We start from the raw sequence: 57,671 nt of genomic DNA, 5'->3' as shown, positions 1-57,671 counted from the left end.
TCATATAATGCACCGTCGTTCAATAACAATCCCAAAGTGCTATTCGGATTTTTCAGCTTGGCCGACACTTCCTGTAAGTTCGTCACAGTAGAATCTACCGATGCCAAAGTTTTCTCCAACTCCAGCCGGTTAAGTTTCCCTGTAAATGTATCTACATGGTTCGTCACCTCCGTCACATTCCTTACAATAACCGGCATATCTTGTCCCAATAAGCGGTTCAGATGCTCGGTAGAAGTTTCAAGATTAGCAGTAATATGGTCGATACGCTGTAATGAAGACCGGAGAGCCGGGTCGCTTACCAATGCCTGTACACCGGTCAGTATGCTATCGAGTTTTGGCAACATAGACGTTATTTGAGGCAACATTTCACTCTGTATATTACCCAGCATATCCGGAGCATTCTCCCCGATAATTACATCTCCTGCCGTATGGTGAGTGCTCACATATTTGTTCAACTGCAAATCGATTGTAGCTGTCCCCAGAAAGTCCACCTTCAATAGAGCCTTGCTTCCGGTAGGGACCTTTAGTTTATTATCCAGACTTATCTCTACTGTCACACTCCCCGGCTTATCATAATTATACTCTATCGACCGCACCAGTCCTACTTTAAATCCATCGATAAGAACCGGAGTAGAAACCGTAAGACCATTGACATTCTTATATTCTACATAATAATAATTAGCCGGCTTCATCAGATTTATACCCTTCAGGAAATTGATTACCATCACTAATATTACCACACTCACTATTACAGAGAGGCCTATCACTACTTCTTTAGAAAATATCTTCTTCATATTTTGTTCTCTTTCTATTTTAATTTCATTTCAATAAACGCGGTGGCTCGGCATAGTCTTCAAATAAGTCTGAGCCTCTGCTCTCGCCTTGCTGTTTATTTTACTTTCTTTCCATTCCTAAACGTCACAATAAAAGCATCCTTAAACAGTTTTCTTACACCGGGCAACTTCTTCTGAATCTCAGCTTTCGACGTGCTTTCTCCATACGTATATTTATATAAACCTCCCTCTTTATAACATGAAACAGGATGCAAGCCCTTATAATAAGAAGAATTCGCTCCATATTTTGAAGGAGATGTCATAAATTGTATCTTATAAACCAATTGCCCCTCATCACTAGAAACAACATTTTCTATTTTCTGTTCAGGAGCTGCCGATTCCACTTGCACATCCTGTATACTCGGCTTATCAGCCTTAGCTATAACCTTGGATGTTCCCTTTCCTCCCGGTAAGATATTCCGCGTTACGACAGCACGCCCCATTTTACGATCAAAGTCTGACTTATAATTGCAAAACGCATTGAATATAGACTTTGCCATTTTCCGCTGGCCGTCTTCCGAACCCAGAAATCTCTCCTCCGCAGCATTCGAAATATACCCGACCTCAATCAGGACACTCGGCATTCCCGTATTACGCAACACCAGAAAACCGGCCTGTCTTACTCCTCTGTCGATACGCCCGGCCGAACGCTTAAACTGAGTTTGTATCAACGAAGCAAAATTTATACTCTGCTCCATATGCTTATCCTGCAAAAATTCAAACATGATATACGATTCTGTAGAACGGGGGTCAAAACCTTCATAACGAGTAGAAAAATCATCTTCAAGCAAAATCACTGAATTCTCCCTTTTGGCAACCCGGAGATTCTCCTCCGTACGCGCCAGACCTAAAGTGTAAGTCTCAGTCCCATAAGCCGATTTGCTCCCGGCAGAATTCGTGTGGATTGAAATAAACAAATCAGCCTTTACCCGATTGGCTATAGCCGCCCTCTCCTGTAACTCCACAAAGACATCCTTCTTACGAGTATATACAACTTTGACATCCGGATGATTGGCCTGTATCAAAGCCCCCAATTTCAAGGCGATACCCAGATTTATATTCTTCTCCTTGATACGAGCCCCGATAGCCCCCGGGTCTTTACCTCCATGACCGGCATCGATAACAAGCACAAACTTATTATCTTTAGCCTGAAGGCCAAACGAAAATAAAGAAACTATTATCAGAATAATAACAAATGCATATTTATTAGCTATATCTCTCATTATCTTCAAAATAGAATATAATATATCGCTTTCTATCCTATGCGGAGCATTCCACTTAAATATAGTCTAAAGCTATACAACCATTATGTTTAAAGCTACAAAGGTAACCAAATATAGCAAAAAACTTATCCCCAAAGTGTTTAAAATTGTGGAAAAATGGTGTGATACATAAAATCATAAACAATACATAACTGTATCAAAACCCATTCTACATCTTACCCCAAACAAAATATACATGATTTTCAAGAAACCTCAAACTGTTAAAAAGTAAAAAAACAAAACCTTTTCGACACCTCTACCGGAAAATAAAAAATGACCGACATTATTAAATGATACATATAATACCATTATTACGAAAATATTCTTATTTTTGTAATTCTGGATTTTACTTACAAAAATCCCATCACCAAAAAGGGGAAAGCTATGAACATTAAAAGCTGCTCAACATACCTCCTTTTATTTCTGATTTTATTCTGTATCGGCTGTCGGCACAACGGCTCCGGCTCAATAAAACCGGTAGACATCATACGCTTCGACAAAGAACTGACAGATGCTTTCGAAACCCAATCAGACACAGCCTTACAAGAAGCTTTCCTAAAAAAATATTCCGGATTCTTAGACATATATTGCCAAGGAGTCCTGAATCTGTCCCCGGCAGACTCATCCTATCCCGTATCCGGACTGAAAAGATTCCTGTCAAACCAAAACATACGGCAGATATATGCCGATACCGAAACAAAATTTGCCGATACAAAACCCATAGAAAAAGAACTAGGCACACTGTCAAAACAGATTGTACAAGCATTTCCCGACAAATCTCTGCCCCACATCTACACTCATGTCTCAGGGTTCAATCAATCTTATATCGTCACCGACAGCATCATATCTATCGCATTAGACAACTTTTTGGGAAAAGATTATCCGCCATACACAAATACATTCTACGAATACCAGCTCGCAACCAAATCTCCCGAATACATCATCCCGGGGTTGGCGCAAGTATGGCTATACAGCGAGTTTCCCCATCACCATGCCCCGGTAGAAACACTGCTCGACAATATGATATATGAAGGCAAGATACTATATGCCGCTCAGCAACTCCTTCCCGATACTCCGGTAGAACAAATATTAGGATACACTCCGCAACAAGCCGAATGGCTAACCCAGAACGAACCCGTTATTTGGGACCGGATACTCACGCAACAAGACCTCTATTCGACAAACACCATCACCAAAAGCAAATACATCAACCCTGCCCCATTTACCTCAACCCTCATACAGGAAGCTCCGGGAAGAGCCGGCAGGTGGGTAGGCTGGCGCATCGTCTCTGCCTACATGGACGAAAACAGACATATTTCCCTATCCCAATTGCTCAATGATAACGACACCGATAGCCAAACGATACTGAAACTATCGAAATACAAAGGGAAATAAACAAAATACAAGAAAGAATATAATACGAAACAACATGGAAGTAGAACAGATTTACGGATTGATTGGATATCCACTCATACATTCTTTTTCAAAAACCTTTTTCAATGAAAAATTCGAATCCGAAAAGATTAGTGCCGAATATATCAACTTCGAAATCTCCGATATATCCTTACTCAAAGAAATTATCGCTGAAGAAACGCGCCTGAGAGGGCTCAATGTCACCATTCCCTACAAAGAAGCCGTCATACCCTATCTCAATGAGATGGACGAGACAGCCAGACTCATTGGAGCCGTCAACGTAATCAAGTTTATCCAAAACAAAGGAAAACTGATACTCAAAGGATACAATTCCGACATCATCGGTTTTACCGATTCCATAAAACCCCTTTTGACCCGGCAACACAAATATGCACTCATATTAGGTACGGGCGGGGCATCCAAAGCCGTATGGCACGGACTCGAATCCTTGGACATTACCCCGACTCTGGTATCACGTACTCCCAAAGAAGGAGTCCTCACATACAAAGACCTCACACCCGAAATAATAGATAAATACAAAGTCATAGTAAATACCACTCCGGTAGGTATGTATCCTCATGTAGACGAATGTCCCGATATCCCCTACACATACCTTACCGAAGACCATTTAATCTACGATTTATTATACAACCCGGACGAAACCCTTTTCATGAAAAAAGCCAAAGAAAGAGGAGCTACCGTAAAAAACGGGCTCGAAATGCTCCTGCTACAAGCCTTTGCCGCCTGGGATATATGGCAAAAATAACACCCCCCTCTCCCGACATCGGGAGAGCTTGGCATTGCGGGCAGAACCCTTGTATCTCTGCCCAACATATCAATTATATAGCAACTGTTCTTTCCTCAGTAACCATGCTCGAACATAAAAATACTCCCTATTCTTTCCCGGAAGAAAAACCCACACTATAAATACTCATTTCCAGATAAAAAAACGAGCAAACAAGCCTCTCCTATCAAGAGCAGAACCGGTATGCGACGGTGAAATACACAACTTAAGACAAGACATCTTGATACTATGGAGAAAGGCAACATCCCACTCTCCGGCTCAAAGTACTTTATACGTGCCCTTCGGCCAATGTTCCCTGATATAATCCACCTTGCTATCCTCCGTAACGATATAGTCTATTTCCGCAAGTGAAGCCACATGATAACTGCGTGCAGTACCCAGTTTTTCGCTCCCGGCAAGTACCGCACACCTACCGCCCTGCTTTATCATGCTGCGTTTGATTATCGCCTCCTCCCGGTCAGAAGTCGTCAGTCCCTTTTGAGGATGAAGGTCACTTATTCCGACAACCACCCAGTCGGGATAGACCGATTGCAACATGCGGAAAACAGAAATACCGACCGTCACCTGAGAAGGAGCAAATACCTCTCCACCCAACATTACCAATTCAATATTAGGACGCACAGACAATTCACTCGCTATAGGCAAACAATTAGTATAGACGGTGAAATGCTTGTCTGCAGGCAACCGCCGTGCTACTTCAAGATTAGAAGTCCCGCCATCTATCAAAATCACATCCCCCTCTTCAAACAACAATACCAGTTTTGCCGCCATCTGTTGCTTGATAAGCGTAGCCGTATTCAGTCTTTCTGTAAACTGTAAAGATATATTCGATTTAAGCACAGCACCTCCATGCACTTTGGTCAGCAGGCCCAGCCTTTCCAGTTCCACAAGATCTCTGCGCAACGTATCGTCCGACACATTCAGTTCCTCACTCAATCCGGTCACATAGACGCGATTGTCCCGGCCTATCCGTTCGATAATATATCGATGCCTTTCTTCTTTCAGCATAACCCCGCATTTAAAGGTATATATTTCCGCAAATATATGTATATTTGATAAAAATAGCCTAATAAACATGCGGTTTTTAGGCAATTAATGCGGTTTTATTCGGATTTAAGGAACACAATATACTCAAAAGAAAAAAACTTAGAGAAAACCGCATCAACAGCAAAAGAGCATTCTATGCAATAAGAAGCCAACAAAGTGTTAATTTAAACTAAAAATACAATTATGCTCACAAGGAATCAAGCCCTCAAACAATTCCGCATAGCGGTAAGCCTGTTCTTTTTCGTACAAGGCATCGTTTTTGCTACATGGGCCAATCGCATACCGGACATTAAAAAAGCCCTGCACCTGAACGATGCAGAGCTGGGAAACGTCCTGTTCGCCATTCCCGTGGGACAAGTAGCTGCTATGGTACTTTCGGCATGGCTCGTCAGCCGCTACGGAAGCCGGAAAATGCTTATACTGGCCTCCGTACTTTATCCCTTTTTCCTAATCCCCTTGGGTATTGCCGACAATCCGTACCTGCTGATGGGAGGACTCTTTTTTTTCGGTATGAGTACCAACCTGTACAACACCGCCTCCAACACACAAGGAGTAAATGCAGAAAACCTGTACGGAAAGACCATTATGGCCTCCTTTCATGGACTGTGGAGTTTGGGAGGATTCTTGGGCGGACTCATCAGCATGGGATTTGTCGGCATGGACATTCCACCCCTTCCTCATTTTATCTTTATTTTTATTAGTTCCATCCTGCTGATGAATTTCATACGTTGTCAGCTGGTGAGAAATGACCGAAAAGCTCCACACCATGCAACAGCAGAGAGTAACAGGGTACAGAATCCTTTTTACAAAAAATTCGACCCTTATGTCATTGGGCTCGGAATAATGGCTTGGGCTGCTATGGTGTGCGAAGGCTGTATGTACGATTGGAGCGGAGTCTACTTCATGCAAGTCGTTTCTGCTCCGGAAAAGCTGGTACAATTAGGATACGTTGTCTGTATGTGCACCATGACCACAGGACGCTTTCTGGCCGACTGGTTCGTGACACGCTTCGGTGCAAAGAGAGTCATCTGTGCCAGCGGATTGCTCATCTTTTTCGGTATGATGCTGGCAGTTGTACTTCCCGACCTGATATTTGCCACCATCGGTTTCTTTTTTGTAGGCTTTGGCATATCCTCCACAGTACCGATATGTTACAGCATGGCAGGGCACTCCGATAAGATGGACTCCGGCCTGGCAGTAGCAACCGTATCTTCTGTCGGATATCTGGGTTTCCTCATCGGTCCCCCCGTTATAGGACATGTCTCACACGCCATCTCACTACATTACACATTTGGAGCAGTAGCCTGTGTCGGACTACTCGTAGCGATAGGAGCATCCAGGTTGCCAATACATCAAAAATAAGAATACTTTATAAATAAAAAATATCCGATAATGAATACAAAAGCAATATTTTTCGATATCGACGGGACATTAGTAAGCTTCGATACCCACCATGTACCGCAATCGGCCATCGAAGCAGTATGGCAAGTCCACGAGTCTGGCATCAAAGTCATTATAGCGACAGGAAGAGCATCTACCGACCTGCATGAAATTCAGGACATACCTTACGATGCCGTGATAGCCCTCAACGGCTCCGATTGTGTATTAAGAGACGGCACATCCATATATCGGGAACAAATCTCCAAAGAAGATTTCTATAAAGTGCAGGCTCTTGCACGGCGTTATGGATTCCCTCTGGCAGTCGAGACCGACAGAGGTATCTTTGTGAATGAAATCAACCCTACCGTCATCGAATTGGCCAGAATGGTCAACCATCCCGTTCCACCTGTAGCCGACATCGAAAAAGAATTCATCGAAAACAATTGCTGCCAGTTATGCATCTATTGCGACGAAGAGACAGAGAAAGAAGTCATGGCACAGCTTCCCGGACTCTCTGTTTCCAGATGGAATCCGTACTTTACAGACGTCAACGTAGCAGGAGTCAATAAAGCTGTCGGTATCAATAAATTTGCCGCCTATTACGGATTCGAGATGGCACAAACCATCGCCTTCGGGGACGGAGGGAACGACATCCCCATGCTCCGTGCTGTCGGTACGGGAATAGCAATGGGCGGAGCCTCAGAAACAGTGAAAGCCGCAGCCGATTATATAACGGGAACAGTAGATGAAAACGGCATACAAAACGCCTTAATCCATTTCGGCATTATCCAGAAATAAAAAATTATTCCGGAATTATTCAACCCATCATTTACAACATCCAAACCTCCTCACAAAAAGTGAAAAATAAATTCAATATCCGGTAAATTCTGTCAATCTTCCTTTCGTAAGGAAAAACAAATCTTCCGTTCTGAAATTAAAAAAGCCGGCTAACTACACATTAGCCGGCTTATGTTACAATCCCTGCAAAAAAGCAAACCTATCGGGACATGGAATATGGGAAATCAGTCCCCTGCGTCCCCCTCGCCTTATTCGGGCTACTACCCATATCGAAACGCAATTTCCGGCCTTTTACCAAATCCGAATGCAGGAAATAATTATGCTCATAATTCTTTCCGTTCACGATAAGACGTTGTATATAATAATTATCAGCCGCATTATTCGACGTTTCTATATCGATTTTCTTCCCGTTTTCCAAAGTTATCGTAGCTCTTTGTACCAGCGGTGCACCTACGACATATTGTCCCGAACCCGGACACACCGGATAGAATCCCAATGCCGAAAATACGTACCAAGCCGAAGTTTGCCCATTATCTTCATCACCACAATACCCGTCAGGAATAGGCTTATACATACGGTTCATCGTCTCACGCACCCAGTATTGAGTTTTCCAAGGCTCCCCGGCATAATCATACAAATATATCATATGCTGTATAGGTTGGTTGCCATGAGCGTAATTGCCCATATTCATAATCTGCATCTCACGTATCTCATGAATGACAAAACCATAATAACTGTCATCAAAAACCGGAGGCAATGAAAAGACTGAATCCAACATGCCGGTAAACACTTTCGGCCCGTTCATCAAACCTATCAGGCCCTCCACATCATGGAATACCGACCACGAGTAATGCCAACTGTTCCCCTCGGTAAAAGCATCTCCCCACTTAAACGGATTGAATGGACTCTGAAAACTCCCGTCAGCATTCTTTCCCCGCATCAGTTTATGCGTAGCATCAAACAGGTTCTTGTAATTTTCGCTGCGGCTACGGTACAAATCCTGCTCTTCCTGAGGACGATTCAGTAACTTGGCCACCTGCCATATACACCAGTCATCATAAGCATATTCCAAAGTACGGGCGGCATTCTCCTTTATGCCCACATTATATGGCACATAACCGAGTTTATTGTAATACTCATACCCCAGTCGCCCCGTAGCCGGACACTCAGGATGCACACTGTTTGCCGTCTTCACCATTGCCTCATACAAGTCTGCCCACAATGCTTTCGGAGTGACCCCCTTCAATATAGCATCCGAGATAACCGAAGCCGAGTTATTGCCGACCATACAGTCCCGATGGCCCGGAGACGCCCATTCGGGCATAAACCCGCTCTCCTTATACACATTCAGCAATCCCTCCTGTATCCGGGCATTTACCGACGGATACACCAAATTCAACAACGGGAACAAGCAACGGAAGGTATCCCAAAAACCCGTATCAGTATAGAGATAACCGGGAAGTACCTGCCCGTTATACGGACTGTAATGTACCGGTCTGCCCTTAGCATCTATTTCATAAAACATCCGAGGAAACAAAACTGACCGATACAGACAAGAATAAAACGTACGCATCTGCTCTTCCGAAGCTTCTATGTCGATACGCCCCAAAATATCGTTCCACTGCTTCCGTCCGTCCGATTTCAACTGTTCCAGCGAACGGCCATTCAATTCTTTCAAGTTTCGCTCGGCCTGTTCAAAGCTGATAAACGATGATGCGACAACGGCATTCACCGTTTCTCCCCTCTTCGTCAAAAAACCCACTACCGCCCCTGCATGGTCAGCAGCCATCTCCATACCGGCAGCCAGCTTGCCGTTTTTCCAGACAGAAGAAAAATGAGGTTTCTTGTCAAACTGAATGACAAAATAATTCTTAAAATTACCCGGTACCCCACCGCTGTTCTTCGTCGTATAACCGATTACTTTATTCTCCTCCGGGACGATACGTATATACGAACCTTTGTCAAAAGCATCGATAACGATACGGGCCGAGTCCGATTCAGGAAAAGTAAACCGGAAACAAGCTGCCCGCTCCGTAGGGACAAGCTCCGTTGTTATATCATAATCAGCCAAATATACACTGTAATAATAAGGAGTCACGGTCTCGGCCTTATGAGAAAACCAACTGGCCCGCTCATCCTCATTGATTCTATTCCCGATTACCGGCATCAGGGAAAATTGCCCGTAATCATTTATCCACGGACTCGGTTGATGCGTCTGCTTAAACCCTCGTATCCGGTACTGGTCATAACGATAAGCCCATCCGTCGCCCATCTTTCCGGTCTGAGGAACCCAAAAATTCATGCCCCAAGGCATTGCAATTGCAGGATATGTATTACCGGTAGACAACTCGAATGTAGACAGAGAACCCATCAAAGGGTTCACATAATCGACAGGAGAAGGCCCCGATGCCGACAAGACAGCCACATTACTGCAAACCAGAAGCCCTCCAAAAAATCTTTTCAACTTATTTATCATATTCATATTTACACATTATTACTTAGAAGCATCAAACAATCCGTATCCCTCCAACTCCGACTGCAATTTACGAACATCTATATTTCGCACACTCGTCTTATTCAAAGATGCCATTGCCGCTGCCGTTCCCGCAGCCTCACCTATACTCGAACATATCGGCTGCACCCGGTAAGAGCTGTGAGCCAACCGTGTACCACTGATAATACGGCCGGCAGTCAGCAGGCCTTCCGTATCCAATGGGACCAAAGCACGGTAAGGAATACCGTAAGGCTTCACCTTACGTTTCACCTCCTCCGGAATATTCCACCCCCAGGCATCGATGGCATAACGTGCATCGGCAACCTTGTCATCAGGCTGCGTCCCATTAAAGAGGTCATCCACCGTAATTACCGTTTCACCCTTTATCCGGCGACATTCCCTGATTCCGATTTTCGGAGCCAAATGTACACAAAATCCGGCATCCTGCAGGTCTTGCATCATTTTCGACTGACCGGCAAGGGCTTTGGCCTGAGCCTCCGCCACCTGTACCGGGTCGGTCGTATCCTTACAAAACACACTTACGCCCCAATGTAGAAAAATACCGGTATTATTCCTATAAAACTCTTCCCGGTTCTGCTCCTGAGCCCACCGACGATGGTCATTTTCCAAAACACCCGATTTGAAACTGTCTATGGGGAAGCGGGCACCATTCCGTACCCTCTGGCTGATATACATTTGAGTACACGGTTGCACTTTCCCGTCACTCACTTCAAGACCATATGATTCACCGAAGTCACTCTTCGCCTCACTGCCATACATGACTTGGCAACCCGCCGTAGCAGCCACCAAGCCTGTGCCGGTCGCATCTATCGTTACCGGAGCCTCTATTTCTTGAAAGACCCCGTTTCGCATAACTCGTACACCCTTTACCCTGTTACGACTTCCCGAAGCCTCCACCAAAGTATCCACAACAGGAGCACCGCACATCAGAGTAATATTTTTCTGCTCAGCTATCATTCTCTGGTACGCCTGCTGAAAAGAAGACGGCATCCACCAATGATTCTTTCCATCACCGCCCGCCTCGCCGAATGTATCGGACGGACGTCCTCCCAACGGATAAGAACGGTTCAAGTCCTGCACCAGACGCCGAAACAATCCTACCCGAGGGCCACCACACATAAAGGTAACAAACATATCTACCGGAGCACCGCCCGGAGCCATATCCTCCTCTATCAGCACCACCCGCGCACCACTCCGCGCAGCAGCAATAGCTGCAGGAATACCTGCCGGGCCGGCCCCTACCACAATAACATCATATCTCAATCGGGGAAAAACGAGCCTGCCTCCCGAAAACAGCTTCCGGTTTTCAGCAAACACCATTGACGACGGCAACACACTGCACGCCACCCCAGCCCCTATACCTTTTATAAAATTACGTCTGTTTATAGCCATACCCTTTACTTTTTCAATGCGTCGAACAATCCCTTACTGTCCAAGTCAGCAACCAAAGCCTTCACGTCGATATCACGGACTCCCGTCTTATTCAATGCCGCCATAGCCGCTGCCGTACCTGCCGCCTCACCGATATTACTGCATATACGCTGCACCCGGTACGAGCTGTGTGCCAAGCGAGTACCGCTAATCACACGTCCGGCAGTCAACAACCCTTCGGTATTCAACGGAATCAAAGACCGATACGGGATACCATACATTTTCGTCTTCATATTTTTAGGCAATTTCATGCCCCAACAATCCATATAATAATGGGCATGAGCTACCGTGTCATCAGGCATAGAACCCTCCAACACATTATTTGCCGTCAATACATACTCCCCTTTTACCCTACGGCATTCCCGCACACCCAGCTTGGGAGCGATATGTACGGCAAATCCAGCTTCATGCAATTGGTCGAAACGCTCTTCATATTTTTCAAGACAATCTCTCTGTGCTTCCGCTATCTGTACCGGGTCGGTCGTATCCTCCACAGCGACAGACTGCCCCCAATGGAAAAAGATACCTGTCGCCCGTCTCTCCAGCTCCTCTTTTGTCAACCGGTTAGCACCGATATAACCATCCTCCGCTGCACTGCCTTTAAATCCGGCAGGAAATATGGCATCTTTACGAATACGTTCACTGATAAACATTTGAGTACACAGCTGTACTGCCCGGCTCGCCTTTTCCAATCCCACCGGCTCGCCAAAATCGCTCATCGCCTCAGAACCGTACATACATATGCATCCCGACATGGCAGCCACCACACCCGTACCCGTAGCATCTATCGTTACCGGAGCATACAATTCCTGAATATGCCCGTTACGGTAAATCCTGACACCCGTTACCCGATTGCGGTTGCCCTTACCTACCACCATCGTCCCGATAACGGGAGTCCCGCTCAACAAAGTTATATTCTTTTCTTTTCGGATATTCCGGCTCAGCAAGCGCACATATGCCGAAGGCAGAAAAAAACGCCAACCCTTAGGTTTTGTGCCCGACTCATAATTATATAAGCCATGGTCCCTAAGCAACTCCTGCTCCAGAGCTTTGGACATCCCGACCGACGGTTGCCCGAAAAGTGTCGTGACATACATATCTACCGGAGCACCACCGACTGCAAGGTCTTCCTCGACCAAAGCGACCTTGGCTCCCGCCTGAGCGGCCCGAATCGCTGCCGGAATACCACCGGGCCCCGCACCTACGACAATCACGTCAAAATTCAATACCGGATAAAAAGACACCGACTTGCGTCTCTCGGCAGGCGGAGTGGCCGCCATCAAATTCATACCGGGTGCCAAGGCACCGGCCAGAATGCCCGAACTCACCCCTTTTATAAAACTTCTCCTATCTAATGCACACATGACAAATCCTTTTTATTCCATTTCCAAAACCCGTATTACATTCGGTGCGATAATCTCCAAACCGCCTCTTTTCGTCGGATGCACGCCATCTCCTGCGAATTTGCGCAATTCAGGTACACCCTGCTCTTCAGCAATACGTACAAATGTCTCCGCCTCATCGATATACCGCAACTTTTGCTCCTTGGCTATCGACTCATACACTCCATTATATGCTTTCATCTCCGGACGATTCACCGCATTCTTGCCCAGCGGATATCCGCAAGGAGTATGCAGAAATATTTCACATGTTGGGTACCTTTCTTTTATACGAGTTATCAATAATTCGGTATTACGACGGCAATCCTCCTGCGATATATTGAAACGGGTTACGGCATCGTTGGTCGCAAACTCTATAATCACAGCATCCGGACGTTTCATAAGGACACTGTCTTCCAGATTTTTCAATGCCCAGTTCGAGTTTTGCCCGCTCCTACCCGTATTCAACACCGTCAAGCGATTACCATACTTCTTGTTCAACTCATCTTCGACTTTCTTCACCCACAAAGGCCCGTTCGGGCGCATGCTCGATATACTCGTGCCATAAACAACCAGCGTTTGAGTCCTGCCCGATTGCAAGTTCTTCACCAAATGCGACTGGGCAGACAGTAAAGAAACACTGAGTAGCATCACCACAATAAACACATACTTGCTTTTCATAATATCCGACACTTTTTACCCATTATTTCTTTCCGAATATAGCCTCCCACAACATAGGAACAAGCACCTCATTCGCAGCCTTCTTAGTAGGCAAGATGCCGTCCCTCTGATACTGTTTCAAACCCTCCTCTCCGAATTTTTCATATATCTCATTAAATATAACGGAAAAATCGGTCAAAATAATATCTTTCTTCTTGGCTATTTCACGACAAGAAGCATTAAACGCCGCTATCTCGGGCCGAGTTTCGGCAGCTTTGCCCAAAGGTCGCTCGGAGATTATATACAAAATAATCGTAGCATCCTGGTTCTGTTCCCGCAAATGGTCTATCATATACTCGGCGCAACGTCCCGAATACCAAGGCCAGTTATTGAACCGTAACACCGCATCATTCTCCGAAAAACCAAAAATCAGAAGGTCGGGATTACGCGTCAGCACCGAATCCTTAAAATTCTCGGTCGCCCAGAACGAACCTATCCCCGACTTGGAACAATTATAAAAATCCACTTTCCCGGGAAATCGCTTATCTAGTTTTCCCTGTAACTGCTCTACCCAAAAACGGTTAGACGGATTAATCGCCGCACTGGTTCCATAGAAAACGACTGTCTGCTTTTTTCCTGCCTTCAGGTTCTTTGAAAAAGTCGTCTGGGCATCCACCGAAAAAACAGACCACACTGCAACCAATATCAAAACAAAAAAACGGTTCATATCTTATTTATTTTTCCAGGGTTTATTATTAACATTCATATTCACATGACGATACCAGTCGAACAGACCTTTCTGGTCCAGCCGTTCCTGCAACTGGCGTACATCCAGATTACGCACTCCGGTCTTCTGCAAAGATGCCATAGCGGCAGCCGTACCCGCTGCTTCACCTATGGTAGAACAAATCGGCTGTACCCGGTACGAACTCATAGCCAGACGTGTACCGCTGATGATACGGCCGGCAGTCAGCAAACCTTCCGTTTGGGCAGGAATAAGACTGCGGTAAGGAATACCGTAAGGGCCCACGCTGTTCTTTATCTTGGCATCGACCTTCATCCCCCAAGGGTCTAACGAATACCAGGCATCAGCTACCTTATCATCATGCATTACCCCCTTGAGTACATCATCCACCGTAATCACATATTCACCTTTGATACGGCGGCATTCCCTGATTCCCAGCTTCGGAGCTACATGAGTTACATATCCCGCACTACGCAGTATTTCGAACTGAGGTTCCAGTTTCTTTATTGCTTGCCGGTGAGCTTCGGCTACCAACACGGAATCGGTCGTATCCTTACACTCTACAGTTGCCCCCCAGTGTAGATAAATGCCCGAGTCTATCTCGGCAAATTCCTGGGGAGTCTGCTGGGATGCCCATTTCACATTATCATGATCCAACACCCCCGTTTTGAACGCTTCGAGCGGGAACTCCGCATCACTGCGTGTCCGTTGGCTGATATACATCATCGTACACGGCTGTACCCGTCCATCACTCTTTTCCAGACCGATACTCTCATTAAAATCTTTTCGGGCATCACTTCCGTAAAAGTATTCGCAGCCGGCCTTTGCAGCTACCAGCCCCGTACCCGTCGCATCTATCGTTACAGGAGCCTCGATTTTCTGCAACATGCCTTGACGCATCACACAAACACCGTAAACCTGATTGCGATTTCCCTTGGCTGCAACCAATGTATCCACCACAGGAGAAGCACACATCAAAGTAATGTTCTTTTCCGACTCGATAAATCCGTCCAGTACCTGAACAAATGCCGACGGTAACCACCAGTGTTGCTTTCCGTCCCAGGCCCAATCTTTTATCGTACTGCTGGGCGTTATGCTCAACGAATGTTTCCGGTTCAGCTCCTTAATCATATCAAGAAAAACACCGATTCTCGGAGCACCGCACATATAAGTCACATACATATCCACCGGAGCACCACCCGGCAGCATATCTTCTTCCAACAATATTACTTTCGCACCTTCACGGGCAGCAGCAATGGCAGCAGGAATACCGGCAGGGCCGGCACCTACGACAATGACATCACACTTCAGCGTCGGCAACTTGAACAACCTCTCGTCCTTCGTATTCAATGACTTATCCGAAGCCCAAAGAGACGTCCCGGGAATTGCCGTACATGCAGCTCCTAAACCCAAACTCCGGATAAATTGTCTTCTATTTATAGCCATACTCTTCTTTTATTACTTTATACCCTCAAAAAGTCCCATACGTATAAGTCTTCCCTGCAAATCTTTTATGTCGATAGAACGAAGCCCCGTTTTCTGCAATGCCGACATAGCCGCCGCTGTTCCCGCTGCCATTCCGATATTGGAACAAATCGGCTGTACCCTAAGAGAACTATGGGCCACCCGCGTAGCACTGACGATACGCCCGGCAGTCAGAAGCCCTTCGGTATTCAACGGTACCAGACAACGGTACGGAATACCATACGGCCCTATATGTTTCATCTCTTCCGGAATCTTCATTCCCCAAACGTCAAATGAATAATGAGCATTCGCTATCTTGTCATCAGGCATGACCCCTTGAATCAAATCATTAGCCGTCAACACATACTCGCCTTTGATGCGGCGTACCTCCCTTACCCCGATTTTCGGAGCCAAATGTACCGCATATCCGGCCTCATGCCAAATAGCCAGATTCTCACGCAACTTATCCAGAGCTTCCATCTGGGCTTGGGCCAATAACAACGGGTCGCGGGTATCCTTACAATAAACCGTCTTTCCCCAATGCAGATAAATACCGGCATCACGACGTATCATATCCTCCTTATCCGGAGCCGTTACCCAACGGTTCAGATTATCCTCCACGGCACTGCTGCCTTTTAACTTATCGATAGGCAGAACAGCATTCCGTTTTATCCGCTCACTAATGAGCATCCAAGTACAAGGTTGTACCTTCCCGTCGGCAACTTCAATACCTACAGGCTCGTTATAGTCACTTTTGGCCTCGCTACCGTACATGTATTCGCATCCGGCAAGGTCGGCGACCAGCCCGTTACCCGTCGCATCGATAGTCACTGCCGCCTCTATATCCTGATACTCTCCATTACGCATTATCCTGACACCTGTCACCCGATTCCTGTTTCCGTCAGCCTTTACACTGACCCCGACGACCGGAGCACCGCACATCAAGGTAAGATTAGGCTCCTTATCTATCATATTATAAATGACCTCGGCAAACGAACCGGGCATCCACCAATGATTCTTCCCGTCACTGCCGGTCTTCCCGAATGTAGAACAAGGCTTTCCTCCTATAGTATGATGAGTATTCAGTTCCTGAATCATTTCCCGAAATACTCCTACTCGGGGAGAACCGCATATAAAAGGCACATACATGTCCACCGGAGCACCACCCGGCATATTATCTTCCTCCAGCAAAATAACCTTTGCCCCCTGGCGGGCCGCTGCAATAGCGGCAGGTACTCCACCGGGACCCGCACCTACAACGGCTACATCACATTTCAACTTCGGATATTTGGCCTTTGCCTTCTCTCCCCTTTTTTCCCCGGCAGCCCATACCGAAGACGGAGCCACGATACCCAAAGCCATCCCCGCAGCCATCTTGGCTAAGAAATCTCTCCTGTCATTTCTCATAATCAATTCTTTAAATTCTTTCGGTACACCAAAAACATCCCAAAAGGATAAACACTTTATCTTCCTTGCATACTTCCTCCGGTATATACACCTCTGGAGAAACATCAGACTTCTACAAGACGGTCTTTACTACCTGTATCGAATTTACATAAATCAACCCTGCCTGCTCGTCCCGAGAATGCTCAAACGAAATGACCGATTCCGACCGACCGTTTTTGATTTCAAACTCGAAAAGTTCATACCCTCGGCCGAATGGTTTTCCGTTCTTTCCTGTCCGGGCCACAATCTCTCCTATCTCCTTCCCGTCTACCGATATTTTCAAAATCCCCGTTTTGTTCGAGCCGGAAGTTGCAGAAACTTTCAATACGACTTTCTCGTTTTTATCCGATTTCAGATTCATTGCCGGCAAAGCCAAATAACCACAATTTTCATCCCCTTCGGCCGACTTTCCGAAACGGACGGATTTGCCTAAATACGACATATTCCCCGTCATGAAAACCTGAGCAAATACATTTCTCGACACACAGTCCTCTCCCGCTGCCGACACCCAATTATGAGGGGCGTTTCCTACTGACATTTCTTTCGAAGCCGAAACTTTAAAATCATCGCATTTCAAATCAAACAATGTCGAAGTTCCGGTCTGCCCCGAAACAGATAAAACAGAAGCACAAAACAAAACAATAAATAAGAAGTGCGTTTTCATACGTATATATACTTTTTTGAAATATTATTTTACTGCAATTTTAATCCTCAATAGCCAATAACCGGGTTAACATACGGATTAATACCCCCTTTTTTCATTAACCCCGAATGATTTTTGACCTTTTTGTAAAAAATGGCAGGACTCGGCCCGCCATTTTCCAAACACTACTACATCTTCATAATTTTATGACTGCTTATATGGCCCGAACTGTCTTTCTTTATCAAAATATAAGAACCGGCAGCCAATCCCGACACATCGATACGAGACGACGGTTGCGACATCCCGTACACCAATCCGCCATTCAGATTATATATCTCTACCGAACGGTTATTCTCACCGATATAAATTTCAGAAACAAACGGATTGGGATATACAGCATTCCCCTTATCGGCAGATGACTCTTCCATACCCGACACAATATCATCCTCACGATATACACGGATAGAATTCACATATATAAAATCTCCATTTACCGTTCTGGTATGTGTAAAGTTGATTTTAGAAGCTTCCGTCCCGTTCTTCACGTCAAACTTGAATGTATAATAAGTCGCACCGAAAGGCTCTCCATTATTTCCCGTAGCCGCCTCTATCTTGCCTACCTCATTTCCATCGACATCCACAGTCAACGTTCCGTTCTTCTCTCCTCCGCATGTTGCCGATACTTCTATCACTACTTTCTTTCCCTCCGGAGCCGTCAAGTCCAGTTCCGGCGTAGTAGCACTTCCGTTATACGGAACAAAATCTGTCGACCCAGAAGGAACATTCCGGCCAAAACGAACACTTTTACCCAGATAAGCATTTGCCCCACTCATCACCTGGGCAAATACATTTGCCGATGTCCACTCCATACCCGATGCAGAAAGCCAGTTATGGGGAGCCTTTGCCACCGACATTTCTGTCGATGCCGATGTCGTAAAGACATTACAATCCAAAGTAAGAATATCAGGTTCCACAACATCTTCCACAGACACTTTTATCGAATTTACATAAATATATCCCGCAGCTTCGGTACGAGAGTGGACAAACGAAATCTTCGACAATTCAGTCCCGTCGGTAAGTTCATACTCAAAAAGATAGTAGGCTGCGCCAAACGCTGCACCATTATTTCCATCGGTAGCCGCCTCAATCTTGCCTATTTCTTTACCGTCCAGTTTGACTGTCAAAGTCCCAGTCTTGTTACTGCCGGCAGTCGCGGAGACTCTCAACATAATTTTCTTCCCCTGTACAGGTCTCAAATCCATTCCAGGCAATGTCAACGAGCCGGTACTGGCCAAAGCAGAAGCACCGAATCGGATACTTTTACCCACAAAAGTAAGATTGGCATTTGTCACATTCTGCGCATACACATATTCAGATTCACACACTTTATCACATGCCGACAACCAATTATACGGAGCACTTGCTACAGACATCTCCGTAGAAGAATTCTGCTCGAAGTAGTCGCATTTCAATTCAAACAGAGGTTTGCTCTCCGCAGGAATATCCACGGTAGAAAGTCCCGTCAGAAGAGAATTCAGCACATTCGGATAAATAACCTCCATAGCTCCTTTCAATGTAGGATGCACACCATCGGCCGTATAAGTCTTGAGCAAATCAAGATTCTCTGTACCCATTGTATAGAAAAACGCTGACTCATCTACCCATATATACCCGTTAGACTCTGCCAGCTCCTCATACACGGCATTATACTTTTGCATATCCGGACGCGGAGTAGCACCTCCTGTACCTCCTTCAGAAGCAACAATAGGATAACCGCATGGCGTATGCAAGATAATTTCACAATCAGGATTCACCTCCAGAATACGGGCAATCAACTCTTCCGTATTCGTCTTGCATTGCTCTACCGATACCCCTTTGCTCTCGACAGCATCATTCGTTGTAAACTCGATAAGTACTGCATCCGGGTTATAGACCAACACGCTGTCTGCCAGATTGGCCAATGCCCAAGTAGAACATTCACCGCTCCGTCCCTTATTCAACAAAGTAAGATGATTATTATACAGACCGTTCAATTTATCACCGACAGCTCCGACCCAAACCGGGCCATTGCCCATTCTCGTTATACTGGTACCATAAACAACCAAAGTCTGGTCTTTACCTTCCGACAGACTCTTTACCAATCGGGACTGTCCGAAACTCATTGCCGTACATCCCATCAAGGCAAACAACAGAAATACAATTTTTTTCATAAGCATCTTTTTATATTTACGATATATTATATAAGCGGGAATACGGACAATCCCGAATCCCGAGACTAACACTTTATTTTCAATGCCTCACATACTTAAATGTACGGACACCCTTTTCCATACTTACACGAACCACATAAATCCCGGTATCCAAACCGGACAAATCGCAATAAGAAGAATTTATAGACCGGTCATATACCCTCATCCCCGATAATGTCATGACCGATACTTGCTTGCCACCCTCGCCATTTATATATAATCCGGCCGGCAATATCGTCACACCATTCCCGTCAGCATCCGGACTCTCGAAAGAGAGACTCCCGTCATAATCTTCGATTACCTTTTCTGTTTCCTCCGGATAATTTTTCATTCGGATACGCCACAACAACTCTTCAATAGATACGATTTTGATATTGGGTGACAGGCGTTCTTTGGTCCACATAACCGGTGTAACACCTCTCAACGCTCCCACATCCCCGGACGAAGCATCCGAAACAGAACCATCCGGATTCTGCTTGAAATATGACCAGGCATGTACGACTGTCCAAGCAATAGTTCTCTCCTCAGACAAAGCCCCTTCATTAATCAAGGCCGCTATCTCTTGGGGATTGCCCGACCCTTTCCTGTCCAGATTTGCCCACAACTGGTACTTGGCCGTGACGACGGGAATGTGTATCCCCTCCCTGTTTTCTACCCAGTAAACAGCACCGTCACCTCCATTATAAGGCACATACTGCACGACAACAATACCCACCAAATCATCTATCATTTCAGCATACATCCGATAAGCTTCCAAAGCCTCATCACTATCGGTATTACCCCGGGTGATAAATCCCAAGACCTTTACACCCGACCTCTTCATCCGCTCTCCCACTTCGGCAATAAAAGTTCGGCATACACTCTCCTGCTTATCCCCCTGTAACGAAGCAAAACGATCAGGATACTGGTATCCTCCCCCATACTCTATCAGGCTGCCCGGTACATGATTGGCTTTCTGTACATAATAACTCCAAGCATCAGGGCACATCTGTGACAAATTTACCGGACAGGAAGTCCAGCTCATCGGTATCTCTCCGATAGCAGGATTGCACCAGTACTCATCCAGCATAGGCACACTCGTAGCCTGTATCATCATATTATCACCGTCACTCAAAACAAAAGAATGAAAATGCGAATCGTCTGCCCAGTCGATATGGCGCGGATCCATATTCTTGTGAACAGCCACCGGCCGCACAGATGCCCCCGCAGATAAAACAGGCATATTGCATATCGTGGCACCCGTCGTAAAATGCCCGTACTTCGTAGCCAGTTCCACATGTGCCCCCTCGTCTCCCTCGTTCCATCCCACTATCGGTGCAGGAGCCTGTATCCAGGACAATATCTCTGTATAAAAAGCATCTGTCCCCCAATATACCATACAACTATGAGCGATTGCCATATCGCGCTGCTTATAATCATCTGGAGCAATAGTCACAATCATACGGTTGTTCAACCGGTCCTTCAAAGACAACCACTCCGAACGAAAAGAAGAACCGGTCGTGTAAGGTCGTGCATCCTTCAAGCAAAATAACCCGTGGGCAACAGCCTCATCCTCCATCGATTCCTCGATAAGGACGGCATCGTGCAAAGCCGCATACACCGTCGCAGCATTCACCGAATAGTCACCCTCCTTATACAAAATATAACCATCTATCAAATCCTGCGATTTCATGCGGTCTACCACCGACCACACATTCATATACCCCAAGTCTTTGACCTCCGGATTTCTGGTAAACAAAGAATCAAGCCAAGCCAAGTACCCTTTACCGGTGACATGAATCCAAATCAATTCATCCCCAAGTTCCTCATTGACTGCCCTGGCTGCCAGCCCGGACAAAGATTCCGTCAGATTACGCTCTTTCAAAGTAGAACATCTCACCTTGATAATCTTAGACGGCATCCGCTGCTCAGGCCACCAGCCGTTACTTGACGATAACCCGTCAGTCACATGACAGGATATCATCAAAAACAGCAATATGACTTTGAAACGTATGTCTTTCATATAAAGCCCCATTAATAACCGGGATTCTGGTACATACCCGCTTTATTTTCCGAATTATCTATCTCATATTGAGGAACAGGTAACAAATAATTCTTTTTCGGGTCAAAATTCGTTTTGATATTGTTTGCCTCATTACGGGCTTTCAAGAAATGCTCGAACATTCCTGTACGGGCAAGGTCATGACGGCGCCAAAATTCAAAACAAAGTTCCCGCGAACGCTCCTTCATCAGCTCTTCAAAAGTCAGGGACTCTATCGTATAATTCTCAAATCCCGGAGTCTCAGCTTCCGTAATAGGAACACCTGACTCGTTCAACCCCCTGGCCCTCTGCACAATACGATTCACAGCATTCAATCCGGTCGATTTCACTTTACCCCCATTCAGAGCCATTTCAGCCTCAGCATACATCAACAGTACATCAGCAAAGCGCAAGGCTATGATATTATTCGGACAGTTCGAATAGATATACTGCATCGGATAGTCCCTCCAGCTATCTCCCCATCTGTACTTTGTCGCCGAGCTGTAATTTACCAGCTTCGTATTATTATTCAATGTATAATCCGTTTCCGCCGGAGTCCCCTTAATGCCCGAAAGCGCACTAATAGGTTCTATCTTGGTCGGTTCTCCCGTCTTGGCATTATAGCGCAATAGAGAATCCATCACATTCCAGTTCTTGCGCTTATCATATGTCCAGTGCTTATAATAACCGCGGAACGAAGGAATGGAATTGATAGCGTACTGGCCGCCCAAGCAGCAATAACGCCAACCGCCTGCCGTCTGCGAATATCCGGCATTGGCCAAGCCCATTTCCTTAGACCACTGCGTCCCATAAGGCTCTGTCGCACTAAACTGGATTTCCCAAATCGACTCCTTATTTGTATTCTTATTCTCGATTTTGAACACATCCTCATATTCAGGCAGCAAATCACGACCACTATTGTCGATAATCTCACCCAGCAAACGATACGCTTTGCCATATAAATCCTCCGACGACTCGGCAATACGGGCATACCCCTCGACTTTGGCAGCCTCCTTTGCCGAAGCCATCGTCAAATATACCTTTGCCAATAAAGTCTTGGCCGCCCAGTGATTGGCATGACCATCGGAAATTTCCGTCGGTAAGACCCCATCGGCAGAAGCAAATTCCAAATCTTCGATAATCTGTTTATACACATCGGCCAGAGGAGAACGAGGTACCGTATAGTCAAACTCAACTGTCTTATTGACTATCAACGGCAAGTCACCGAACATCTGTACCAGTTGGAAATAAGACCATGCCCGTAAAAAACGGACCTCACCCATACATTGGTTTCTGTCCTTTTCGGTAATATCAGTTATCTTGGGAGCTGCATCCAGTATTACATTGGCCTGCCCTATCACATAATAATAACGAGCCCAGAATTCTCCGATACAACCTTCTGACGATGTATAAGTATAACGGTCCACTGCACTCCGTACATTCGTATTGGCCGTCCGGTAGCACAACTCATCTGTACCAAGCATAGTCAAGAATATAGGAGTATCGGTATTGATCACATACAGATTGATAATCTTGGAATAAACCCCGACGACCCCGGCCTTCAAAGTCTTCGTATCTACATAATAATTCTTATCCGTATATACCGAATCCGGATTTTCTTGCAAAAAATCGCATGAGCTCAGAAATACCCCCGCAAACAATGGTACAATAGCCCATTTATATATCTTATTCATAGATTTCATAACACATCCCTTTCTTGATTAAAAACTAACATTTACACCGAACGAGAAAGCCCTCGCACGAGGATAAGAACCATAATCGAGACTCGGCATAATATCGCCGATACCGTTCTGGCGAGTATTCACTTCCGGGTCAAACCCGTAATACTTCGTCCATACAAACAGATTCCTTCCGGTAAGGAACAACCGTAGACCTCCCAAGTGAAGTTTTGCAAGAGTCTTTCTATTGAAATCATAGGCCAACGTGATATCACTCAGCCGCAGGAAAGACCCATCTTCAATAAACTCCGACAAACAGTAATTCTCTGCTACCCCACCCGGCAAGCGGTATTTGCCATTCGGATTGCCTTGATACACCAGATTCCCATTCAAATCATACAAAGTCGGAGTATATGAATCCAGAAGATGGCGGGTTTGGTTATAATTTTCCCGGCCCGCATCCAACGTCGCCAGATTGGCATTAAACACATCTACCCCATAACTGTACTGGAAAATAGCACTCAGGCTAAAACCTTTATACCCGGCCGATAAAGAAAAACCTCCCGAAAAATCAGGCTCTCCTTTTCCGATAATCGTTTTATCATCCGACGTTATTTTGCCGTCATTATTCACGTCGATAAACCGATGGTCTCCCGGTCGTAAATCCGCCTTCTTAATCGACAACGCTTCATAATTGTCGGGCAAAGCATCTATCTCGGCCTGAGAAGTATAGACTCCGTCTACTTTGTAGCCGTACCATTGGCCTAACGGTTGTCCTTCCCGAATAACGACCACATTACCCGAACCGGAAATCACTTTCGGGTCAAAAAACATTTCTCCGCCCGGGATGCTCAATACCTTCGAACGATTGAAAGCAATATTGAAGTCAGCGTTGAAATAAAAATCACGTGTATTTACAATCTGGCCGCCGATAGTAACTTCTAACCCTTTGTTCTGGATATTACCGATATTGGCCCAGGCTTTCTTATATCCCGAATAATAAGGAGCATTACGCTCAAGCAACAAATCTTTTGTCCGCTTCAAGTAAGCATCCACCGTAACCGTCAGACGATTATCGAAAAATCCCATATCAAGTCCTACATCGTACTGAGCTGTGGTTTCCCATTTCAAATCTTTATTCTCCGGCCTGTCGAGAACTACACCATAAGTCGGTTTATCTCCCGACATCGGTGCAAAAGAGGTAGAAAGTGTAGACAAGGTTCGAAAAGCAGGAATTGCCGTATTTCCGCTCCTTCCGGCACTTAACCTCAACTTCAGATTACTGAAAATATCCAGTTCCTTGATAAACTCTTCTTCATTGATACGCCAGCCGAAAGCTGCCGAAGGGAAATATCCCCACTTATTGTTGTCACCGAAACGGGAAGAACCGTCGGCACGCATAGTCGCTGTCAACAGATAACGGTCTTTGAAGTTATACTCTGCACGACCCAAAAACGAAAGCATCTGATACGGATTTTTTGAAGAATAAGATTCCGGAACGAGAGGAGACGTTCCCTGTCCCATGGCATTGGCACCCAAATTTTCAACAGTAAAATTTTGATTCTCAGCCCACAAATAATTATCGACATATTTTTCTACCGTCATACCGGCCATTATCTTCAACTTATGTACCTTCTTTATCGTAGTATTATAATATACCAAGTCCTCATTCATCAATTTGGTAATAGCCGTACGGTCCTGTATAGCCCTGCCATTCTGTTTTACCCCCTGAGAAACAGTCTTCGGATAATACGTCTTATTGTCATTGTTATTATACACATACGTACCCGTCACCCGTACCATCCAGTGTTTGTTGATATTATAATCCAGCCCGAGCCGGGTAATCAAACTATGTCTGAACCGGTCTTTCGTTATATGCTTGGCCTGGTAATAAGGATTGCTGCTCACATCGGCCATCGCCTCATCCTCATTATTGTTTACGTCGTTTTCCTCCAAACCTTTAGTAGGTATTTGCCGTAGCATACTGGTCGTAACTCCGTCGGAAGAGCCGGTTGCCAAACCATCATAACTGGTACGTGTCACGGAAACATTCGCATTCAACTTAAACTTCGAGCTCAATTTTTGCTCCAAATTCACACGCCCGGCAAACTTCTCAAATCCGCTGTACACAACGATACCTTGCTGGTTCAGATAATTACCCATCACAGAAAACTTCGTATTCTTGCTTCCCCCGCTTACCGTCAGGCGATACTCCTGTACCAAAGCATTTCTGAACATGGCATCTTGCCAATCGGTATTCGTAGAATCCGCATAAGACTCATAATTCTTGTACGGAATGTCATTCTTTGCCACCCAGTAATTGCCCTCTCCCGCAACAGGAGAATCCACAAACACATCGTTAAGCGGGTCGTTCAGTATATCGTCAGTCATCTCGTCCCGCTTATAATACTGCCAGCTCGACTGATATTTCATACGAGCATATTCCCGGCTATTCATCATATCATATTTACGAGTAGCCTGCTGAAAACCAAAAGAAGCATATAAGTCAACTTTGGTCTTTCCCTCATGCCCTCCTTTGGTGGTGATAATAATAACTCCATTAGCCCCACGAGAACCGTAGATTGCAGTACTGGAAGCATCTTTCAGAATCTCTATCGACTCCACATCTCCGGGACTCAAATCCAGCGCATCCTCACATATAATACCATCTATTACATAAATAGGCGTACTGCTGGCATTTACCGAACTCGCCCCACGAATGCGAATCGTATATTCCGACCCCGGTGTTCCGTCATTCTGCGTAATCTGCAAACCGGCAGCCTTCCCTTTGATAGCATCTTCTATCGATGTAATGACACGGTCCGATACCACATCTTTCGAAATAGAAGAAACCGAACCGGTCAAATCGGACTTTTTCACTTGACCGTAACCGATAACGACAACTTCATCCAGGTCATTCCGGTCTTCAGTCATCGTCACATCAACCTGAGTTCTATTATTCACACGAACTTCAGAAGGCATCATTCCCACATAGGTAAATACCAATACTGCATTAGCAGTATTGGCCTTTATCGAATACACACCGTCTACATTGGTTATAGTACCTGTTTTGGTACCCTTCACCAATATAGATACACCCGGGAGTCCTTCCCCGTCTTTATCGGTCACTTTACCCGTTATTTGCTTCACACTGCTTTGAGCAGTAGCACTCATGAGAGCGACGCAAAATAAAAACAGAAATAAAAAATATTTTCTGAACGGAATCCCCATCTTTTCCCTCCATACAGAGAAAAAACAAATTTCATGTTGTTCACTCATAACTTATTAGGATATTAGATTTTACATTACATAAACAAAAAATAAATAATATTATACTATTTATCTATACCATTAATACTTACAAAAACTACCTCCATGAATAATAATTTAACATTTTATTACAAAAAGATTCACTTATCAAAACTACATATTTATTCATTTATTAATAACGCAAACTGCGATGAATAATAGACCGTATCTTTCATGATTTTCATAATCAAATATAAATATCGATTCATAAAAGTCGGGTTAAAACAAGGGTTAAACGCATCATTATTTCATTAACCCGAGTCTATTTCGAGAATACCATTTCCCGCTCCGAGACCGGTTTTTCATCATTCTTCATTCTCAGCCTCCAGAGCAATTCTTCTACCGGTACCACCTTCACTTTCTTATTCAGTAACTGTTTGCACCAGTACACCGGAGTAACCCCTCGTACACCTTTTTTCCCATTAGCCGCAACATCAATAACTTTATCACCGTTTTTACCGAACCTCGACCAGGCATGCACAATAGTCCAACCGAGCACCGGCCCTTCCGTCTCACATACCTCCACATCCCGGTTTATCGCCTCAGCGACTCTCGAAGGATTGCCCGAACCCTCCGTATTCAGATTTGCCCATATCTGGGTCTTCGCCGACAATACGGGAATATCATTATTCTTTCGGTCTTTTACCCAGAAAACTCTGCCATGTCCCCCATTATAAGGAACATATTGTACAGCAATCATCCCTGCCACATCCTCCAGCTCTTCCGCAAAAATACGATAAGCACGAAGAGCATCGTCCGAGTCTACTTTATGGCATATAAAACCAAATGTTTTGACCCCCGTTTTCTTCATATGCACATTGACCATACGGGCAAACTCTCGTAATAACTCGTCTGCATTCTGTCGTTTCGAAGCAAACAGGTCCGGATAATAATATCCCCCGCCATATTCCACCACCGAAACATTTTTAGGCTGGCTCTCGACCAAGACATTCAAGACATCCGGAGCCGCCATCGACAGATTGACTACACACGAAGTAAAAGACATCGGAATATCCCCGTTATACATATTATTCCAGTAATCCGGGCTGTTGACAAACCCGCCGAAAGTCCATTGCATATTATCCCCGTCGCTCATTACGAAAGAATGATACACCGCATTTTCATTGGCATCTATTTTCTTAGGATTCACAGACTTCAGTTTCACCACTTTCTCATTTCCCCGAATCGACAGCATAGGTAAATTCATGCACCAGTCCGATGCCGTATTTATCAATCCCCATCTGGAACAAGGCTCTATATGCTGAAATTCAGGTCCCGAGTTCCACCCTATTACAGGCGAAAGCGGACGTACCCATTCCAAAATAGAATGTAACAGTGGGCTTACTCCATAATATACCATTGCTTTATGAGCAATGGCATAATCCCGGTTATTTCCGGCAACCGGATTTGCCAAAACAATGAGTCGGTTATTCAGTTCCGACTTATATTGATTAAACCACCCCTCGTCCAGATTCACGTTGCACGCATCATACAACTTTACCAATCCCAGCCGGAGTGCATCCTCTTCTTGAGTCTTATCTATCAAAACACCCTTCAAAATACCGGCCTGTACTGTAGCTGCATTTATAGAATTATCCTTTCGAGTACAATCATACAATACATAGCCCCTTACATACCCGGTATCTTTGAACCGTTTTACGAGAGACCATACGTCGAAACTACCGGATTCTCTCACCTTCAGCCTCTTTCTCCAAGCCTTGTAATACAACCCGTAATCCTCGACCCGGGTCTCTATCCACACCCCTTCCTCTCCGATGCCCTCATTCACCGCTTGGGCAGCAAGGCCACACAAAGATTGGGCAAGATTCATCTCCCGTATATCATTATAACGGGATAAAGTGCATTTTAATATGTAATCCGGCTTTTTTTGTTCGGGCCACCAACTTTCGACGGTAGAGGCAACAGCCCGAAACGAGCATACCGACAACCATCCTACAAGAAAAATACTTCCAATAATTTTAATCTTCATATGATATAAATTTGTGAGACGAATTTACTCGGCAACCAAGAAAAACAGGGTTAATTTACGGATTACACGAAGATTTTTTCATTAACCCCTGCACTGAATTTCCTAAACACAAGATGACAAAAACCAGATAATTGTATTGTAAATTCAAAAAAGTTTACGAAATTTGTCTACAATGAGTTTTACAAACAATCTGAAAAACTATTTCAGTAAAACCTGATAGCTTATTTAATGACAAAAAATAGTATGCAAATCCACTATCGGTTTCTATTCATATTAAATATATTCCTTTCCATCTTTTCCATGACAGAAGGAGCCGGTCTCCAATTTTCCAAAGAAGTGCCACAAACCTGCCTGAATCTCTTCGATGGGGAAAAAGTGACCTTTTCCAACTCCGTTACCCTCTCTTTCGATATCTCCTTGCCCACAAATGAGGCATTCGGACAAATATGGGTATACGAAGACAGTTCTCAACCGTTCAGCTTTGCCTACATAGGACGAGATAAGAACAGTTCTTCTTTTGTTATCAACGGATTGTCCGACAAAAAAAATTTTATAGAAATTCCTATACTACCGGAAGAAATCGGTAACGGTAAATGGATACACGTAGAAACAAAACTCGATTTCCAAAAGAAAACAGCTGAAGTTTTGATAAATAACAAATCATATATATTAAATAATATACATATTCCAAATCCTTCTAAAGCAAATATCGTATTCGGACCTAACCGAAAATCGATACTGGAAGTCCCGAACATGATTCTCAAAAATATAGAAATCAAAAACAACGATAATCCGATGTTCTTTTTCCCTCTCTCCGAATCAAAAGGGAACAAAATACACGAAAAAAACAATAAAATATTCGGTTCTGTCGAAAACCCCATATGGGCCATCAACAAACAATATTATTGGGAAAAAATAGGTTCATTTGAATCCTCCCCGGCAGCCGGAATAAACTTTGACTCAATTCGCCAGCAAATTATTATCATAGGAGATAACCGGGTACAGAATTTCAACCCCGATACCCGTCAGTTATCCGATACAACACAAAATACCTGCGATACACAAACCGGGTATTCAGGAGAAGCCATATATAATCCGGTAAAGGACGAAACCTATTTTTATAACCTCGCCGACCTCGCCGGACAAACCCGGCCATTCTTCTCCATTATCCATAATGACGGTAACACCGAACTATATTATCCCGACTTTACCAATCCGCTGCACCATCACGCATATTTTTTCAATCCGCAAGACCAGTCACTCTATATCTTCGGCGGATATGGAAATTATAAATATTCCAACAAAATATTCAAATACGATTTTAAAGAAAACCAGTGGCGACAAGAAATATTTTCAGGTGATACACTCTTTCCCAGAATGCACACCGTTGCCGGGCAAGGGCCTGCCCCGGACGAATTTTTCATCTTCGGAGGCGTCGGGAATGAGACCGGGAAACAGGAACTGGGAAAAGACTTCTTTTACGACCTCTATTTGGTGAACACAACACACAAAACCATTCGTAAATTATGGAGTACCGACTTCGGAAATCATTTTTTCATTCCCTCCCGAAGAATTGTCTTCGACTATAACAACGGCTGCATATACATACTGTGTATCGACCGCAATACAACAAACCTTTCCTTACACCGCTTCAATATAAAAAACAGAGAGCATGCCGTTGTATCCAACGAGATTCCCCTTCAGGCAAATTGCATACTCTCTTCGGCATACCTGTTCGAAGACAAAAAGAACAATCAACTTTACGCCGTTGTAAGACAAAGTGAAGACAATAAGCCGGAATCATTGATAAGCATCTACAGTCTCAATACACCACCGGTCACCTTGGAAGAATTGCAGGCGGAAATATCCGAAAGCAATATTCAGCTCCACTGGATACTCCCGGCTACCGTAATTATTCTTATTCTGTTATCCGTCATATTTTTTCGATATAGAGCCAGAAACAAAGAAAAAATTTCTACCGGGAAAGAAGAACATTCCGAAAACGAACCCGAACCCGCCCCAGAAGTTTTTCCTACCGGAGTACCCGAACTCAAAAACGAAGCAAAAACAAACGCCGTATATCTCCTGGGAGACTTTAGGGCTTTCGATCGCAAAGGGATGGAAATAACCCACCGTTTCGGGCCCAAAATAAAACAAATGTTTGTCCTGTTCCTCCTATACTCAAAAGAACAAACAGAAGGTATCAGTACAGACAGGTTGTCCACTTTCCTTTGGCCTGATAAGACCGTTACATCAGCCAAAAATATACGAGGCGTGACAATCAACCATCTCAGAAATATCCTTACCGATTTCAAAAATGTAGAACTCATATACGAAGAAGGAAAATGGAGTATAAAATACCCAGAAGACTTCTACTGCGACTACTTCGAAGCTCGAAAAATAACCCGACAAATTTCATCGACTGAAGTCCCGGACTCCGACTCGGTACAGAAACTGGCGCAACTTTTGCAAAAAGGTTCGCTTTTACCCTCTTTCGTAAGCTACGACTGGTTCGATAAAATCAAAATCAACCATGACGAACACTTCGTCAAAATTATCGAAAAGATTCTGCCGGTACTGGCAGAACGGAACAACGCCCGTTTTACCATTATCCTGTCCGATATTCTATTCTCTTTTGACAGGTTCAATGAGACCGCTCTGGAATACAAAATTTCTTCTTTGAAAAAATTGGGCAAGGCAGAATACGCCAAAGCCGTATACGAACGCTTTCAGGAAGAATACAAACAACTGTACGGAGAAACTTACAAAAAGAATACGGAGCAACTTTAAAAATAAGGACAAAATACGGGCAACCAATTCCCCAATAAATTATCCTTTATAACTATTCTGTATTTTAATCTATATAAGATTTAAAACATGTCCAACTTTCACCCGAGGCAGGTTTGAGAGTTTCTTTCGAGGATATTTTTCTGTTTTTTATGAGAAAGATAGCAAGCTATCTGACGAGGAAAAACGGGAAATAACATTATAAGCTATTCACCCGAATTCCTTTAAGCTCGCAACCGATATCACGAAAGTTCAAATTACGAACCGAAGTGTTCAATGCTGCAGCTTTCGCCGCCGCAAGGCCTGCAGCCTCTCCGATAGCTGCACAAATAGGTTGTACCCGATACGAACTCGCAGCCAGATGTGTGCCGCTGATGATACGCCCCGCCAGCAACAATCCCTCTACTCCGACCGGAATAAGGCACCTGAAAGGTATACCGTAGGGCTTCACAGCCTTTTGCTCTTTGGTCAGAGACATACTCCAGTCATCCATATAATAACTGCAATCGGCAATCTTATCCTCAGGCTGTAAACCCGATTTCAAGTCGGTAGCCGTAAGAATATATTCCCCCTTTATCCGTCTGCACTCACGAACCCCGATTTTAGGAGCCATTACAGCCGAAAAACCAGCCTTTCGCAACGTATTCAAATCCTTTTGTATCTTCTCCAAGCAATACCACTGAGCTTCTGCCAACGCTTGAGGATCTCGGGTATCGACAAAGTGCTTCCCCCAACCCCAATGCAAATACATACCGGCATCCCGGCCTTCCCATCCCGGATGCTCCTTCAAGAACCCATACTTATCCTCGGATATACTGACACGCTCCAAATCATTATATGGCAAAACAGCACCGGCCTTCACCCGATTCGTTATCATCATCCATGTGCAAGGCTGTACCCTGTCGCTCGCAGCCTCAACGCCAAAAGGTTCATTATAATCCGATTGAGCATCGGTACCATACATCACCTCACAACCCGCCATTTCAGCCACCAAGCCGGTACCCGTAGCATCTATCGTCATTTTTCCCGATATTTCCTGCATACCCCCGTTTCTGAATACCTGTACTCCCAAAACACGTCCTGAAGTTACTATCACATCCACTACCGGAGCTCCGCATATCAGCGTAAGCGACTTCTCTTTCACAATCATCTCATACAGAATCTGGGAAAACGCTGAGGGATGCCACCAGTGACTGCGACCGTCCCCACCATCACCGAAATCGGGAAGCGCAACACCATCATTCGAATAACGGCTGTTCAGCCCTTGTATCATTTCTAGATAAATACCCACTCGCGGGCCACCGCACAAATACGTCACAAACTGGTCTACCGGTGCACCTCCCGGCAACAAGTCCTCCTCCACCAATGCCACTTTCGCCCCTTGACGAGCAGCGGCAATAGCCGCCGGAATACCCGACGCACCGGCACCTACTACAACAACATCATATTGCACCGAATCATATACTGAAGAACGGGCAGAAACTCCCTTTTTAACCGTCGTAGCCGTTGCCAGAGAAGGTATCATACACCCGGCCAATCCGACCGTCGTCATTTTAAGAAAATCGCGGCGTGTATTTTTCATAGAGCAAGAACATTTTAATTGCAATTATATGCAAATATAGAATATTTATTTCATATCCATTGACAAAATAAAGTCATATTTAATGTTAAATACAATGTTCAATTCTAAATTAATACTATATTTGGAACAAAATAAATAGGAATATCAAAATAGTTAATTAATTATAATATTAACATTTACATGAGAGAAACAAAATGGTATATATTTCTCTTGAGCATGATACCTATACTCCTGTATGCCGAAAACAATTCCTCAGACAGGCCATACCTCTTACAGTCCAGTCCTTGCGCCCCGAATATCTGTTCGATAAACTACGACAAAATGAATCGGGAAGAACGGTTGCTGGCTGTCTCCCTGCAAGGACTGATAAATCGTAAACAGCCCCGTATCTATCTGAGAGAAAGACTGTCAAACTATCTATTGAATTTATACAAAGAAAAAGGAATTATAAAAAAAGAAACAGAATATTCCGCTCTGTTGCCACTATTGAAACAGTACAAGGAAGAAATCACCGGAGCCATCATCTACGACCCGGAAAAAACATGGACCATAAACCTGGTATCGAACATCGCATCGGTCGAAGACAGAATCATCATTTCTCCCCATCAACTTCCGCAAGTCGAGCAAGCAGGAATATCGGATATCAAAGACGTAAAAGACTTCGGCTTCAAAAACGAATGCGAAGCATTCGACTGGTATATGGCAAATATTTTTCCAAAACAATACCACTCTATCCTATCGGTATGCGGTTACGAAAAAATGCACGACATATACCGGGACTATCTTATATGTTTCAGAATACCGACCTTTTGGCTACCCGGAAAAAAAGACCCGGACTATAACCCCGAAATGGAAAACCGCATCATCCGCCTATGGCAAAAAACTCCGGTAAATATACCGGTCATTGGCTTTTGGCCGGCAACAAAAAGCGGATATGAAGAATACGAAGGAGTACAATTAGCCGGAAAATACGGAAAATTTACAATCGTAAATACATGGGCTGGAAATTACAGCTTCCATTCAGGTACAGGAAATTCCGAAATAAAAATGCTACAACGCAGACGTAACGAAAAAAAACAATTCGACCCGACTCGCAAATATGTAGCACTCACCATGATAGAAAGCGGTGACGCTATCGGATATATCCAATACGGATTAGGGGCACGGCAATGGGATGAGCCGGAACGGGGACAAGTACCCATAAGCATCGGAGTCACTCCTGCCATACAATATCTTATGCCCTGCTACCTCGAACACCTCTTTCGGTCGGCCACAGCAAACGAATATTTCTTTTGCTCCATATCCGGAGCCGGTTACTGTTATCCATTGGAACAATACGCCTCGGAAACCCAAGACAGAAGCAAAACCCTATCCGAGTACTTCGAAAAAACGGCAACCCTGATGCAAAAACTGGACTTAAGCATATTGGGATTGTACTCTCACCCCAACCGGATGTGGGACGAAAGAGACCTGCATACGGTTCAAAATTACATATTGCCCCAAAAACAGATAAAATCCATCTTATCAGATATGGGACGCTGCGACGGATATACAGGAAAAAATGCAAATGACATGCTGAATGCAAATACCAGCGTACATCACATACTGACACGTTGGTCAACTGAAGCTTGGCCTTATGACGACTGTCGATACGACAAACCGGCAGCCGACTGGTTGATACGCAAAATCCGGGAACAAGGAAAAGAGGGAAACTTCCTTCCCGTTATGTTTTACAGCTGGCACTACGGGCCAAGACGATTGAAGATAGTCAAAGATACCCTCGAAAAAGAAGGATACACCTTTGTTACCTTAGACGAATTTGACAGACTTTTCAGAGAAGCAACAAATCGATATAATTAAGAAAAAAACTATGAAAAAAATCGTTTTATTTTTTATTTTGATATACACCTTTATTCCTATACAGTCACAAATCATATACTATGTACGGGAAAACGGAGTAGACGATCTGGCCCGTTGCGGAGTCACCGAAGACGATGCATTCCGAACCGTCCATTTCGCCATAAAACAATGTTCGGCTCTAAGTATGATTATCGATGTCGCCGGAACTTTGGCACACAGGAATGATACCATTCCCCCCGACAAAACCGTCACTATACAATGCAGCCAACCCGAAAAAGCCATACTCGACGTACCGCTCAACGAGACCGGCAGACATTTTTATCTGACAGGAAATTGCGAATTGAGATTGAATAACATCATTCTCCAAAACGGGAATATGGACAATACCGAATATGGCGGAGCTATCTTTGCACAATACGCAATCGATGATTCAGGAATAGGTATCCCAGTCTTAAAATGCGAAAATGTAGATTTCATAGCCAACTCCTGTGGTACAGCCGGAGCCTGCTACTTGAATGGGGCAACAGCCGATTTTGAAAAATGCACATTCAGCGACAACAAAGCAGAATACAATGCCACAGGAAGAGGAAACTCCGGAGCTATATTGGCCATGTCAAAGGAACAACCGTTGACAATGGACATAAAACAATGTCTGTTTCTCAACAACTCGGCCGTAAATACCGGAGGAGCCATACGCATCTATGCCTCATCCCAAACGGACGTCATCATAGAAAACAACACTTTCTACCAAAACCAGACCTACCAACAAGGTAATATTTGTCTGGAAGGAACTGAAGCACCGTTATCACCCAAAGACGAAAGAAACATTACATTCACCAACAATACCATTAGCCAAAATACGGCACAAAAGGGTAATCAGACCGGCGGCATATACCTCAAAACCCTAAACGACGTCGTCATTCTGCGCAACAACCTGATATTCGACAATACATATGCATCTGTACAATGCAATACGATAAGTGCCAAGCTGAAAATAGCCAAAAACAACATTACGGACAATACCGTTGCCGGGACTTCAGACAAAGGTCTTATCATGAATATAACCGGTAATTACGACAGCCGTACCGGGAACTTGCTTGTAAACGAAGAAGAAAAAGTCATACAACCTGCATCGGTAGCCGGCAAATACATTCTGGCAGATAATGATTTGCAAAACAACGGTGGTGCTACGCTCACCCTTGCAATAAATGAAGGCAGTTGTGCCATCGATGCAGGCACAACGGAACAAGCCCCTCAATCAGACCAGAGAGGATATCCCCGCAGAGGAAAACCGGATGTCGGAGCCTACGAAAATGATGGAGAGTTTCTGCCCATATTGAAAAATGAAATATCACCCACAGCCGACATATACCCCAATCCCTTCCAAAACAGCATCCGCTTCAACCCCGGCATACAGGCAAAAGCAGTATATATTTATAATCTCTTGGGACAATTCATCCTGCAAAAAAGCGTATGGGACAACCAAGCCGACCTCTCGCAACTACCTCCAGGACAATATATAATTCTTATACAATCAGACATCACCCCCGGGAAAAAGAACATACTTATAAAAAGCCCCGCAGATATTTTGCAATAATACAAATATCCTGCCTTCTAAAGGATGATGTCCAATCGTCCAATCCCTTCTTGAGAGAAAAAAACACAACCATAAAGCGTCATTTTCAAATAAAAAACAACATTCCCCTCTTGCCTCTTTCGAGAGGCAAGAGGGGTGTGATATTCGCACATAGCTGCCTAAATCAAAAAAACTTTCACCAAAGTCCAACAGGCAACAACAACCCAAGCAGCACCCCTTACCGCAACATACACCTTTCTCCTATCCCAAAGAAGGTCTGGAAATATGTAATAACAAAACGCACACTACAACAAAAAAAGTTTTCATTAAAAAATTCAGACTGACTTCAAACAAGCTCTTGAAAATATTCTGTAATTCTGCAAAAGAATATACCTATCTGAAATCAAGAGAGTAAAAAAATTACCTCATTTTCGAGTAATGAGAGTGGGTAACCGTTCCAATTGCCGTGGTCTGCATCGCTTTACTTGTTCGGGTAACTCTTACAGATGTAAGAATACAAAACTAAATTGAGAATATCCCCTTTGCACATGATTTTATTAAATTGAATAAACATCAGGCGGATATTTTGTCTTTATTGCTGTTCCCATTTTGTACCTTTGCAAAAAGGATAAGTTTATGGAAAACATTATCAGAAAGATAAGAATGTATTATCCGGTTTCAGATGAAGCGCTGGAGGCATTGGTATGCCTTTTCGAGAGATTTGTATTTCCATCCAAAACAATCATTATCCATGCCGGGAAACTAGACAGGAAGGTTTATTTCATCGAAAAAGGCATCACTCGTTCTTATGTCTTACACAATGGGAAACAAATAACGACATGNGAAACGTTGGAAGAAACCATAACCTATTCTATTTCAATAGGGCAACTAAATGAATTGTATCGATCTTACATCGACCTCGCAAACTGGATGCGGGTGTTGCAGCAAGAAAACTTCCTCCGTTTACAAGACATACATATCCGCCGATTAAACTGGTCTGCCCAAAAACGCTATGAACATCTGACTAAAGAATGTCCCGAACTTTTCCAAAGGGTAAACTTGGGATATATAGCTTCTTTTCTAGGCATCACACAACAGTCATTGAGCCGGATAAGGGCTAATGGCCATTTTTTAACATAGGGTAAATTCAGAATCAAATCTTGCCGCTATCTTTGCAAACGGATTAAATTGCATATAGGATGAAAACAGAATACGAGAAATGTTTGGCGGGCGAACCTTTTATTGGAAGCAAAGACCCGAAGATAGTGGAGACAATTTTGCGTACAAGGCGGCTGTTGGCACAGTTCAATGCCATAGATTATGCCGACACAGAGCACAAGCAAGCCTTGTTGCGCGAGATGTTCGGCAGCATGGGAAAGGGAGTGCATGTGGACATTGACTTCCATTGCGAATACGGGAAGCATATTTTTATCGGGGACAAAGTGATTATCAACATGAACTGCACTTTCGTGGACAACAACCGCATTGATATCGGCAGCAATGTGTTGATTGCTTCCAATGTGCAGATATATACAGCCACTCATTCTACCAAAGTAAATGAACGCATGGTGCAAGACTGGTCGGAAGGCGAGGAAATATGCCGCACATACGCCTTGCCCGTCAAGATAGAAGACGGCGTATGGATTGGCGGAGGTGCTATCTTATTGCCAGGGGTCACTATCGGCAGGAACAGCGTCATCGGGGCAGGCAGCGTGGTGACTCGCAGTATTCCTGAAAATTGTGTGGCAGTGGGCAATCCTTGCCGTGTAATTAAGCAGATTGACAACGAAACCTGACAGATGACAGCGATGAGAAAATATAAGCATATCATATTTGATATTGACGGTACGTTAATTGATACGGAAGAAGCCATACTTCAAAGCCTGAAAGACACTGTATGGGAAATACTGCATAAAGATATTGAAACGTGTGAACTAAAATTTGCACTTGGGATACCGGGAAGCGTAACCTTGCGCAAATTAGGCATAACGGACACTGAACGTGCCAATGTCAGATGGAATGAACATCTGCTGAAATATAAATCCCGTATCCGACTTTTTGACAACATCCCGCAATTATTGGACAACTTGAAAATGAATGGCTATGGATTGGGCATAGTTACGTCCAAGACCCGAAATGAATACATGGCTGATTTCGCTGTCCCTTTTGAATTATCTGATTATTTTGGCACTGTAATATGCGTAGAAAATGCCGCTCGCCCAAAACCTTTCCCAGACCCTTTGCTGACATATCTTAATGCATCCGACATGAATGCCGAGGATGTTATTTATATAGGAGATACCATTTACGACAGCCTGTGTGCACAAAACGCAAGGGTGGATTTCGGATTTGCCGCATGGGGAAATGCGGAAACTCAAGAAATACCGGCAGATTATATCTTCAAAAGACCTGTGGATGTACTGCTTTCGCTGTTAGAAAATAACAGTAGGATTTCCAAGAACGACATATATGATTTACTCAATTCATACAATATCTGTTATGAAGTGACAGAACACAAAGCTGTTTACAATATGGCTGAACTCTCTAATATATCGTTTCCTTATCCTGAATCCATTGCTAAAAATCTATTTGTATGCGATGACAAGAAATGCAATTATTATCTAATAACGATAAAAGGTGACAAGCGAGTGGATTTAAAGGCATTTAGACACACATACGGCACACGTCCATTAAGTTTGGCAAAAAAGAAAGATTTGAAAAAAGTTTTAGGACTTACACCTGGATCTGTCACACCTTTGGGCATACTGAATGACAAGGAACACAAGACGCATTTTTTCCTTGATAAGGATTTCTTGATTCCACCATCCATCATCGGTGTACATCCAAATGAGAATACTGCCACTATATGGTTAAAAGCTGAAGACTTGCTGCGTATAATAACAGAACACATGAATCCAGTAAAGATAGTTCCTTTTAATTGATGAGATAACCAACAGAAGGATAGCAAGCGATTTTGGTCTGCTGAAAACACAAACTTGCTATCCTCCTGTTGACATTGTTTATAATCCCAAACCCTTACCCTTTTTAAGCGGTGCCCTTGATAAGCGTTACACATCATTTCCACCGTGACATACGCCTCACGGTCGGATATGCGTTGGTAGTGCTTGATGATTTGTACCTCGATATCGTCAGGCGTAAGGTTCGTTTCCCTTGCTTCTCGGCTCTTGCCCTTGACACAGTTGCTCTTTGCGTCCCAAAGCTCCTTTGCGATGCTCCGCTTGCAATTGAACTGCGCCACCGTACCATTGATTGTAACCCGTCCCATAATGGGGACAATTCCGCTCTTCTCCTTGCTGCCGTTCGCATAAAACAGCACGCGAAATACGCTCTTTGTCATACTCATCCTTTTTTGAGTGCAAAATTATAAATCAGCGAGTTAAACCTCGACAAGCGAATCAATGCAGAACGGCGTAAATAAAACGGAGACTGTTAAATCTATACTTTCAACGGGTAACGATTAAGAATTTGTTCTTTTGCCGTAATCCGCTTTGAAACGCTTTTCAGCCCTCTGCCCAACTTTCATGATTTTCTCCTAACTGCTTAAATCTCAAATTCCATTGCGTTAATCTGCTGGTTTTGTTCGATTATTCCAGCGATATTATTTATTTTTGCATTCTACAGATTTATCCTCATTCCAAATCTCTATGTACTCTTTACATACATAGAGACTCGAAATGACACTGTGAAATAATTACAGAACAAAATCACATACAATTATGAAAACAAAAGAAGTACCTGTATTGCTCCTGACCGGTTATCTGGGCAGTGGGAAAACAACTCTGGTCAACCATATCCTTTCCAACGAACGCGGTATCAAATTCGCCGTTATAGTCAACGATATAGGAGAAGTCAATATCGATGCCGACCTCATACAGAAAGGCGGCATCGTTGGCAAAAAAGACGACAGCCTTGTGGCTCTCCAAAACGGCTGTATCTGCTGTACCCTGAAGATGGACTTGATAGAACAAATCAATGACATCCTGAAAATGAACCGTTTCGACTATATCGTTATTGAAGCCAGCGGTATTTGCGAACCGGCACCCATAGCACAAACCATCTGTTCCATCCCCCGTATGGGAAAAGAATACACCCAATTCGGTACCTGCCGTTTAGACTGTATCGTTACTGTGGTAGATGCTCTTCGGTTGCAAAGCGAATTCGCCTGTGGCAAAGAACTGACCCGTAAGAATATTGACGAAGAAGACATCGAGAATCTCATCATACAGCAAATCGAATTTTGTAACATTATCCTGTTGAACAAAGCCTCCGAAGTGCAACCTGAAGAATTGGAACGCATCAAACAAATTATCCATACACTACAACCCGGAGCCGAAATTATCGAATGCGATTATGCCAATGTTGACCTCGATAAAATTATACATACGGAAATGTTCAATTTTGAACGCGTAGCAACTTCAGCAGGATGGATTCGAGAAATAGAGCGTCAAGCTACCGAAGAGGAAGAAAAGGAAACCAAAGCTCATGAGCACCACCATCATGAACATAAACACGAACATGAACAAGAAGAGCACGAGCACGAGCACCATCATCATCACCATCATCACCCCGAAGGTGGTGAAGTAGAAGAATATGGTATCGGGACTTTTGTCTATTACCGCCGCCCGGCATTCGATATACACAAGTTCGACCGTTTCATTGCCACAAAATGGCCACGCAACATCATCCGGGCTAAAGGAGTTTGTTACTTCAGCCACAACCGGGATATGTCATTTCTTTTCGAGCAAGCCGGAATACAAAAAAAATTGACCGAAGCAGGACTTTGGTATGCCACAGCTTCTGAAGAAGATCTTATCCAACTTCTGAGCCAAGAACCGGGATTGTTTCGCGACTGGGACGAAAAATACGGCGACCGTATGCAAAAAATCGTTTTTATCGGTCAGCATCTGGACAAAGAACAATTGACGCGAGACCTCGACGAATGCCTTGAATAAGAAATTTTAAAACAAACCGCAAAGCGAGAGCAAAGGTTCAAACTTGTTTGAAGAAGTATGCCGAGCCGCCGCGTTCGTTGAAATGAAATTAAAACAATACATAAATAATGAAGTTGCTTCAAAATGGAAGCTGAAAGTTTAGAATCTTATCGGCTGAAGCACTAAAGAGAACATCCCCCTGTTTTACCCTAATTCATTAAAATACAAGGTAAAAACAGAGGGATTTTTATACAGTAACTTATATATCTACGTAAGAGCCCGCTTTTTCTATTTTTAATCACTTATTACAAACACATCTTGAAAATCTCCTCGATATCACTTTGCGCAAGAGGCTTAAAGCCCTGTAATACATCTCCACCACAAGCTTTTCTTGCCATTACAGGAAAATCTTCGACCCGGATACCCACCTCGGTAAATGTCCGCTTCAACCCCAATACATCGAACAAGAATTCCGACAACTTTTCAATACTTTGCTTGGCTATAGCCATAGGCTCCTGATTAGCATCGATACCGAAGACATTCACTCCAAACTGCACATATTTCGAAACCGTTGTCTCATCCAAACAATACTCCAACCAACGCGGAGTAAGAATGGCAAGTCCCAGACCATGTGTAATATCATAGATAGCCGACAACTCATGCTCCATAGGATGGCAACTCCACGCCTGCTGTTTACCACCATTGACAAACCCGTTAATTGCCCATGAAGAAGTCCACATCAGATTGGCACGAGCCTCATAATTCGTCGGGTCCTTCATAGCTATCGGTGTGTATCGGATAATAGTTCTCATCATTCCCTCCATAAAACAATCCAGCATAAAAAGGTCCTGGCTCATATTGAAATAAACCTCCATAATATGCGACATCATATCAGCAGCCCCGCAAGCCGTCTGATAGGGACTTACCGTATACGTGTTTGACGGATCGAGAAAAGAAACTTTGGGAAGCAATGGACTGGCCATACGTCCTATCTTGTCCTTAGTCTCCGGATTACTGATAACACCGCCTGCATCCATTTCAGATCCCGTTGCCGACAAGGTCAAAACCGTAACAATCGGTAACGCCTTCTCTACCGGAGCCCAGCGACTGAAAAACTCCCACGGATCAAAGTCCACGCAGGCACCGGCAGCCATCCATTTCGTAGCATCTATCGTCGAACCCCCACCGACTGCCAATAAAACATCTATCTTCTCGTCCTTACAAATCTGGGCACCCTGTCTTACACTATCAATACGGGGATTCGGTTCTATACCGGACAACTCAAACACCTCCAAGCCTGCCTTCTTCACTTCATCCATAACCGCATCATAAAGCCCAATCTTTTTTATAGAACCACCACCATAAGTCAGCAACACTCGTTTCCCGTATCTGCTCAACTCTGCACCCAAATGGCACAATTGATTCTCTCCAAAATAAACCTTGACCGGAATATCATATACAAAACTATTCATATTACACATTATTTTTATAGTTAGTAAATCTCAATATATCACTTCTGCAATTATATCGTTATTGATACATGCAAATATCAACAATTTTTCTCAAATAAATAGTAGATAAATTACAGCTTATATTACCCAAATTACAGTTTATACCATGCCCTACAACCTGGCTCCTAAACGGGATAAAAATAAACAAATAAAGAATCAAGTATTTATTAAGAATCTACCCGAATTTTGCTCGGGTCAGGAGTGAGAGTTTTTCTTTCGAGGATATTTTTCTGTTTCTAAAAGGGGGATAATAACTATCTGATGAGTGAAAACCGGAAAAAGGCCAAAAGAAAACGCAAAAATAACTGGATGATATTTTCTTATTGGAAAATGTAGACTCTAAAAATGTTTAAAATAAATAACAAAAAAAGAAAAGCAAACACAAAACTGTTATATTTATATAGAACATTCAAAAACCGGATTGGAATCTTGTCCAAAACAAAGAACTATAAATGCTTCTATAGAAATTAATTAAACAAATTTTTAAAATTACAAATATGAACATTACCGATTTAAATACATCTGAATTTGTAACAAAAGTAGGAAATTATAAAATATATCCCGATAATTGGAAATACATAGGGCATAAACCCTGTATAGTGACATTTCATGCTCCCTGGTGCGGCTACTGCAAAGCTCTATATCCTATCTTGGAAGAAGTATCCGAAGAATACAGCGACAAAGTAGATTTCTATCGAATAAACGTAGACGAAGAAGAGGCACTGGAAACAGCTTTCGACATAGAAAAGATTCCCACATTACTACTCTGTCCGGTAAAAGGAAAAGAAACAATGACTTTAGGTGTTATGGGAAAAAAAGAATTGAAAAAATTGATAGAAGATACATTACTCAAATAATTTCCATTAAATATATAAATAAATATAGATAAATTAAATATTATACTGATAGTTTACAATAATATACCATATTTATATTTATTTTTTTAGATATATATACCTGATATAATTAAAAATAATTTGTTTATATTTGTCCGAAAATAGTAAAATAAAACAATATTTTTTATAAATAATAGACGGTTTTTGGATATAGAATTTTTCTATTCTTCGGATTATCCTTATCGTCTCAACAGGTATATATTACATATGAAATGCACAAAAAAGAAAAAGAAAAATAACAATAAATACAAAAATTCGCAATATGACAAGTTGAATAGAAGAATGGGTATAATCGTGTTTATTTTGATACTTATTCTTTTTTTCCTGTTAGCATATTTTTCTTTCTCGGAAACAAAATAAACTGGAGCAACATATCTGTTCCCCTATGAACCTTCCCAATAATTCAGAAACTGGTATAACAAAGGCCGAGGTATCCCAATCATGGAAATCTGCCTCAGCCACAACACCCTACTTGTCACCAAGTACAGATAAATAACGTTGTAACGAGGCAACTCCCACTATAACAAATTTAGTAAAATACAAAATAACATACTATATTACACAAATTAAAGTAATATACTATTTTATACACAATTATCACTCTTCAGAGTAGAGCCGTATCTAAAAAAATAAAAAACACCCATAATAACATACTATGAGTGCTATACAGTAGCGGATTCGGGAATCGAACCCGAGTCTCATCCGTGAGAGAGATGCGTGCTAGGCCACTACACTAAACCGCCATAAATAATATCTTGCCTTAAAGACGACACAAAATTACAGTTTATTTTTTATATTGCAATAAATTTTTCTTATTTTCTTATCTAAATTTTACACCCGAAAAAGTAATATTACCTTCTCTAAAAAGAGATATGAAGGACGTATGATATACACCTCTCCCTTTATCTGCTGTCCCCGAAAAAACAATCAAGAAAATAAACCGCACATAGACAATAACCCCCGGCACCTATTATAAAGACACCGGGGATTATCATATCTTAAAACTTGCTATGCGGTAACTATCTTTATTTATCGACGGAGAACTTAAAGATACACTGACTCTTATAAGTCTCACCCGGTCTCAACACAGCAGTAGGCCAGTCAGCCTTATTAGGCGTATCCGGGTATTTCTGAGTCTCAAGACATACCGAAGCCCTTTGATTGTACACGATACCTTTCTTTCCGGTCAATGTCCCATCCAGGAAATTACCACAATAAACCTGAACACCGGGTTCATTAGTATATACATCAAGTACAATCCCCGTCTTCGGAGACTTCAATGACGCAGCCTTTTTCGAAATATCACCCTTGGTATTCAATACCCAGTTATGATCATATCCTTTACCATTTTTTATCTGCACAAAAGCAGTATCGTTGATACGTTCACCGATAGCAGTAGGAGTACGGAAGTCCATATCAGTACCCTCTACGGGCAATATTTCTCCTGTCGTCATAAAAGTACTGTCAACCGGAGTATAAGAATCAGCATCTATTGTCAACAAATAATCCGAATTATCCCCTGTCGGGTCACCGTCGAGATTAAAGTACGAATGATTAGTCATATTTACAACCGTCGGCTTATCGGTCGTAGCCTCATACTGTATATCGATAGCATTATCATCGGTCAATGTAAATTTCACATTACATGTCAAATTTCCCGGAAAACCTTCTTCCCCATCCTTAGAAACATAAGTCAACTGCAATTCCTGGTCATTCAATTTTTGGGCATCGAATATCTGGTACTGAAAACCCTTAGGTCCGCCATGCAAACAATGTCCGTAATTATTCTGAGGCAATTGATACTCAACACCATCAAGAGTAAATTTACCTTGATTGATACGATTGGCATAACGACCTATAGTAGCACCGAAATCGCTTGGATATTTTATATAATCCTGTATCGAATCAAAACCCAGCACCACATCTCTCATGTTACCGTCCTTATCCGGGACCATAACAGATACGATACGGCCTCCGAAATTAGTAATACAAACTTCCATATTGTTCTTATTTTTAAGAACAAACAAATCGGTCTTCTTACCCTCTACCTCCGTTTGGAAATCGCTTTCTTTCAGACCGGAAGCTGTCAGTGATTCTGTGGTATTCTTACCACCTGAGCAGGCACATAACAAAGCCAGGCCCACTACCCACATTAAATTTTTCATTGGTTTCTATTTTAAAGTTTTACACTCTATCTCTTCCTTACTTATCTAAAGAACGACAAATACTGTCATTTATTTTCTTCAGCTTCTGCTCATCTACCTTAATCACCTTACGATCATAAGTCATCAGGCCATTTACTTCGACTTCGACATCCGTCGTCTGGGTATATACTGCAGCCGAGAATCCGTTTTTAATCAATTGCTTCAACTGTTCGGCAAATTTTGCATATTCCTTCAACACCTCATCAGAACTGTTAAACTGTACATACCCCCAATTGCGATCAGGTTCCCAGATATGGCCTTTGACAACCATTCCTATCCCTCCGTATTCACCCAATACATTAGCACGTTGTGCATCATAAAGATACATTTCAGGTCCGGGATAATTATGCAGGTCGAGTATATCCCCGCAAGTATAGTGATTTCCTCCACTCGCCGGGTTTACCAAACGAGTTGGGTCATAAGCCTTGGTCCATTCTGCTATCTCAGGAGTTTTAAACTGTCCCCACGCTTCATTGAACGGAACCCAAGTCCCTATACAAGGATATGAATAAAGGCAATCGATAATTTCTTTCCACTCTTTTTTATAATTGGCTTCCGACTCGGCAGAACGTTTCACCTCCGTTCCGGTGAAATATTGGCGGTTTTGCCATTCAGGATTCCTGTCCCCACTCGGCATATCCTGCCATACGATAATACCCAACTTATCACACCACGTATACCAACGGGCAGGTTCCACTTTGATATGTTTTCTTATCATATTGAACCCGAAGTCCTTCGTTTTCTGGATATCATATACCAAAGCTTCGTCCGTAGGTGCCGTATATAAGCCATCAGGCCACCAACCTTGGTCTAACGGTCCGAATTGGAATAAATCCTTATTATTCAATTGCAAACGGACTATGCCGTTAGAATCCCGATGAGTCGAATACTTACGCATAGCCGCATAACTCTTCACTTTATCTACAGCCTTACCATTCGAAATCAGTGATACTTGCATGTCATATAAGAAAGGAGAATCCGGCGACCACAATTTCACGTCTTTAGGCATGAATATCTCTACCGGCAATCCGTTTATAGATACCCCCTTAGCCACTTGTTTACCATCCTCCGATACCACAACCTCAATACGGTCTGCATCCGAAAGATTCTTTGCCGCAACTGACAAAGTCAACATATTGCGGTCTATATCCGGAGTAGTTTTTATCAACTGGATATACTTCTCCGCAACCGGTTCCAACCATACAGTCTGCCATATTCCACTTACCGGAGTATACCATATTCCCCCCGGATTATTTACCTGTTTGCCTCGTGGCTGGTATCCCTTATCCGTAGGGTCCCATACCTTCACCGTCAACGTGTTATTCCCCTTCTGCAAAGCCGGAGTTATATCAAAACTAAACGGAGTGAAACCTCCCGTATGAGAACCCACCTTCACATCATTTACCCAGACATCGGTCTTCCAGTCTACAGCACCGAAATGCAAGATAATATTTTTATTTTTCCAGGAAGAAGGTACGGTAAACTCCCGTTCATACCAGATTTCATTTTCAGCACCTACACTCTTTCCTACTCCCGATAAACTCGACTCAACAGCAAAAGGAACCAATATTTTACCGTCAAACTGCTGCGGCTTCTGTTGATTGGCGGTGACTATCGAATAGTTCCAAAGACCATTCAGATTCTGCCACTCACTCCTTTCCATAATAGGACGAGGATACTCGGGTAACACATTATTGACATCTATTTTTTCAGCCCAATCTGTCTTTATCCGGTCCCCTGCCGGTTTCCACTGAGCAAACATAGGGATAGTAAATGTGGCTATAACAGCCGATAATAATACCTTTCTCATGATACACTGGTTATTTTGACAAATATAAAAAAATAAATGTACAAAATACAATTAACAAATCTTAATTAATGATTAACAATAAATAAAATCTTATTTTCTCAGACTGGGAATTCCTTCATGCCACCAAACTCTTTTATTCGACAACAGCCAACTCTTTCCATAATCATCATTTCCCTGAAAAAACAGAAAGGTCTTGCCTCCCGGAGCCCTGAAAATATGCGGATGCCCCGATTCGCAATAATTCCATGTATCCCGGTCTCCATGGCTCAAAAAAGGTTTATTACTCATCTTCTCCCAATGGATACCGTCTTTACTTTTGGCAACACCGATTTGCTGAGGGTTATTATTATATGCCCCGGCATAAAACATATACATCCACTCTCCGAATTGCACCACAGAAGGAGCTTCAACACATTTTCCCTCCCAAGGATATTCCGGTACCAAAACAGGCTTATCTGCAGCCTCCGTCCAGCAATTACGAGCAAAAGATGCCCCTGCCGGAGCCGTGGCCACTCCAATAATCTGTGTACTGAAATCAGGGGTACGCGTAGCATAATAAAGGTAATACTTATCATTGCAAAAGACCACCTCCGCATCTATAGCTCGCCCGCAATTCCAATCACCTGAAGGGGCAAATATAGGATTGGAACTATCACGCGTAAAGTTTATCCCGTCTACCGACCAAGCATGACAAATAGCATCGCAATTCCCATTGCCATAACTTTGATAAAAAAGATGTATCGTATCGTTCCTTACCAGTCCACCGGGAGCACAAAATCCCCGAGCTTCATACGTTTCCTCCGGCTCTATCTCTCCTATCCGTTTCCACTCTCTCAAATTTTTACTTTCCGCTATACCGATACCCCACCCTTGCATACCTGAAGCATTCTCTCGAGGCGGAATGGAATAATACATTAAATAACGACCTTGAAAAAACAGGACATGAGGGTCTTTGGAAAAAGGTCTCCCCACTCGAGTCGTATCACCGAAATACATTTCATGCTTTCCCGGATGCACAATATTTCCGGATTTCCCCGGCCGAGCCAGGGAAAATCCGGAAACACCAACTAAAAAAGCACACACTATAATCAACTTTTTACTCTTCATATTTTTCATTTAAGAGTTTTCTGCACTCGCAGACCGAATATACCGCCAGCAGTCATACCCGGAAGAGCTTTTAATTTAACAACCACTTTTTTCTTACCCCGAGTTAAATGATTCGGTATCGGATATACCTTTTCTATCAATGCACTATAAGTCTCAGCACGAAGTTTTTGGTCTGCAATCTTCCGATTATCTACCAGTATATCGAATTCCCGGTTACCTCCATCTGTACTGTTATAAGTCAGTACCAACTCCATAGGAGACGTCCCGTCTACTTTCACAACATAAGAAAACCAACCTCCATTCGAAGCATCGCGCCAAGAGTCAGCTCCACCTCCCGAATGAGTATTTTCGCCCTTCAATTGATGTTTTTTCTCCGAAACTTCATTACCGATGATTACTTTATCCACGATACGTCCCTGATCTATCAACTGACGACGAATAATATTCTCTTCATACGGGAACCATACTGTCATTTCTCCTGTCCCCCGGTGTGAACGAGCATAATAAGGAATCAGCGTCAATGTATCCTCTTTTTCCTTTATAGTCGTATAGTTATTTTCCGAAACAATCCGTCGGGCATCTGTATCCTTCAGCAATACGACACCATCAAACATTTCGGAAGCCGGTTGTACATCGAATTTTTGATTTTCATTCATAAGGAAATTCATAACCTCACCCTTATTATCGGCAAATTCCGCACAATATACAATAGGCCCTCTTTCTATAGACAGATAGCCCCTGTCCGCTTCGACCTGCTCATTTGCCAAAACTTTATGAACATCCATCGGCAAAGCAAACTCTACAATATCGCCTTTTTGCCAGATGCGTGATAATACAGCATATCCTTTCTGCATGTCATAATCAACCTTCTCTCCGTTGACATATATATCAATTACAGAAATATTCTTATCGGTATAAGCATATAAATCCGAACCTACAGGCATATCGCGAACCCAACCCGGAATACGGAGCATAAGATCAAATGCCTCTATCTTGTCAGGCTCAACAGCCAGTTTTATCTTACCATCCCAAGGATATTCGGTAGACTGCGCTACCCTTAGATGCGTACCGGTCTTCAAGACAACATCAGCAGTATTCGCCCCATACAGATTTACATACATGCCTTTGTCCGAAACTGAATACACATATCCCGGAACCGACGGTATAAAACGTGCCAAATTGGACGGACAGCAAGAACAATCGAACCACGGGCTCCGCAACGAACCTCCTTTATCGCAAGACAACACATTAGGATAGAAAAACTTAGAGCCATCCAACTCCAGTCCGCTCAACACACCATTATACAACGAACGTTCCAGAATATCTATATACTTCGAATCTCCATGCAACATAAACATACGCAAATTCCACATACAATTGGCTATAGCAGCACAAGTTTCGCAATACGCAGTACTGTTCGGTAATTCATAATCCCGACCGAACGCCTCTCCATGACGTGTAGCACCTCCCCCGCCTGTAATATACAATTTCTTGCCTACAACATTATTCCACAACTTATCCACCGCCTTCAAATAATCACTATCATCCTTCAAGGCCGCAATATCCGTCATAGCTGCATACATATAACCGGCCCGTACAGCATGTCCTACCGCTTCGTCTTGCTGAGTGACCGGCAGATGGTCCTGCCAATAAGCTCCGCAACGAAACTGGTCCTTACTGTTCCTGTCATATCCTTCATATTTGCCTCTGGCATCCAGAAAAAATTTAGACAGATTCAGATAGCGTGTATCCCCTGTAGCTCTGTACAGTTTGACCAAAGCCAGTTCCACCTCCTGATGTCCGGGAGCCACAGTTATTTTCCCTGGTTCCGGACCAAAAGTTTCACACAACAAATTAGCATTTTTAATGGCAATATCAAGAAACGTACGTTTTCCCGTAGCTTTATAATGAGCTACAGCAGCCTCATACATATGACCCACATTATACAACTCATGACTGTTATCACGCTCATTCTCCCAACGGTGTTTCGCAGCCCAAGGATGCAACGGATTACTAATCGTACGGTTAGTATACAGATAACCGTCCGGCTCTTGAGCTTTCCCTATCAAGTAAATCAGGCTATCCATATAAGCATCCAATTCGGGATCTTTCTCCACAGCCAACAGATAAGCCGCTCCTTCCATAATCTTATACACATCCGAATCGTCAAACGGATACGGAGAATTAAAACGTCCCTCTTTCAGTTTCCCGGCAATAGCAAAATTATCTATACGGCCGGTTTCCTCACATTTGTCAAAAGCAAAAGGCACAGTTACATTTCTTACGGTCTCGATACGTCCCGCCCAAAATTTATCAGTAAAATGTACATTGGTAAAAGGCACATCCTGATACGTATAATCTTCCAGACGCTTTACAGTGCCGTTTTTCAATGATACCTTTTTAAAGTAAACCGGACATTTCCTATCCCCCTTTGCAACTAAACCGATACGGAAACCCATTCCCCAAGGAACATAGGGAGATGCATCGATTTCATTACCGGCTTTTATCCACTTTCCGTCACTCGATTTATAAGAAAAAACAAGCTTATAACCATCCGATACCATCATCCGTATATCCGACTGCTCTCCATTCAGATTCTCTACTTCCGACAAAACCGTTGTCTCGCCGTTTATCGTTTTCCAAACATTTATTTTCTCTTTCGTTGCAGAAATACCTATACCGGCCAATGGTGCACCAAAGCCATTATTCGCACCACCGATAATCGCGATACCGGCTGCAGCCGGTTCCTTTTGTAATCCTACTGTTGCCTCCAATGTAAAATTCAAAGCCTTTATAGGCTGCACCAACAAGCTCCCCAAATCTTTATTCTCATGCGAAGCATACAGACACAATCCTTTCTCCCCCGTAGAAAACTTTATCTTCTGTGTCACTCTCCATTGCCACAACGGATTTAACGTTTTACCTGTAAAAGTATCGGTAAAGTCGAGCGACTCGTTTTTACGATTATAAGATGCATCATTTTTGAAATAAGGCCACCCGTCAGCCGTCCAGTATATTTTCTCAAGTACACCCTCACGGCCTACATATACCGAGCCATTCCGGTTATAAGCGTGATAAAGATAATACAGGTCGCCTCCATTTTCTACAACCGTACCATGCCCGGGACATTTCCAGTCGGCATTATCAACCAATATCGGATTTTTCTGATATTTTTCCCACTTGCCCAACAAGGTTTTGGACCGTGCCACTCCCGTCTTATAATTACAATTTTTATCACAACAGCCCGCAGCAGAATATATAGCATAAAAATACCCGTCTTTTCGGAACACACATACTCCCTCTACCAATCCTTCTTCCCAAGGAGTATCGTTCACAATCAAAGCATGCATTTCTCCGACCAGCTTTTTGCGGTCTTCCGTCATTTCCTGAGCCCAGATGGTTGTCGGACGCCCCATACTGTTTCCGTCTTCTTTCCACAACAAATACAGCTTCCCGTTTTCATCACGTACCGCAAACGCATCTATCGAACCCAGTTCTTGTGCAACCAACGGACCCAAATCCTTATAAGGACCTTCCGGAGAACTTGCCACAGCTACGGCACACGACAATCGATTCGACGATTTGTCCCGGGCAGTATAATATACATACACCTTGTTCTGAGTCTCATCATAAGACAACTCCGGAGCCCAAAAATTATTCAATGCCCACTTAGGTGCCCCTTTGGGAAATACATAACTTACCAATTCCCAGTTATTCAAGTCCTTCGATTTAAAAATCGGAAATAAGGGACTCCACTCATTCGACGTAACTATAGCCCAATACTCATCCCCGATTTTTATTACCGACGGGTCAGGACGATCACCGGGTAGTACAGGATTAATAGGATTCAGTGCAGCCGATACATCAAAATGTCCGCTGAAAAACAATACTATAAAGAAAAAGCATAATGTTACTGTCTTTTTCATGATAAACTTTTATTTTATAGAGATTTACACTAAAGAAAGAGGACACTCTGGCACATCCTCTTCCTCACATTTACTTCTAACTTCTGAATCGATTTTATTTTTGATGAGCTACCGGGAAAGCAGAAATTCTCAATCGTGCAGCCCCCATAGGTACCAACGTTATATCCTCTATGGAATCGCTTTGCTTGCAATTTTCATCGGGCAATACTCCACATAACCCATATTTATCTATTTTCCATGAAGGCACTCTGCACCCCTTTGCTTTAATTATAATTGGAACAGAATTCGCAGAAAACGGAAAATCATCAGAAGGCCATTCCCTCTTTTCGACAACCATTTGTCTCAAATCATCAGACGATGCACACAACGCATAATTCCACGGACTTCCCGGATATATTTCATAAGTAGGCCATGCATCTACATCCGCATCTTTTTGCCATTTCGAGTCCCAAATGGCATTCTCATTACTCTTCACTTTCTTGTAATCTTCTTTTATCAACAGCGAAAAGGTCAACGGGCCGTAATTCACACTTACACTCTCTTTATTTGTCGGCCAAGACACAGTTTCTATCTTCATCGGGAAATGAAGTGTAACTTCATCTCCGTTATTCCATTTCCCTGACAAGCGGACATATTTGCCTCTCTTAGCCTTTACCCCAGCATTGCGGCCATTTACTTTTACCTCAGCATTTTCACACCAGGAAGGAATACGGAGATAAAGTGGGAATTTCACCGACTCCGGCATCTCCATTTTCAAACGTATCGTTTCCTCAAACGGATATATTGTCTCTTCCGTAATTTTTACAGGCACACCCTTTTCTCCCACCTTTATCGTTGCATAACATGGTCCATAGATAGCCGTTGCAACTCCATTATCGGGAGTTGCCAAGACAAGATGTTCTATATAATAAGGCCATCCCTGAGCATGGTTATGCTGACAACAACGGCTGCTGAACGGATTCATGGCCAAAAATGGCCCCCCGTTATCAATACCGGGCTTATGGTCTTTCGAGTCACTGACTACTTGATTAGGGCAAGTAATATAACGCAACGCTTTAAAATCCGGCATCACTGCTGCCGGATAAGAATTAAAAGCTACTTCCTCGCAATGCTCTGCCCACATAGGGTCTCCGGTCATACATAATAACAGCTCATCAGAAGCCATTTGCTCTACAAATCCGCAAGTCTCTGTTCCCTGACGTGGGTCTATGTACCCCATACGGGCGTTCTCATCAGCACCGAACATTCCACCCGGTACTTGTCCGAAAATACGACGCACCAGATTATGCACATTATAAGTGGCAGCCAAATCGGCAGAGTCGCCCGAAAGCATATAATAAGTCGCCGGTTCTCTGAAACATTGGGCAATATTCACATTATGCCAATTCGGTAACGAAGAATCGTTAGTCCAGTCTGCTGTATTACGGTGTATTTTTTTAGCCAAATCAAGCAAGAACTTATCTCCCGTCTTATTATATAACCAATATACACTCAACAAATTATCTCCTCCCCGGCTATTCTCCCAATAATCTTTCAAGAATTGCTCGTCAGGAACAGTCATTTGCCATTTAAAATAATTAGTCATCAAGTCTATTACTCGGGAATCTTGTGAATATTCATAATAAGATTGTAAGCACCAAAGCATAATCATATTGGCCCACAATTCTTTTTTCCCGTCCTTTTCATTTACCGGGCCGAAATATCCGTTTGGTTGCTGACTACGTATAGCCCCTTCAATCCAAACCTTCGCTTCAGATATCATTGCTGTATCACCCAATATATAAGCCAAATCGCCATACCCCTTCAGCCAATACGGAACTTCTTCCCAGCCATGGTCTCCTCCCGACATCAGCCAGGCATTATTATCTTTCTCCAACCAAGCACTGATTTCACCCAACTTCCCGGTAAGGCCATCCCTTTGCAAAAGAAGATATTTTTTCAACCACCCCGTCGGCTGTACCTGGCCGACAGGCAATTTCATAAAATTTTGAGGTTGTAAAGGGGCCTTATTTCCGGCATAGCTCACATTCACTGCCGACACATTAGGCCTCTCTACTACCTCAGCTACTACATGGGACGACTGATTTGAACACGAAGACATAAAAGACACACAAAAAAATGTCCCCATTATCGTCCCAGCCAAATATTTCAATTTTTCAAACATATTAGATAGATATTGTATTATTACCTGATTCAACGAAAATTACAAAGACAAAAATAATCTTCTTCATTTTCTATCTATAAAACTATTCTGTCATAAAAAGATACAATTTTCTCAAAACTGCAATATGCTCCAATTATATCATTCTAAAGCAATTTTTTTATACTCAATCCACTGATTACAGGCTTTCCTTTCACAGGAACAAGCTCTACTTCCAGTCCATTATTCGTATCCACTATTATCGTTTTGGAAACAGCCCTCTGTTCTCCATATTCCCGAGCCAGATTCAAGTTCGAGATACACACTGTTCCATTCACCGAAACATCGAAAACCCTGTCTCCATTTCCATCTGTTCCACTACGCTTACCATCTTTCCGCTCATTTCCATTAAACGGTTCAGTAAAATGCAATACAACTTCATACTTCCCTTCGGGAACATCCAGCCTATAACGTGCCGTACCTAACAAAAATGTCTGATACAAAGGCTCCAAATCCGTATCCTTTATGTTAGCACCTACACCTTTTCTAACCCCGTCATGTGTAGGATTTCCAGGCCATGAATCAAAAGGCTTTCCGTCCACATACCCCCATCCGCCTTGTCGGTAGGGCTGATCTGGAATCCAGATTTTAGAAATCAGAGGGTCAGTAAAATAACAATGTTCTTGCCCCAAATTGATATACAATCCTTCCGAAAGCAACTTTACATTCTCTTTCATTACTGGAGATACGAACGTCATATCGATATCCAAAACATCTTTCTCAATACCGGCAACCGCCTCCAGTTGGTTTTTTCCGGAAATAAAAGGTACATCAAACGTGACCTCTCCTGCCGAAACCTTTTTCTTTCCCAAAGACCTCCGGTTATGGAACAATTCTACCTCTTCCTGATTACTGTATACCGTTACAGGACGAGTATTCACTTCCGTATTGCACACCTCCATACGTTCAGTCCAGTCAGCTCCCGAAATATGAATCATCGGCTTAGAACTCCAACGAGCCTGATAGTAATAATATATATCCTTTTTCCGACGTTCAGATGTCAACATTCCCTTCTGATTCAGATTAGGTTTGCTATCACCCCGTCCGTCAACCTGAAAATCGATAAAATTCCAGATAGAGTAACCGATAAAATAATCTCTCTTCTCCATCTCATTTATATACTCACGATTAAAAGCAAGCTGATATTCAGTACTGAAATCAAAACATTGAGGCGAATAAGAATGGACACGTTCATCACTTCCAGCACCAAATTCCGACAAAAACATCGGACGATCCGGCGAATAACTTCTCAGCTTATCGAAAGTAGGAACTATGGTCGAAAAATCTCCATGATACCATGCCTCATACACATTCACGCCATTTACATCGGAAATTTGAAACATTTCTTTCGTATCCTGTTTATAAGGCTTCTCCCACATAAAAGCATGAAAAGCTACACACGATAATCGATATGGATCTATGGATTTTTTTATCTGTTCCAATTCATGAGCCAAAGCCAGAGCTTCAGGATGATAATCCCACAACTCATTCATAGCCCCCCACATAACCACCGACGGATGATTATAATTCTGATATATCATCTCCTTCAACATCTCCTTACAATTACGGGCAAACTCCCGGTTCTTTTTTACCTCATTCACAATCGATATCTCAGACCAAGCAATCAATCCCAATTCATCGCATGCTCTGTAAATCTCCTTATCCTGAGGATAATGGCTGATACGAACAAAATTGGCTCCCATATCCTTGAGCGCCTCCATATCATTCCGGTTTATTTCCGAAGGAATGGCAATACCCAAACCGGCGTAATCTTGGTGACGGGCTGCACCCCGCAACTTTATTTTCTTACCATTCAAGTAAAAACCGGTATTATCAACGCTAAACCATCGAAAACCAAATACCGACTCCGTTTGCTGCAATACCTTTCCCGAAGAAATATCTTCTATGACAGAACACAACGTATATAAATAAGGATTCTCTGGCGACCACAAACAAGGATTCGTCACTTCAGGTAAATCTCTTTTTATGGACAAAGCAGCATCAGGTTTTATTTTATAAGTATCCAGTTTCTCAGATACCTTATTTCTGTTCTTGTCATATATTATATGCCTGACCCTTATTTTATAAGTATGCATCGACTCATTCTTAACAGTACCCAAAATTCGGACAGATGCCGACGACTCTGACACATTGGGCGTCTGTACAAGCAAATCCTCCGAAGCATAAGGTTC

General features: G+C 43.3%; 36 protein-coding genes, 1 tRNA gene and 1 pseudogene (1 of these 38 only partly in view). 12 read left to right on the top strand and 26 right to left on the bottom strand.

The features are described 5' to 3' along the window. Positions 1–794, bottom strand: partial view of an MlaD family protein gene (locus tag BN2628_RS16050; protein ID WP_055100029.1) — the 5' portion only. Its footprint begins 103 nt before the window's first position; the window shows 794 of its 897 coding nt (coding positions 1–794); its start codon is at positions 792–794; its stop codon lies beyond the left edge, outside the window. Between the two features lie 95 nt (positions 795–889). Then, positions 890–2,056, bottom strand: coding sequence for an N-acetylmuramoyl-L-alanine amidase family protein (locus BN2628_RS16045; protein ID WP_021931752.1), 1,167 nt, complete (start codon positions 2,054–2,056; stop codon positions 890–892). 423 nt (positions 2,057–2,479) lie between these two features. Here BN2628_RS16045 and BN2628_RS17680 point away from each other — a divergent pair, with 423 nt between their 5' ends. Both BN2628_RS17680 and BN2628_RS16035 read left to right on the top strand, forming a co-directional pair. After that, complete coding sequence (locus BN2628_RS17680; RefSeq protein ID WP_055100025.1) at positions 2,480–3,490, top strand: gliding motility lipoprotein GldB; 1,011 nt, start codon at positions 2,480–2,482, stop codon at positions 3,488–3,490. Positions 3,491–3,524: 34 nt separating this feature from the next. After that, positions 3,525–4,274, top strand: coding sequence for a shikimate dehydrogenase family protein (locus BN2628_RS16035; protein ID WP_021931749.1), 750 nt, complete (start codon positions 3,525–3,527; stop codon positions 4,272–4,274). 297 nt (positions 4,275–4,571) lie between these two features. Here BN2628_RS16035 and BN2628_RS16030 read toward each other — a convergent pair whose 3' ends face one another. Beyond that, positions 4,572–5,321, bottom strand: coding sequence for a DeoR/GlpR family DNA-binding transcription regulator (locus BN2628_RS16030; protein ID WP_021931748.1), 750 nt, complete (start codon positions 5,319–5,321; stop codon positions 4,572–4,574). A gap of 222 nt (positions 5,322–5,543) precedes the next feature. Here BN2628_RS16030 and BN2628_RS16025 point away from each other — a divergent pair, with 222 nt between their 5' ends. Both BN2628_RS16025 and BN2628_RS16020 read left to right on the top strand, forming a co-directional pair. Beyond that, positions 5,544–6,722, top strand: a complete 1,179-nt coding sequence (locus tag BN2628_RS16025) for an MFS transporter (RefSeq protein ID WP_055100021.1) — start codon at positions 5,544–5,546, stop codon at positions 6,720–6,722. 30 nt (positions 6,723–6,752) lie between these two features. Further along, positions 6,753–7,538: a Cof-type HAD-IIB family hydrolase gene (locus BN2628_RS16020; protein WP_055100015.1), complete on the top strand. Its 786-nt coding sequence runs from the start codon at positions 6,753–6,755 to the stop codon at positions 7,536–7,538. Between the two features lie 199 nt (positions 7,539–7,737). Here BN2628_RS16020 and BN2628_RS16015 read toward each other — a convergent pair whose 3' ends face one another. The 13 genes from BN2628_RS16015 to BN2628_RS15955 form a co-directional block, all read right to left on the bottom strand. Continuing rightward, positions 7,738–10,020, bottom strand: a complete 2,283-nt coding sequence (locus BN2628_RS16015; RefSeq protein WP_257606522.1) for a GH92 family glycosyl hydrolase — start codon at positions 10,018–10,020, stop codon at positions 7,738–7,740. Positions 10,021–10,032: 12 nt separating this feature from the next. After that, complete coding sequence (locus BN2628_RS16010; RefSeq protein ID WP_055100010.1) at positions 10,033–11,445, bottom strand: FAD-dependent oxidoreductase; 1,413 nt, start codon at positions 11,443–11,445, stop codon at positions 10,033–10,035. 5 nt (positions 11,446–11,450) lie between these two features. Further along, entirely contained in the window at positions 11,451–12,848 is a 1,398-nt protein-coding gene (locus BN2628_RS16005; protein ID WP_055100008.1) for an FAD-dependent oxidoreductase, read from the bottom strand. Between the two features lie 12 nt (positions 12,849–12,860). Beyond that, entirely contained in the window at positions 12,861–13,544 is a 684-nt protein-coding gene (locus BN2628_RS16000) for an SGNH/GDSL hydrolase family protein (protein ID WP_021931101.1), read from the bottom strand. Positions 13,545–13,566: 22 nt separating this feature from the next. Then, the gene (locus BN2628_RS15995; RefSeq protein ID WP_021931100.1) at positions 13,567–14,250 is read right to left on the bottom strand and encodes an SGNH/GDSL hydrolase family protein; all 684 of its coding nucleotides are present in this window, start codon (positions 14,248–14,250) and stop codon (positions 13,567–13,569) included. A 3-nt stretch (positions 14,251–14,253) separates the two neighbouring features. After that, positions 14,254–15,714: an FAD-dependent oxidoreductase gene (locus tag BN2628_RS15990; RefSeq protein ID WP_055099998.1), complete on the bottom strand. Its 1,461-nt coding sequence runs from the start codon at positions 15,712–15,714 to the stop codon at positions 14,254–14,256. A 12-nt stretch (positions 15,715–15,726) separates the two neighbouring features. Continuing rightward, a complete protein-coding gene (locus tag BN2628_RS15985; protein WP_055099994.1) occupies positions 15,727–17,139 on the bottom strand; it encodes an FAD-dependent oxidoreductase in 1,413 nt (470 codons plus the stop codon). Positions 17,140–17,251: 112 nt separating this feature from the next. Further along, positions 17,252–17,842 carry a hypothetical protein gene (locus BN2628_RS15980; RefSeq protein WP_055099987.1) on the bottom strand — a complete coding sequence of 197 codons (591 nt, stop codon included), beginning with the start codon at positions 17,840–17,842 and terminating at the stop codon, positions 17,252–17,254. 167 nt (positions 17,843–18,009) lie between these two features. After that, positions 18,010–20,031 carry an SGNH/GDSL hydrolase family protein gene (locus tag BN2628_RS15975; protein WP_021931096.1) on the bottom strand — a complete coding sequence of 674 codons (2,022 nt, stop codon included), beginning with the start codon at positions 20,029–20,031 and terminating at the stop codon, positions 18,010–18,012. Between the two features lie 79 nt (positions 20,032–20,110). Further along, positions 20,111–22,072: a T9SS type A sorting domain-containing protein gene (locus tag BN2628_RS15970; RefSeq protein WP_055099983.1), complete on the bottom strand. Its 1,962-nt coding sequence runs from the start codon at positions 22,070–22,072 to the stop codon at positions 20,111–20,113. Positions 22,073–22,083: 11 nt separating this feature from the next. Next, on the bottom strand, positions 22,084–23,793 hold the full coding sequence (locus tag BN2628_RS15965; protein ID WP_257606521.1) for a RagB/SusD family nutrient uptake outer membrane protein: 1,710 nt from the start codon (positions 23,791–23,793) through the stop codon (positions 22,084–22,086). An 18-nt stretch (positions 23,794–23,811) separates the two neighbouring features. Further along, positions 23,812–27,048, bottom strand: coding sequence for a SusC/RagA family TonB-linked outer membrane protein (locus tag BN2628_RS15960; protein WP_055099970.1), 3,237 nt, complete (start codon positions 27,046–27,048; stop codon positions 23,812–23,814). 292 nt (positions 27,049–27,340) lie between these two features. Then, on the bottom strand, positions 27,341–29,068 hold the full coding sequence (locus tag BN2628_RS15955) for a GxGYxYP domain-containing protein (protein WP_055099961.1): 1,728 nt from the start codon (positions 29,066–29,068) through the stop codon (positions 27,341–27,343). 228 nt (positions 29,069–29,296) lie between these two features. Here BN2628_RS15955 and BN2628_RS15950 point away from each other — a divergent pair, with 228 nt between their 5' ends. Beyond that, complete coding sequence (locus BN2628_RS15950; RefSeq protein WP_257606520.1) at positions 29,297–31,858, top strand: Kelch repeat-containing protein; 2,562 nt, start codon at positions 29,297–29,299, stop codon at positions 31,856–31,858. A gap of 196 nt (positions 31,859–32,054) precedes the next feature. Here the strand turns inward: BN2628_RS15950 and BN2628_RS15945 are convergent, their stop codons facing one another. Continuing rightward, positions 32,055–33,437: an FAD-dependent oxidoreductase gene (locus tag BN2628_RS15945; protein ID WP_055099956.1), complete on the bottom strand. Its 1,383-nt coding sequence runs from the start codon at positions 33,435–33,437 to the stop codon at positions 32,055–32,057. 180 nt (positions 33,438–33,617) lie between these two features. On the opposite strand from BN2628_RS15945, the gene BN2628_RS15940 reads away from it, so the two are divergent. The 5 genes from BN2628_RS15940 to BN2628_RS16940 all read left to right on the top strand — a co-directional run bounded on the left by BN2628_RS15940 (position 33,618) and on the right by BN2628_RS16940 (position 39,815). Continuing rightward, entirely contained in the window at positions 33,618–35,297 is a 1,680-nt protein-coding gene (locus BN2628_RS15940; protein WP_055099952.1) for a GxGYxYP domain-containing protein, read from the top strand. Positions 35,298–35,307: 10 nt separating this feature from the next. Next, positions 35,308–36,894 (top strand): choice-of-anchor Q domain-containing protein, encoded by a 1,587-nt coding sequence (locus BN2628_RS15935; protein WP_021931086.1) that lies wholly within the window; start codon positions 35,308–35,310, stop codon positions 36,892–36,894. A 615-nt stretch (positions 36,895–37,509) separates the two neighbouring features. Beyond that, on the top strand, positions 37,510–38,013 hold the full coding sequence (locus BN2628_RS15930; RefSeq protein WP_055099944.1) for a Crp/Fnr family transcriptional regulator: 504 nt from the start codon (positions 37,510–37,512) through the stop codon (positions 38,011–38,013). Between the two features lie 59 nt (positions 38,014–38,072). Next, positions 38,073–38,669 (top strand): sugar O-acetyltransferase, encoded by a 597-nt coding sequence (locus BN2628_RS15925; RefSeq protein ID WP_055099938.1) that lies wholly within the window; start codon positions 38,073–38,075, stop codon positions 38,667–38,669. Between the two features lie 12 nt (positions 38,670–38,681). Next, the gene (locus BN2628_RS16940; RefSeq protein WP_074024210.1) at positions 38,682–39,815 is read left to right on the top strand and encodes an HAD-IA family hydrolase; all 1,134 of its coding nucleotides are present in this window, start codon (positions 38,682–38,684) and stop codon (positions 39,813–39,815) included. 113 nt (positions 39,816–39,928) lie between these two features. Here the strand turns inward: BN2628_RS16940 and BN2628_RS15910 are convergent. After that, positions 39,929–40,231 (bottom strand): annotated as a pseudogene (locus BN2628_RS15910) (Arm DNA-binding domain-containing protein); the annotation flags it as partial. A 379-nt stretch (positions 40,232–40,610) separates the two neighbouring features. Between BN2628_RS15910 and BN2628_RS15905 the strand changes: the two are divergent. Beyond that, on the top strand, positions 40,611–41,846 hold the full coding sequence (locus tag BN2628_RS15905; RefSeq protein ID WP_055099933.1) for a GTP-binding protein: 1,236 nt from the start codon (positions 40,611–40,613) through the stop codon (positions 41,844–41,846). A gap of 284 nt (positions 41,847–42,130) precedes the next feature. On the opposite strand, the gene BN2628_RS15900 is transcribed toward BN2628_RS15905, so the two are convergent. Beyond that, positions 42,131–43,297 carry an iron-containing alcohol dehydrogenase gene (locus tag BN2628_RS15900; RefSeq protein WP_055099928.1) on the bottom strand — a complete coding sequence of 389 codons (1,167 nt, stop codon included), beginning with the start codon at positions 43,295–43,297 and terminating at the stop codon, positions 42,131–42,133. Between the two features lie 536 nt (positions 43,298–43,833). On the opposite strand from BN2628_RS15900, the gene BN2628_RS15895 reads away from it, so the two are divergent. After that, on the top strand, positions 43,834–44,193 hold the full coding sequence (locus tag BN2628_RS15895) for a thioredoxin family protein (RefSeq protein ID WP_055099924.1): 360 nt from the start codon (positions 43,834–43,836) through the stop codon (positions 44,191–44,193). A 709-nt stretch (positions 44,194–44,902) separates the two neighbouring features. Here the strand turns inward: BN2628_RS15895 and BN2628_RS15885 are convergent. The 7 genes from BN2628_RS15885 to BN2628_RS15850 all read right to left on the bottom strand — a co-directional run. Then, positions 44,903–44,975: transfer RNA gene (locus tag BN2628_RS15885), tRNA-Glu, on the bottom strand. A 282-nt stretch (positions 44,976–45,257) separates the two neighbouring features. Then, on the bottom strand, positions 45,258–46,397 hold the full coding sequence (locus BN2628_RS15880) for an aldose epimerase family protein (RefSeq protein ID WP_021930128.1): 1,140 nt from the start codon (positions 46,395–46,397) through the stop codon (positions 45,258–45,260). A gap of 37 nt (positions 46,398–46,434) precedes the next feature. Beyond that, positions 46,435–48,246 carry a glycoside hydrolase family 2 protein gene (locus BN2628_RS15875; protein WP_055099916.1) on the bottom strand — a complete coding sequence of 604 codons (1,812 nt, stop codon included), beginning with the start codon at positions 48,244–48,246 and terminating at the stop codon, positions 46,435–46,437. 90 nt (positions 48,247–48,336) lie between these two features. Further along, complete coding sequence (locus BN2628_RS15870; protein ID WP_055100643.1) at positions 48,337–49,353, bottom strand: family 43 glycosylhydrolase; 1,017 nt, start codon at positions 49,351–49,353, stop codon at positions 48,337–48,339. Positions 49,354–49,358: 5 nt separating this feature from the next. Continuing rightward, a complete protein-coding gene (locus tag BN2628_RS17675) occupies positions 49,359–53,279 on the bottom strand; it encodes a beta-L-arabinofuranosidase domain-containing protein (protein WP_257606519.1) in 3,921 nt (1,306 codons plus the stop codon). A 94-nt stretch (positions 53,280–53,373) separates the two neighbouring features. Continuing rightward, positions 53,374–55,443: a beta-L-arabinofuranosidase domain-containing protein gene (locus tag BN2628_RS15855; RefSeq protein ID WP_055099911.1), complete on the bottom strand. Its 2,070-nt coding sequence runs from the start codon at positions 55,441–55,443 to the stop codon at positions 53,374–53,376. A gap of 143 nt (positions 55,444–55,586) precedes the next feature. After that, on the bottom strand, positions 55,587–57,671 hold a 2,085-nt coding region (locus BN2628_RS15850), incomplete at its 5' end, for a glycoside hydrolase family 2 TIM barrel-domain containing protein (protein WP_055099904.1).

The organism is Gabonia massiliensis (assembly GCF_001403595.1).
Lineage (GTDB): Bacteria > Bacteroidota > Bacteroidia > Bacteroidales > Coprobacteraceae > Coprobacter > Coprobacter secundus.
The sequence above is the reverse complement of the archived record's forward strand: the minus strand, read 5'-3'. Positions and strand labels throughout refer to the sequence as shown.

What these genes read in the sequence shown, in the direction of transcription:
- BN2628_RS16045 (WP_021931752.1), bottom strand. Translation starts at nt 2,056, where the DNA reads ATGAGAGATATAGCTAATAAATATGCATTTGTTATTATTCTGATAATA.
- BN2628_RS17680 (WP_055100025.1), top strand. Translation starts at nt 2,480, where the DNA reads ATGAACATTAAAAGCTGCTCAACATACCTCCTTTTATTTCTGATTTTA.
- BN2628_RS16035 (WP_021931749.1), top strand. Translation starts at nt 3,525, where the DNA reads ATGGAAGTAGAACAGATTTACGGATTGATTGGATATCCACTCATACAT.
- BN2628_RS16030 (WP_021931748.1), bottom strand. Translation starts at nt 5,321, where the DNA reads ATGCTGAAAGAAGAAAGGCATCGATATATTATCGAACGGATAGGCCGG.
- BN2628_RS16025 (WP_055100021.1), top strand. Translation starts at nt 5,544, where the DNA reads ATGCTCACAAGGAATCAAGCCCTCAAACAATTCCGCATAGCGGTAAGC.
- BN2628_RS16020 (WP_055100015.1), top strand. Translation starts at nt 6,753, where the DNA reads ATGAATACAAAAGCAATATTTTTCGATATCGACGGGACATTAGTAAGC.
- BN2628_RS16015 (WP_257606522.1), bottom strand. Translation starts at nt 10,020, where the DNA reads ATGAATATGATAAATAAGTTGAAAAGATTTTTTGGAGGGCTTCTGGTT.
- BN2628_RS16010 (WP_055100010.1), bottom strand. Translation starts at nt 11,445, where the DNA reads ATGGCTATAAACAGACGTAATTTTATAAAAGGTATAGGGGCTGGGGTG.
- BN2628_RS16005 (WP_055100008.1), bottom strand. Translation starts at nt 12,848, where the DNA reads ATGTGTGCATTAGATAGGAGAAGTTTTATAAAAGGGGTGAGTTCGGGC.
- BN2628_RS16000 (WP_021931101.1), bottom strand. Translation starts at nt 13,544, where the DNA reads ATGAAAAGCAAGTATGTGTTTATTGTGGTGATGCTACTCAGTGTTTCT.
- BN2628_RS15995 (WP_021931100.1), bottom strand. Translation starts at nt 14,250, where the DNA reads ATGAACCGTTTTTTTGTTTTGATATTGGTTGCAGTGTGGTCTGTTTTT.
- BN2628_RS15990 (WP_055099998.1), bottom strand. Translation starts at nt 15,714, where the DNA reads ATGGCTATAAATAGAAGACAATTTATCCGGAGTTTGGGTTTAGGAGCT.
- BN2628_RS15985 (WP_055099994.1), bottom strand. Translation starts at nt 17,139, where the DNA reads ATGAGAAATGACAGGAGAGATTTCTTAGCCAAGATGGCTGCGGGGATG.
- BN2628_RS15980 (WP_055099987.1), bottom strand. Translation starts at nt 17,842, where the DNA reads ATGAAAACGCACTTCTTATTTATTGTTTTGTTTTGTGCTTCTGTTTTA.
- BN2628_RS15975 (WP_021931096.1), bottom strand. Translation starts at nt 20,031, where the DNA reads ATGAAAAAAATTGTATTTCTGTTGTTTGCCTTGATGGGATGTACGGCA.
- BN2628_RS15970 (WP_055099983.1), bottom strand. Translation starts at nt 22,072, where the DNA reads ATGAAAGACATACGTTTCAAAGTCATATTGCTGTTTTTGATGATATCC.
- BN2628_RS15965 (WP_257606521.1), bottom strand. Translation starts at nt 23,793, where the DNA reads ATGAAATCTATGAATAAGATATATAAATGGGCTATTGTACCATTGTTT.
- BN2628_RS15960 (WP_055099970.1), bottom strand. Translation starts at nt 27,048, where the DNA reads ATGAGTGAACAACATGAAATTTGTTTTTTCTCTGTATGGAGGGAAAAG.
- BN2628_RS15955 (WP_055099961.1), bottom strand. Translation starts at nt 29,068, where the DNA reads ATGAAGATTAAAATTATTGGAAGTATTTTTCTTGTAGGATGGTTGTCG.
- BN2628_RS15950 (WP_257606520.1), top strand. Translation starts at nt 29,297, where the DNA reads ATGACAAAAAATAGTATGCAAATCCACTATCGGTTTCTATTCATATTA.
- BN2628_RS15945 (WP_055099956.1), bottom strand. Translation starts at nt 33,437, where the DNA reads ATGAAAAATACACGCCGCGATTTTCTTAAAATGACGACGGTCGGATTG.
- BN2628_RS15940 (WP_055099952.1), top strand. Translation starts at nt 33,618, where the DNA reads ATGAGAGAAACAAAATGGTATATATTTCTCTTGAGCATGATACCTATA.
- BN2628_RS15935 (WP_021931086.1), top strand. Translation starts at nt 35,308, where the DNA reads ATGAAAAAAATCGTTTTATTTTTTATTTTGATATACACCTTTATTCCT.
- BN2628_RS15925 (WP_055099938.1), top strand. Translation starts at nt 38,073, where the DNA reads ATGAAAACAGAATACGAGAAATGTTTGGCGGGCGAACCTTTTATTGGA.
- BN2628_RS16940 (WP_074024210.1), top strand. Translation starts at nt 38,682, where the DNA reads ATGAGAAAATATAAGCATATCATATTTGATATTGACGGTACGTTAATT.
- BN2628_RS15905 (WP_055099933.1), top strand. Translation starts at nt 40,611, where the DNA reads ATGAAAACAAAAGAAGTACCTGTATTGCTCCTGACCGGTTATCTGGGC.
- BN2628_RS15900 (WP_055099928.1), bottom strand. Translation starts at nt 43,297, where the DNA reads ATGAATAGTTTTGTATATGATATTCCGGTCAAGGTTTATTTTGGAGAG.
- BN2628_RS15895 (WP_055099924.1), top strand. Translation starts at nt 43,834, where the DNA reads ATGAACATTACCGATTTAAATACATCTGAATTTGTAACAAAAGTAGGA.
- BN2628_RS15880 (WP_021930128.1), bottom strand. Translation starts at nt 46,397, where the DNA reads ATGAAAAATTTAATGTGGGTAGTGGGCCTGGCTTTGTTATGTGCCTGC.
- BN2628_RS15875 (WP_055099916.1), bottom strand. Translation starts at nt 48,246, where the DNA reads ATGAGAAAGGTATTATTATCGGCTGTTATAGCCACATTTACTATCCCT.
- BN2628_RS15870 (WP_055100643.1), bottom strand. Translation starts at nt 49,353, where the DNA reads ATGAAGAGTAAAAAGTTGATTATAGTGTGTGCTTTTTTAGTTGGTGTT.
- BN2628_RS17675 (WP_257606519.1), bottom strand. Translation starts at nt 53,279, where the DNA reads ATGAAAAAGACAGTAACATTATGCTTTTTCTTTATAGTATTGTTTTTC.
- BN2628_RS15855 (WP_055099911.1), bottom strand. Translation starts at nt 55,443, where the DNA reads ATGTTTGAAAAATTGAAATATTTGGCTGGGACGATAATGGGGACATTT.